General features: G+C 57.9%; 54 protein-coding genes and 4 tRNA genes (2 of these 58 running past the window's edge). 24 read left to right on the top strand and 34 right to left on the bottom strand.

The window, feature by feature from the left end:
* The 12 genes from gspE to uvrY form a co-directional block, all read right to left on the bottom strand.
* Nucleotides 1–538, bottom strand: partial view of a type II secretion system ATPase GspE gene (gene gspE, locus MWU49_RS01830; protein WP_246967357.1) — the 5' end (the start) only. 965 nt of this gene lie to the left of the window's left edge; only the first 538 of its 1,503 coding nucleotides appear in the window; its start codon is at nt 536–538; the stop codon falls past the left edge of the window.
* A 2-nt stretch (nt 539–540) separates the two neighbouring features.
* Nucleotides 541–1,677, bottom strand: a complete 1,137-nt coding sequence (locus tag MWU49_RS01825; protein WP_246967354.1) for a response regulator — start codon at nt 1,675–1,677, stop codon at nt 541–543.
* Nucleotides 1,678–1,681: 4 nt separating this feature from the next.
* Nucleotides 1,682–2,254: a chemotaxis protein CheB gene (locus tag MWU49_RS01820; RefSeq protein ID WP_246967351.1), complete on the bottom strand. Its 573-nt coding sequence runs from the start codon at nt 2,252–2,254 to the stop codon at nt 1,682–1,684.
* Between the two features lie 8 nt (nt 2,255–2,262).
* Entirely contained in the window at nt 2,263–2,748 is a 486-nt protein-coding gene (locus MWU49_RS01815; RefSeq protein ID WP_246967347.1) for a response regulator, read from the bottom strand.
* Between the two features lie 19 nt (nt 2,749–2,767).
* The gene (locus MWU49_RS01810) at nt 2,768–3,628 is read right to left on the bottom strand and encodes a protein-glutamate O-methyltransferase CheR (protein ID WP_246967344.1); all 861 of its coding nucleotides are present in this window, start codon (nt 3,626–3,628) and stop codon (nt 2,768–2,770) included.
* 21 nt (nt 3,629–3,649) lie between these two features.
* A complete protein-coding gene (locus tag MWU49_RS01805; RefSeq protein ID WP_246967341.1) occupies nt 3,650–7,327 on the bottom strand; it encodes a response regulator in 3,678 nt (1,225 codons plus the stop codon).
* Between the two features lie 411 nt (nt 7,328–7,738).
* Nucleotides 7,739–7,825: transfer RNA gene (locus MWU49_RS01800), tRNA-Leu, on the bottom strand.
* Between the two features lie 144 nt (nt 7,826–7,969).
* A tRNA-Cys gene (locus tag MWU49_RS01795) sits at nt 7,970–8,043 on the bottom strand.
* Nucleotides 8,044–8,096: 53 nt separating this feature from the next.
* Nucleotides 8,097–8,172 (bottom strand) — tRNA-Gly (locus MWU49_RS01790).
* Nucleotides 8,173–8,285: 113 nt separating this feature from the next.
* The gene (gene pgsA, locus MWU49_RS01785) at nt 8,286–8,891 is read right to left on the bottom strand and encodes a CDP-diacylglycerol--glycerol-3-phosphate 3-phosphatidyltransferase (protein ID WP_246967337.1); all 606 of its coding nucleotides are present in this window, start codon (nt 8,889–8,891) and stop codon (nt 8,286–8,288) included.
* Nucleotides 8,892–9,035: 144 nt separating this feature from the next.
* The gene (uvrC, locus tag MWU49_RS01780) at nt 9,036–10,859 is read right to left on the bottom strand and encodes an excinuclease ABC subunit UvrC (RefSeq protein WP_246967334.1); all 1,824 of its coding nucleotides are present in this window, start codon (nt 10,857–10,859) and stop codon (nt 9,036–9,038) included.
* Between the two features lie 62 nt (nt 10,860–10,921).
* A complete protein-coding gene (uvrY, locus tag MWU49_RS01775) occupies nt 10,922–11,578 on the bottom strand; it encodes a UvrY/SirA/GacA family response regulator transcription factor (RefSeq protein WP_246967331.1) in 657 nt (218 codons plus the stop codon).
* Nucleotides 11,579–11,797: 219 nt separating this feature from the next.
* Here uvrY and MWU49_RS01770 point away from each other — a divergent pair, with 219 nt between their 5' ends.
* Genes MWU49_RS01770 through MWU49_RS01760 form a run of 3 tightly spaced genes read left to right on the top strand, consistent with a single transcriptional unit; the run spans nt 11,798 to nt 14,787 of the window.
* Nucleotides 11,798–13,471, top strand: coding sequence for a carbon starvation protein A (locus MWU49_RS01770; protein ID WP_246967329.1), 1,674 nt, complete (start codon nt 11,798–11,800; stop codon nt 13,469–13,471).
* A complete protein-coding gene (locus MWU49_RS01765; protein WP_246967327.1) occupies nt 13,471–13,740 on the top strand; it encodes a cory-CC-star protein in 270 nt (89 codons plus the stop codon). The genes MWU49_RS01770 and MWU49_RS01765 overlap by 1 nt, the downstream gene beginning before the upstream one ends.
* Before the next feature lie 15 nt (nt 13,741–13,755).
* Nucleotides 13,756–14,787, top strand: a complete 1,032-nt coding sequence (locus MWU49_RS01760) for an ArsA family ATPase (protein ID WP_348646683.1) — start codon at nt 13,756–13,758, stop codon at nt 14,785–14,787.
* Nucleotides 14,788–14,968: 181 nt separating this feature from the next.
* Here MWU49_RS01760 and MWU49_RS01755 read toward each other — a convergent pair.
* Nucleotides 14,969–15,056 (bottom strand) — tRNA-Ser (locus MWU49_RS01755).
* Nucleotides 15,057–15,152: 96 nt separating this feature from the next.
* A complete protein-coding gene (locus tag MWU49_RS01750; protein ID WP_246967323.1) occupies nt 15,153–15,824 on the bottom strand; it encodes a hypothetical protein in 672 nt (223 codons plus the stop codon).
* A 208-nt stretch (nt 15,825–16,032) separates the two neighbouring features.
* Here MWU49_RS01750 and MWU49_RS01745 point away from each other — a divergent pair, with 208 nt between their 5' ends.
* From MWU49_RS01745 to MWU49_RS01725, 5 genes are read left to right on the top strand one after another with little or no spacing between them, the layout of a single operon-like run.
* A complete protein-coding gene (locus MWU49_RS01745; RefSeq protein WP_246967321.1) occupies nt 16,033–16,716 on the top strand; it encodes a Bax inhibitor-1/YccA family protein in 684 nt (227 codons plus the stop codon).
* Nucleotides 16,716–17,087, top strand: coding sequence for a sulfurtransferase complex subunit TusD (tusD, locus tag MWU49_RS01740; protein WP_246967319.1), 372 nt, complete (start codon nt 16,716–16,718; stop codon nt 17,085–17,087). Before MWU49_RS01745 ends, tusD begins: the two co-directional genes overlap by 1 nt.
* Nucleotides 17,080–17,382 (top strand): hypothetical protein, encoded by a 303-nt coding sequence (locus MWU49_RS01735; RefSeq protein WP_246967317.1) that lies wholly within the window; start codon nt 17,080–17,082, stop codon nt 17,380–17,382. The genes tusD and MWU49_RS01735 overlap by 8 nt, the downstream gene beginning before the upstream one ends.
* A gap of 1 nt (nt 17,383) precedes the next feature.
* Nucleotides 17,384–17,638, top strand: a complete 255-nt coding sequence (locus MWU49_RS01730) for a hypothetical protein (protein ID WP_246967315.1) — start codon at nt 17,384–17,386, stop codon at nt 17,636–17,638.
* A 53-nt stretch (nt 17,639–17,691) separates the two neighbouring features.
* Entirely contained in the window at nt 17,692–18,681 is a 990-nt protein-coding gene (locus MWU49_RS01725) for a glycosyl transferase family protein (protein ID WP_246967311.1), read from the top strand.
* Between the two features lie 580 nt (nt 18,682–19,261).
* On the opposite strand, the gene cysG is transcribed toward MWU49_RS01725, so the two are convergent.
* From cysG to MWU49_RS01695, 6 genes are all read right to left on the bottom strand, one after another.
* Entirely contained in the window at nt 19,262–20,644 is a 1,383-nt protein-coding gene (gene cysG / locus MWU49_RS01720) for a siroheme synthase CysG (protein ID WP_246967308.1), read from the bottom strand.
* A 123-nt stretch (nt 20,645–20,767) separates the two neighbouring features.
* The gene (gene serS, locus MWU49_RS01715; protein WP_246967304.1) at nt 20,768–22,060 is read right to left on the bottom strand and encodes a serine--tRNA ligase; all 1,293 of its coding nucleotides are present in this window, start codon (nt 22,058–22,060) and stop codon (nt 20,768–20,770) included.
* 182 nt (nt 22,061–22,242) lie between these two features.
* Nucleotides 22,243–22,635, bottom strand: coding sequence for a CrcB family protein (locus MWU49_RS01710; protein ID WP_246967301.1), 393 nt, complete (start codon nt 22,633–22,635; stop codon nt 22,243–22,245).
* On the bottom strand, nt 22,628–23,974 hold the full coding sequence (locus MWU49_RS01705) for a replication-associated recombination protein A (protein WP_246967298.1): 1,347 nt from the start codon (nt 23,972–23,974) through the stop codon (nt 22,628–22,630). The genes MWU49_RS01710 and MWU49_RS01705 overlap by 8 nt, the downstream gene beginning before the upstream one ends.
* Nucleotides 23,974–24,582, bottom strand: a complete 609-nt coding sequence (lolA, locus tag MWU49_RS01700) for an outer membrane lipoprotein chaperone LolA (protein WP_246967296.1) — start codon at nt 24,580–24,582, stop codon at nt 23,974–23,976. Before lolA ends, MWU49_RS01705 begins: the two co-directional genes overlap by 1 nt.
* Nucleotides 24,583–24,604: 22 nt before the next feature.
* Nucleotides 24,605–26,920, bottom strand: a complete 2,316-nt coding sequence (locus MWU49_RS01695; protein WP_348646682.1) for a DNA translocase FtsK 4TM domain-containing protein — start codon at nt 26,918–26,920, stop codon at nt 24,605–24,607.
* Nucleotides 26,921–27,362: 442 nt separating this feature from the next.
* Between MWU49_RS01695 and trxB the strand changes: the two genes are divergently transcribed.
* From trxB to infA, 4 genes are all read left to right on the top strand, one after another.
* Nucleotides 27,363–28,310, top strand: a complete 948-nt coding sequence (trxB, locus tag MWU49_RS01690; RefSeq protein ID WP_246967294.1) for a thioredoxin-disulfide reductase — start codon at nt 27,363–27,365, stop codon at nt 28,308–28,310.
* Nucleotides 28,311–28,335: 25 nt separating this feature from the next.
* Nucleotides 28,336–29,064 carry a leucyl/phenylalanyl-tRNA--protein transferase gene (gene aat / locus MWU49_RS01685; protein ID WP_246967292.1) on the top strand — a complete coding sequence of 243 codons (729 nt, stop codon included), beginning with the start codon at nt 28,336–28,338 and terminating at the stop codon, nt 29,062–29,064.
* A 53-nt stretch (nt 29,065–29,117) separates the two neighbouring features.
* Nucleotides 29,118–29,837, top strand: coding sequence for an arginyltransferase (locus tag MWU49_RS01680; protein ID WP_246967290.1), 720 nt, complete (start codon nt 29,118–29,120; stop codon nt 29,835–29,837).
* 99 nt (nt 29,838–29,936) lie between these two features.
* Nucleotides 29,937–30,155 carry a translation initiation factor IF-1 gene (infA, locus tag MWU49_RS01675; RefSeq protein ID WP_022984063.1) on the top strand — a complete coding sequence of 73 codons (219 nt, stop codon included), beginning with the start codon at nt 29,937–29,939 and terminating at the stop codon, nt 30,153–30,155.
* A 137-nt stretch (nt 30,156–30,292) separates the two neighbouring features.
* On the opposite strand, the gene clpA is transcribed toward infA, so the two are convergent.
* A complete protein-coding gene (gene clpA, locus MWU49_RS01670) occupies nt 30,293–32,557 on the bottom strand; it encodes an ATP-dependent Clp protease ATP-binding subunit ClpA (protein ID WP_246967288.1) in 2,265 nt (754 codons plus the stop codon).
* Nucleotides 32,558–32,583: 26 nt separating this feature from the next.
* Complete coding sequence (gene clpS, locus MWU49_RS01665; protein WP_246967286.1) at nt 32,584–32,970, bottom strand: ATP-dependent Clp protease adapter ClpS; 387 nt, start codon at nt 32,968–32,970, stop codon at nt 32,584–32,586.
* Between the two features lie 260 nt (nt 32,971–33,230).
* On the opposite strand from clpS, the gene MWU49_RS01660 reads away from it, so the two are divergent.
* Nucleotides 33,231–33,467 (top strand): cold shock domain-containing protein, encoded by a 237-nt coding sequence (locus MWU49_RS01660; protein WP_246967283.1) that lies wholly within the window; start codon nt 33,231–33,233, stop codon nt 33,465–33,467.
* A 294-nt stretch (nt 33,468–33,761) separates the two neighbouring features.
* Here MWU49_RS01660 and MWU49_RS01655 read toward each other — a convergent pair whose 3' ends face one another.
* Nucleotides 33,762–35,984, bottom strand: coding sequence for an NADP-dependent isocitrate dehydrogenase (locus MWU49_RS01655; protein ID WP_246967280.1), 2,223 nt, complete (start codon nt 35,982–35,984; stop codon nt 33,762–33,764).
* A 217-nt stretch (nt 35,985–36,201) separates the two neighbouring features.
* Between MWU49_RS01655 and MWU49_RS01650 the strand changes: the two genes are divergently transcribed.
* Nucleotides 36,202–36,825 carry a pseudouridine synthase gene (locus MWU49_RS01650; RefSeq protein WP_246967277.1) on the top strand — a complete coding sequence of 208 codons (624 nt, stop codon included), beginning with the start codon at nt 36,202–36,204 and terminating at the stop codon, nt 36,823–36,825.
* Here MWU49_RS01650 and MWU49_RS01645 read toward each other — a convergent pair.
* From MWU49_RS01645 to moaC, 3 genes are read right to left on the bottom strand one after another with little or no spacing between them, the layout of a single operon-like run.
* A complete protein-coding gene (locus tag MWU49_RS01645) occupies nt 36,728–37,201 on the bottom strand; it encodes a molybdenum cofactor biosynthesis protein MoaE (protein ID WP_246967273.1) in 474 nt (157 codons plus the stop codon). The two genes, MWU49_RS01650 and MWU49_RS01645, sit on opposite strands and share 98 nt — an antisense overlap.
* Nucleotides 37,198–37,452: a molybdopterin converting factor subunit 1 gene (gene moaD / locus MWU49_RS01640; RefSeq protein ID WP_246967270.1), complete on the bottom strand. Its 255-nt coding sequence runs from the start codon at nt 37,450–37,452 to the stop codon at nt 37,198–37,200. Before moaD ends, MWU49_RS01645 begins: the two co-directional genes overlap by 4 nt.
* 4 nt (nt 37,453–37,456) lie before the next feature.
* Nucleotides 37,457–37,951, bottom strand: coding sequence for a cyclic pyranopterin monophosphate synthase MoaC (gene moaC / locus MWU49_RS01635; RefSeq protein WP_246967267.1), 495 nt, complete (start codon nt 37,949–37,951; stop codon nt 37,457–37,459).
* A 110-nt stretch (nt 37,952–38,061) separates the two neighbouring features.
* Between moaC and MWU49_RS01630 the strand changes: the two genes are divergently transcribed.
* The 7 genes from MWU49_RS01630 to MWU49_RS01600 all read left to right on the top strand — a co-directional run bounded on the left by MWU49_RS01630 (nt 38,062) and on the right by MWU49_RS01600 (nt 44,095).
* Nucleotides 38,062–38,529, top strand: a complete 468-nt coding sequence (locus MWU49_RS01630) for an NUDIX hydrolase (RefSeq protein ID WP_246967265.1) — start codon at nt 38,062–38,064, stop codon at nt 38,527–38,529.
* 17 nt (nt 38,530–38,546) lie between these two features.
* Nucleotides 38,547–39,641, top strand: coding sequence for a tRNA 2-thiouridine(34) synthase MnmA (mnmA, locus tag MWU49_RS01625; protein WP_246968054.1), 1,095 nt, complete (start codon nt 38,547–38,549; stop codon nt 39,639–39,641).
* Between the two features lie 13 nt (nt 39,642–39,654).
* Entirely contained in the window at nt 39,655–40,287 is a 633-nt protein-coding gene (gene hflD / locus MWU49_RS01620; protein WP_246967262.1) for a high frequency lysogenization protein HflD, read from the top strand.
* A gap of 321 nt (nt 40,288–40,608) precedes the next feature.
* Complete coding sequence (gene purB, locus MWU49_RS01615; RefSeq protein WP_246967259.1) at nt 40,609–41,979, top strand: adenylosuccinate lyase; 1,371 nt, start codon at nt 40,609–40,611, stop codon at nt 41,977–41,979.
* 49 nt (nt 41,980–42,028) lie between these two features.
* Nucleotides 42,029–43,156, top strand: coding sequence for a cupin domain-containing protein (locus tag MWU49_RS01610; protein WP_246967256.1), 1,128 nt, complete (start codon nt 42,029–42,031; stop codon nt 43,154–43,156).
* A 10-nt stretch (nt 43,157–43,166) separates the two neighbouring features.
* Nucleotides 43,167–43,592: a GNAT family N-acetyltransferase gene (locus MWU49_RS01605; RefSeq protein ID WP_246968052.1), complete on the top strand. Its 426-nt coding sequence runs from the start codon at nt 43,167–43,169 to the stop codon at nt 43,590–43,592.
* Between the two features lie 5 nt (nt 43,593–43,597).
* Nucleotides 43,598–44,095, top strand: coding sequence for a hypothetical protein (locus MWU49_RS01600; RefSeq protein ID WP_246967253.1), 498 nt, complete (start codon nt 43,598–43,600; stop codon nt 44,093–44,095).
* A gap of 365 nt (nt 44,096–44,460) precedes the next feature.
* Here MWU49_RS01600 and MWU49_RS01595 read toward each other — a convergent pair whose 3' ends face one another.
* The gene (locus MWU49_RS01595) at nt 44,461–45,132 is read right to left on the bottom strand and encodes a methyltransferase domain-containing protein (protein WP_246967250.1); all 672 of its coding nucleotides are present in this window, start codon (nt 45,130–45,132) and stop codon (nt 44,461–44,463) included.
* 100 nt (nt 45,133–45,232) lie between these two features.
* On the opposite strand from MWU49_RS01595, the gene MWU49_RS01590 reads away from it, so the two are divergent.
* Complete coding sequence (locus MWU49_RS01590; protein WP_246967247.1) at nt 45,233–45,982, top strand: type II and III secretion system protein; 750 nt, start codon at nt 45,233–45,235, stop codon at nt 45,980–45,982.
* A 156-nt stretch (nt 45,983–46,138) separates the two neighbouring features.
* Here MWU49_RS01590 and MWU49_RS01585 read toward each other — a convergent pair whose 3' ends face one another.
* From MWU49_RS01585 to MWU49_RS01565, 5 genes are all read right to left on the bottom strand, one after another.
* On the bottom strand, nt 46,139–48,301 hold the full coding sequence (locus MWU49_RS01585) for a malate synthase G (protein ID WP_246967244.1): 2,163 nt from the start codon (nt 48,299–48,301) through the stop codon (nt 46,139–46,141).
* Nucleotides 48,302–48,552: 251 nt separating this feature from the next.
* Nucleotides 48,553–49,407 carry a tRNA 2-thiocytidine(32) synthetase TtcA gene (ttcA, locus tag MWU49_RS01580; RefSeq protein WP_246967241.1) on the bottom strand — a complete coding sequence of 285 codons (855 nt, stop codon included), beginning with the start codon at nt 49,405–49,407 and terminating at the stop codon, nt 48,553–48,555.
* Nucleotides 49,407–50,204, bottom strand: coding sequence for an SDR family oxidoreductase (locus MWU49_RS01575; protein ID WP_246967238.1), 798 nt, complete (start codon nt 50,202–50,204; stop codon nt 49,407–49,409). Before MWU49_RS01575 ends, ttcA begins: the two co-directional genes overlap by 1 nt.
* A gap of 297 nt (nt 50,205–50,501) precedes the next feature.
* Nucleotides 50,502–51,698 (bottom strand): acyl-CoA dehydrogenase family protein, encoded by a 1,197-nt coding sequence (locus MWU49_RS01570; RefSeq protein WP_246967235.1) that lies wholly within the window; start codon nt 51,696–51,698, stop codon nt 50,502–50,504.
* A 16-nt stretch (nt 51,699–51,714) separates the two neighbouring features.
* Nucleotides 51,715–52,809 (bottom strand): acyl-CoA dehydrogenase family protein, encoded by a 1,095-nt coding sequence (locus tag MWU49_RS01565; protein ID WP_246967232.1) that lies wholly within the window; start codon nt 52,807–52,809, stop codon nt 51,715–51,717.
* A gap of 192 nt (nt 52,810–53,001) precedes the next feature.
* On the opposite strand from MWU49_RS01565, the gene MWU49_RS01560 reads away from it, so the two are divergent.
* A complete protein-coding gene (locus MWU49_RS01560; RefSeq protein WP_246967229.1) occupies nt 53,002–54,087 on the top strand; it encodes a GGDEF domain-containing protein in 1,086 nt (361 codons plus the stop codon).
* 64 nt (nt 54,088–54,151) lie between these two features.
* Nucleotides 54,152–54,694, top strand: coding sequence for a YecA family protein (locus MWU49_RS01555; RefSeq protein ID WP_246967226.1), 543 nt, complete (start codon nt 54,152–54,154; stop codon nt 54,692–54,694).
* 226 nt (nt 54,695–54,920) lie between these two features.
* Here the strand turns inward: MWU49_RS01555 and MWU49_RS01550 are convergent, their stop codons facing one another.
* Together MWU49_RS01550 and MWU49_RS01545 are read right to left on the bottom strand one after the other, a co-directional pair.
* Nucleotides 54,921–55,517, bottom strand: coding sequence for a hypothetical protein (locus tag MWU49_RS01550; protein ID WP_246967223.1), 597 nt, complete (start codon nt 55,515–55,517; stop codon nt 54,921–54,923).
* A 46-nt stretch (nt 55,518–55,563) separates the two neighbouring features.
* Nucleotides 55,564–56,856, bottom strand: the 3' portion of a protein-coding gene (locus tag MWU49_RS01545; RefSeq protein ID WP_246967220.1) for a GMC oxidoreductase. The gene runs 279 nt beyond the window's last position; 1,293 of the gene's 1,572 nt are visible here — the last part of the coding sequence; the start codon falls outside the window, past its right edge — the gene reads right to left on this strand; its stop codon occupies nt 55,564–55,566.

The following is a 56,856-nucleotide window of genomic DNA, read 5'->3' as shown; positions in this document are numbered from 1 at the left end:
CCATTACCTTGATACGAGACACCAGTAGCGGAGCCAGTTCACGCTTGGGAGCGAGCACTTCGCGCAGCACTCCATCGACACGCAGCCGTACTACCAGTTTGCGCTCGAAGGTTTCGATATGGATATCGGAAGCATCCTCGCGGATCGCCTCCTGTAGCAGGGCATTGATCAGGCGAATGATAGGCGCATCATCCTCCTGTTCCAGCAAATCCGAGGTTTCCGGCAGGGAATCTGCAAGGCTGGCAAGATCCAGTCCTTCCAGATCATCCGCTGCTTCTGCAGCAGCACCACGCTGCTGCTCATAGGCCAGCGCCATGGCGGCAGTGAAACCAGCCTCATCCATGGCGACCAGACGGGGCAAAGCGCCAATTTTCCGTTGTACCTCACCCAGCGCGGAAACCGGCACATCGTTGCGATAGCACAGTTCCCTGCTGCCGTCGCGCTCGCGCAGCAGTACGCCGAAGCGACGCGCAAACCCGTAAGGCAGTAAATACGGGGCTAATGCCTGGGCTTCACTGTGTTCCGCATGGTCCGTCATGTTCAGTACTTATCCATCAGGTTTTCAATCACTTGCCGGGTTACCCCATTGAGGTCCACAAATTGGAACCCGACCTGAAACTCCCCGGGAGCATCAAGATTTTCACACCAGACGGACTTGGCATCAAAGCTGATTGTGTTAACACCGGCGATCTGATCCGGAAGGACCATCCCCATATGCAAACGTTCACCCGGGGGAATGTCACGGCGCGAGAATAACTTGAAGCCATCCACACTGATGTTCATCAGGCGGCCCACATTACCACCGGTGCTGCGATCAAACACCACCATTTCCCGAAACAGTTTCTTGCGCGGATGTCTTCGGTGGTCCTTGCGGCTGTCACGGACATCATTCTCGTCTTCCGCCTGACGCACCACTACCACCACACCGGTGAAATTGCCTTCATCATCAATGATGGCATTGGCACGCAGGGCAAGGGAGACCAAACCATTGCCGTCATCGGCGTACAAGGGATGCTCGTTTTTCCAGCCCTCCCCCTTTTCACAGGCCAGGCGCAGGGGATTGTCCTTCCATTGCCAGCGCTGTTTGCCGGCATCATCATTGAACAACAGGCCTGACAGGTCCTGGCCCACCAACGCATCACGGTCACGATTGATCAATGCGCAGGCGGCTTCGTTACAGAAGGTGATCTGACCACGGGCATCGGCCCCCACCAGTGCCTCGCCGAGGGCATGCAACAGGCGCTCGTTTTCATCCTTGAGGCGCTTCATCTGGATTACCGCCTTCTGCAGCTTGCGACGCTGCATGTCCAGCTCCAGAAAAACGTTAACCTTGGCCTCAAGTATTTTTTGATCGATAGGCTTGAACAGATAGTCCACCGCGCCGCATTCATAGCCACGGAATACGTATTTCTGTTCTTTGGAAATGGCGGTAACAAAAATGATCGGGATATTGCGGGTCTTCTTGTTCTGTCGCATCAGTTCGGCGACTTCAAAACCGTCCATGTCCGGCATCTGCACATCCAGCAGTGCCAGCGCGAAATCATGCTTCAACGCCAGGTTCAACGCCTCGTTGCCAGATTGGGCCATGACGAGATTGCGGCTGTCCCCCTCCAGAATTGCTTCGAGAGCAATCAGGTTTTCCTTATGGTCGTCCACAACCAGTATATTCTGCTTCATTGCATTAACTACCCTGCAACCTTTCCGCCAAATAAGGGCCAATCTGTTCAAGATCGAGCACCTTGGAAACTGCACCTGTTCTTATCGCCGCTTCGGGCATCGTGGGTGCTTCTGAACTGACCGGGGACTGTGCAATGGTGAAGCCCCCTCGTCGGTGAATATATTCTATCCCCGCCGCCCCATCGTCATTGGCCCCAGTGAGAATCACTGCGGCCAGTCGGTCCCCGTAAACTGCTCCTGCAGAATAGAACAGTTCGTCTACTGATGGCCGGGAGTAGTGCACAGGTCTGGCAACAGAAAACGCAATCGTCTCGTCCTGGTCAACCAGCATGTGATACCCCGGGGGGGCCACGTAGACATAACCGGGGAGGATCGGCTCCTTGTCTTCCGGCGCCACCACCGGCAAATTGCAGTAGCGGCCCAGCAGCCAGGGTAACCGGTTTTCAGAACTGGGATGCTGGTGTTGAACCAGCAGAATGGCGGCCGGGAAATTGGCAGGCAAGGCAGCAAGAATCTGGGTGTAGGCGTTCAAGCCTCCCCAGGATGCTCCCATCACCACTGCCTTTACCGGCCCCATGTCCTCTCTCACGAATCGCCGCTACCTTCACCTCCGTCACGACTCGCCTTCCCGGCCTCATAGGCAGCTCGATGCGCCTGTGCCTGCTTGAGTTTTTCCTGCAATTCGCGGCGTTGGCGATCCAGACCGAGAAAGAAGTCCACCTTGCTTTTGAGAATGAGCGGATCCAGCGGTTTGAACAGATAATCCACTGCACCTGCCTGGTAACCCTTGAATACGTATTTCTTTTCCTTGCTGATAGCGGTGACAAAAATGATCGGGATAGTCTGGGTATCCTTGCGCTGACGCATCAGCTCGGCCACTTCAAAGCCGTCCATGCCTGGCATCTGTACATCCAGAAGCACCAGGGAGATGTCCTCCTTGAGCAGCACCTTGAGGGCCTCCTGGCCAGAATGAGCCTTGATCAGCGTGCGCCCTTCACCTTCCAGCACCGCCTCAAGGGACACCAGGTTCGCAGGTTGATCGTCGACTAACAGCAGCTTCTGCTCAATCATCAAAATTCTCTAATAATCATCAGGAGTGTCGGATCTGTCGCTTGCGGAAGATTCTCAGCGACGGGTTGATCATGTCAAAGGCCTCTTCCTGACCGGTAAACTTGAGACTTTCCTTGGTGCCAAGACAGAGGTACCCCCCCATATCCAGGCTATCCACGAAGAGCCTGATCACCCTTTCCTGCAATGCACGATCAAAATAGATCAGCACATTACGGCACAGGATGACGTGCATTTCCCCAAAAACCTGATCCGTGGCCAGATCATGATCTGCAAAGACGATGTTGCGCTTCAGTCTCTGATCCATGATCACGCTGTCGTAGCGGGCGGTAAAGTAATCAGACAGCGAATGTCTGCCCCCTGCCCTGCGATAATTATCTCCGTACTGCTTCACCGCCTCGATGGAGTAAATCCCCTTCTTGGCAGCGGCCAGGACATTCTTGTCGATGTCTGTGGCATAAATCATGGCACGATCGTACAGACCTTCTTCCTCAAGAAGAATGGCCATGGAGTAGATTTCTTCCCCGGTGGAACAACCGGCATGCCAGATCTTGATGAAAGGATAAGTCTTCAGTACCGGCACCACTTCATCGCGGAACGCCCGATAGAACTCGGGATCCCGGTACATCTCGGTCACATTGACGGTCAGGTCATTGAGCAAGGTCACGAAAAATCGACGATCCCTGAGCACCTTGTCCGTCATTTCCATGATGCTGGAAAAATTCGACATCCCCATCCGGTGCATGATGCGCCGACGGATGGATGCCTTGCTGTAAGAGCGGAAGTCGTACCCGTACATCTGGAAGATGGCTTCCAGCAGCAAGCGGATCTCGATGTCTTCAACATCGATCTCTTCATCATCTATCGGAAATGACTCCGCCATTCACCTTCTCCGGGCTTCTTGTTATTTATGCAGCCAGACACGCATCAACGATGTCAGCTTGGCCATATCAATGGGTTTGGAGCAGTAATCATTTGCCCCGGCCTCAATACATTTCGCCCTGTCGTCCTTCATGGCCTTGGCCGTGAGTGCCAGCATCGGCAATTTCTTGAAGCGGGCTTGGTCGCGGATATGCCCCATGGCTTCATAGCCATCCATTTCCGGCATCATGATATCCATGAGAACGATGTCCATCTCGGGGTTTTCATCCAGAGCGGTCAACGCTTCCTTACCATTATTGGCGATGGTGATTTCAAAGCCCAGCTCTTCCAGCTGGGCAGACAGCGCATAAATATTGCGCATGTCATCGTCTACCAGGAGCAGCTGCTTTCCTTCGAAAATATCATCGCGATGCTCAATGGACGTTTCCTTGGGCGCCTTGGCCTTGTCTCCCGGCAAGGTGGATTCCAGCCAGTGCAGGAACAGGGACGCTTCGTTGAGCAGACGCTCATGGGAACGCTCGGTCTTGAGGATGATGCGATCAGCGTACTTGCGCAGCTTCGCTTCCTCATCACGGGTCAGATCCTTACCGGTGTAGATCACCACCGGAACACTGTCGTAATTATCGTCATTATTGATAATTTCCAGCAGCTCGAAGCCACTCATGTCCGGCAGGGTCAGATCGAGAATCATGCAGTCGAACACCGTGTTACGCAGTGCCTCGAGAGCCTCCTGACCGCTGGTGGCCGCAGTGATCTCCACCCCTTTCTGGTCAAACAGTTCACGAATACTCTCGTGCTGGATTTCACTGTCTTCCACCACCAGCAGGCGCCGCACATTGGTCTCGATGGCGCCCTCGATCTTGGCGAAGGCAGACAGGATGTCTTCCTGATTCACCGGCTTGGTGAGCAGGTCCAGCGCCCCCAGATCCAGGGCTTTCTTGCGCTCATCACGGCCGGACAGGAAGTGCACCGGAATATCCTTGGTGCGCGGATCCGCCTTGAGCTTCTCCATCACTTCCCAGCCATCGATACCGGGCAGGCCGATATCCAGAATGATGGCACTGGGCCGATAATGGCTGGCATATTCAAGCCCTGCCTCACCGTCATGACAGATATGGCCTTCCAGGCCATAGTCCGCCGCCAGTTCCATCAGAACGCCACCGAATTCTTCGTCATCCTCGACGATCAATACGGTCTTCTCGCGGACCACGAAATCATCATCTTCGACCTGCTGCGGCACCATGGCAGCGGTGTGCGCTTCGGCATTGCTGCCGATATCGTCGATACGGGCTTCACCACCCTGATCGAGGATTTCCATGGCATCCGCTGAACCTTCCGGCAGATACAGGAAAAAGGTGGAACCCTTGCCTTCGCCTTCACTGGTCAACCCGATTTCACCGCCCAGCAGTCGCGCCAGTTCGCGGGAAATGGTCAGGCCAAGGCCAGTACCCCCGTATTTACGGCTGGTGGTGCCATCAGCCTGCTGGAAAGCCTCGAAGATCAGTTTCTGTTTTTCTTCAGGAATCCCGGCACCAGTGTCAGTGACAGCCAGTTTCACGGTCTTGTCTGCGGTCAGCTGACGGGGCAACACGTCTTTCTCATCCGGACGCACAATGCTCAGCGTCACCGAGCCCTGCTCGGTAAACTTCAGCGCATTGGAAAGCAGGTTCTTGATGATCTGTTCGAGGCGCTGGCGGTCTGTATAGAAGTGTTCAGGCACGTCTTCGCCCACATTGACGTGGAAATCCAGGCCGCGGTTTTCTGCCACATGAGAGAAGTGACGACGGAAGTGGTCACCCAGCTCGTTGGGTGACAAATCGTCGATGACCACGTCCATCTTGCCTTCTTCGATCTTGGAAATATCCAGAATATCGTTGATCAGGCTGAGCAAGTCGGAACCGGCAGAATGGATAACCTGCGCGTGTTCTACCTGCTTCTCTTCGAGGTTGCCCTTCTTGTTCTGACCCAGGGCATTGGAAAGAATCAGGATCGAGTTCAACGGAGTCCGCAGCTCGTGGCTCATGGTGGAGAGGAACTCGGACTTGTACTTGGATGACAGCTCCAGTTCGCGAAGCTTTTCTTCCAGCTCGTGATGCAGCTGTTCAAGCTCGTCGTTCTTCTGCGCCATTTCCGATTTCTGCTCTGTCAGCAGACGGGCCTGGGCTTCCAGCTCCTCGTTGGTCACCCGCAGCTCTTCCTGCTGTGCCTGCAGACTTTCCTCGGAGGCGCGCAGCGCCTGAGTCTGTGACTCCAGCTCTTCGTTAATCGCCTTCAGTTCTTCCTGTTGCTGCTGCAGACGGGACTCGGACGCGGACAGCTCCATGGCCTGAGCTTCCAGATCATTATTGACCTGGGCCATTTCCTCTTTCTGCTTCTCCAGCTCAATGGCCTGCTCACGGGTCTGCTCAAGCATTTCCCCAAGACGCATACGGCTGAGCGCACTGCTGACCGAGATGGCAATCACCTCAGAAGACTGATCCAGGAATGACAGGTCATCATCGGAAAACTGGCGGAAGGCGCCAATTTCCAGCACCCCTTTCAGCTCTTCCTCATGAATGATCGGCATGACGACAACGTTTCGAGCCTCACCGGCGCCAGTTCCCGAACCGATGCTGATGTAACCCTCGGGAACCTGCTCGAGAAGAATGGTCTTGCGCTCCAGCGCGCATTGGCCGACCAGGGATTCACCCAGTGCGAAGTCGTTGGCCAGATGCTTGCGGCGCTGCATGGCATAGGAACTGCTCAGAGACAGGCGCTGGGTGTCCGGGTTGAAGCTATAAAAAGCCCCGACCTGGGCTTCCAGCACCGGCACCAGGAAGCTAAGCATGTTGTTGCCCAGCTGTTCATAGTTCAGTTCACCGCGCATGCGATTATTGAGCTCGGCAAGGTGATTCTTGACGGTTTCCTGGCGCCGATCTTCCTGGTGCCGCTTCACCAGGGCGTCTCGCATCTTGCGGATCGCCAGCAACAATTGGCCGGTTTCATCACGACCAGTGGATTCGATCTCGGTGTCCCACTTGCCATCAGCAATATTGTCTGCCGCGGTTACCGCGCCCTCCAGCGGCAAGGTAATCGCACGAGTCACCCGCAGGGCAATCAGTGCCAGAGCAGAAAACGCCACCAGTCCCAGGAAAAGACCGATCTTCTGGGTGCCCTGGTTATCGTTTCGGCTCTTGTTGAGAGTGGCGCGGAAGGCCTCATAACGCTGGTTCTCAAAAGCTTTCTGGGCCTCTTCGTATCCGGTCTGCAGCTCGCGAACATGGGTGATACGCTGATAAAGATCCTCATCCGCCCCGGATTCATCAATAAGCCCACGGGCCAGACTGTTAGCCGCATCAATATAGTCTTCGAAGCTATCTTTCAGCTCACTGATGCTGGCAGACAGCTCCGGGTCGGTACGACGAATATCTTCGAGCCGATCACCAAACTTGTCGGCACGCTCCAGAGCCTCCTCCAGCAAGTCCGGATCAGCCTGGGTAATGGCAGCAATGAACGACTCGCCAATGGCGATGAAATCCACGTTATTGGCATTGACCAGCTCAAGAACCGGAAAATCCTGATCCTCGATCCGTTCGAGATGGTGGATATTCGTTTCGGCGATGTAATAACTGTAGGCCGCATAGACCACGAAGAGCGCAATACCCAGCCCTGCCACTGACAGAATCTTCAACCTGACAGACAGGTTCTGAAACCAGTTCATTCTGTTGTCCCTCAAGCCTTGCCGGCCTTGTTGTTCTGATGCCCGCGGATACGGGACTAAGACTAAAGTGTGAGGCTAACAGAAAGGCACTAACAACGGCAATAAACCGCCTTAACAGGATTTACCATCCCGTTGATTTTGCTGATATTTGATGACAAGCGGGCGACGGATGGACAGAAATTGAAATAATGCTTGGCTGAAGCCCCGTGTTTGCCCGTGGGGGAAACAACGAAGTCGATCAGAAAGCAGGCAAATAGTGTGGCTGCGCCATTTCACCACGCCCAAGAGGAGACCTGGCAATATCGCCCCACCCCTCCAATGCAAGCAGGACCTTATTGAATCTCATTTAACAGATCACAGTCACAGGAATGTGCGCCGGAGAGGCAAATGCGGACAGGGAAAAGGAAAAGATGGTGCGGGTAGCCGGACTTGAACCGGCATGGCCTACTGGCCGACAGATTTTAAGTCTGTTGTGTCTACCAATTTCACCATACCCGCGAAACACATTGTGCGGCGCATCAAAAGAGCATAATGACTTGGCTGGGACGCCCTTGGTTATTATCCCTTCACTGCACAGGGGCAGCATGACGCTTGTTGATTCTACCGATGTAGCCACCTGTCGGCGGCATACGGATAGGTAATTGGAGGCGCGGGTCGGAATCGAACCGGCGTACACGGAGTTGCAGTCCGCTGCATAACCACTCTGCCACCGCGCCTTTAAACTGCTTACAAGAAAAAACCTCGGTTGAGCCGAGGTTTTTTTGAAATCTGGAGCGGGAAACGAGATTCGAACTCGCGACCCCGACCTTGGCAAGGTCGTGCTCTACCAACTGAGCTATTCCCGCATTGTTGCTGAAGCGACCGCATTGCTGACCGCAAACTGTGCTTCGTTGCGGGAAAGAATTCTACTCATCACCCTCCGGGTGTCAACCCGCAACACGGTATTTTTTCTGATATTTCAGGACTTTGACTGACTTTTGAGCAATTGCGGAGCTGCAGCCCGCAGATAAGACATCATTGACCACAAAGTGAGCGCCGTTGCCAGATAAAGCAGCCCATAGCTCAGCCAGAGCCAGGGGGTCATGATGATATCACCCAACAGATCAAACTCGGGTTTCTGTGCCAGCAGCAAGGTGATGGCGGTCATCTGGGTCACGGTCTTGATCTTGCCGAGCTGGCTCACCGCCACCTTGGCACGCTGCCCCAGCTCGGCCATCCACTCACGCAGGGCGGAAACAGTAATCTCCCGCGACACAATCACCATGGCGGGCACCGCCAACCAGGCGGTGGCATGCACCTGCACCAGCACCACCAAAGCGACGCCGACGATCAACTTGTCAGCCACCGGATCAAGGAAGGCACCAAATGGGCTGGTCTGATTGAGCTTGCGAGCCAGATAGCCATCCAGCCAATCAGTGATGCCGGCGGCCAGGAACAGACCGGCCGCAACCATGTCGCTCCACTTGAACGGCAGGTAGAACACCACCACCAGTACGGGGATTGCCACGACCCGGATCAGGGTCAGGATATTGGGCAAATTCAGTACCGGGTGATTCTTCTGCATAACACCTACCGCTATTCAAGTAAGCGGACAGTATAGCGAAATCCCTGCCCGGACTCATGGACGTTTTTGCCGGTTGCCCGACAATTGCCGTTAGTTGGCCCCTGCATAAAACGTTCCGGCGCGTTTGACACCCGCCTGCAGCCGCTATTGATGAAACCAGTCGTACAGGGTTTCTGCCATCTGCGCGTTGATGCCGGGCACCCGGGCCAGTTCTGCCGCGGAGGCATTTTTCAACTGTTTAAGCCCCCCGAAATGGGTCAGCAGCGCCTTTCTGCGCTTGGGACCGATGCCGGGAATTTCATCCAGCGATGATGTTTTGCGCGCCTTGCCACGCCGGGCGCGGTGGCCGGTCAAGGCAAACCGGTGCGCTTCATCACGAACCTGCTGCAACAGGTGCAGGGCCGAATGGGACGGCCCCGGGGTGATCTCACGACCATCCGGCAGGTAGAGCACCTCGAAGCCCGGCCGCCGACTGGGCCCCTTGCCGATCCCCATGACCTGCATGCGCCCCTGCAAGCCAAGCTCCCCCATGACCTCCCAGCCTCGCTGTAGCTGCCCCTTGCCGCCATCGATCAACAGCAAATCGGGCAATCGCCCCTCTTCATTCAGGACACGCTGATAACGGCGGCGGATGGCTTCTTCCAGAGCGGCGTAGTCATCACCGGCCTGTGGCGGACTCACATTGAAATGCCGGTAATCCGGCTTGCGTGCGCCCTGCTGGTCGAATACCACGCAGGAGGCAACCGCTTTCTCGCCCTGAGTATGGCTAATGTCAAAGCATTCGATCCAGCGCACCGGAGAGCCACTCTGCAGCAAGTCTTCCAGTGCCAGGAAGCGCTTCTCCATATGCTCGCGGGCGGCCAGTTCAGTAGCCAGGGACTGGGTCGCGTTGGCTTTTGCCATGTTCACCCAGGCGGCACGATCGCCACGCACTCGCCAGGCCACCCTGACCTTCTTGCCCCACTGGCTGGTCAGAGCCTGCTGCAAGGGCTCATTGCCAACAATCTCATGACTGAGCAAAATCTCGGGGGGATCCACCGGGTCTTCCCGGTCCCCCAGATAGTACTGGCTGAGAAAGGCTTCAAGAATCTCGCACAGATCTTCCTCGCCTCGGGTATCCGGCCGGAAGGTGCGATGCCCCAGGATGCGCCCACCCCGAATCATCAGCACGTCCACCACGGAGAGGCCATGGCGGCCTTCAATGGCGACGATATCCAGGTCGCCCTGGCCGGTTTCTGCGTATTGTTTTTGCTGCACAGACTGGATCGCTGCCAGCTTGTCTCTGAGGATGGCCGCTTCTTCAAATTCCAGGTTGCGGGAGGCCTCTTCCATCTGCCGGCTCAGGTGCTCAACCACATCCCGACTTCGGCCATCCAGAAAGTCCCGCGCCAATTTTACCTGTTCTGCGTATTTCTCTGCTGAGACCAACCCCACACAGGGCGCCGTACATCGCTGGATCTGGTGCTGAAGACAAGGCCGGGTACGGTTACGAAAATAGCTGTCGCTACAGTTCCTCACCTGGAACACCTTCTCTACCAGCGAGATGGCCTCTCGTACTGCCCCACCACTGGGATAAGGACCGAAATAGTGACTTCCCTTGCGGCGGGTACCCCGGTGAAACGTGATCCGTGGAAAGGTATCGGAGCTGGTGATGCGGATATACGGATAGCTTTTGTCGTCACGCAGAAGAATGTTGTAAGGCGGACGCAGTGTCTTGATCAGCGACTGCTCCAGCAACAAGGCTTCGGCCTCGCTGCTGGTCACCGTGGTCTGCACATCGGCAATGCGTGCCACCAGTGCGCGTGTCTTCACGCTGGCCACATTTTTCTGGAAATAACTGCTCAGACGGGCCTGCAGGTTACGCGCCTTGCCCACGTAGAGGACATCACCCTCGCCATTGAGCATCCGGTAGACACCAGGTTTGCGGGCGCAGTGATCAAGAAAGTGTTTGTGGTCAAACTCAGGCAAGAAGCGTCTCCCAGTCAGGCCCGTCAGTATAGCAGGCAGAAGGGAGGGATGGCTGCCGGGATTCAGCCCGGCAGGGGCTGTTCCACCGCATCCAGCATGCCGTGCCGAACGGCCAGCAGCGCCATTTCCACATCGCTGGAAACTCCCAGCTTGTCGAAAATGCGATAGCGGTAGGTATTGACGGTCTTGGGGGAAAGGCAAAGCTTGTCTGCCACATCCTGAACCTTGTGGCAGTTGACGATCATCATCATGATCTGCAGCTCACGCTCGGAGAGCATATCCAGCTGATTGGCCTCTTCGCCCACATAAGGTTTAAGGGCCATGGCCTGGGCGATTTCGGGGCTGATATAGCGCTGCCCGGAAACGACGATCTTGATGGCGCGGACCATTTCTTCCAGATCAGCGCCCTTGGTCATGTAGCCTGCCGCACCGGCCTTCATCAGCCGCGAAGGAAATGGTTCCTCTTCACACATGGTCACTGCAATGACGCGCAGGCCATCATCAACACGCAGCAGCTTGCGGGTGGCTTCCAGTCCACCGATGCCGGGCATCTTGATATCCATCAGCACCACATCAGGGGACTTGTCGCGGGTCAGCTGGATGGCTTCTTCGCCGGAACTGGCCTGACCGACCACCCGGATACCCTCGACTTCGTCCAGCATCCTGGCAATGCCGGTTCTGACCAGATCATGGTCATCCACCACCAATACTTTGATCATTCTTTTACCTCCGGGTAGATCCGTTACCCGCCATGCATAAAGAAGCGGCAACCATACTCACTACCCCTGTTGTTTCATAGTACCTTTTTGGTGAACATTGATCGCTGTCACTCCGACGAACTGTATATTAGCCTTAGGTCGCGTTGACCGGACAGTCAGTCATGAGAAACTGACTCATTAGCGTAAAGCCAAACAGGAAACGACCCAAGGGCTACTTCCATGAGCGCAATCGTTCTGCTTTTGCTGGGGCTGGGTGGTATGGCCGCTGGCTACCTCTTCTATTCCCGGTTTATTGCCAACCGTATCTTCAAGCTTGATCCCGACTTCCGCACCCCTGCCCATGAATTTGAGGACGGCGTCGATTTTGTCCCTACCAATCGCTATGTGCTGTGGGGCCATCATTTCACCTCTGTCGCCGGTGCCGCCCCCATTGTCGGCCCAGCTATTGCGGTGATCTGGGGCTGGTTACCGGCGTTTGTCTGGGTCGTGCTTGGCACCATCTTCTTTGCCGGCGTGCATGACAGCGGGGCGCTCTGGGCCAGTGTCCGCAACCGCGCGAAATCTGTCGGCGCTCTCACCGGCGAAGTGGTCGGGCACCGGGCCCGTACCATCTTCATGATCGTCATCTTCCTTGTGCTGCTGATGGTCAACGCCGTGTTTGGGGTGGTGATCGCCAAGCTGCTGATCAACAACCCCGGTGCCGTGGTACCGGTATGGGGTGCCATCGCCGTGGCCCTGGTGATCGGCCAGCTGATCTACCGTCGTATCATTGGTCTCGGCATCGTCTCCGTCGTCGGTGTGGCCGCGCTGTATTCCCTGATCTACATTGGCCCGCAGGTGCCCATTGCCCTGCCCGATCAAGTCATGGGGCTGTCTGCCAGTGCCAGCTGGATTCTGCTGCTGTTCGCCTATGCCGCCATCGCCTCCCTGCTTCCTGTGTGGATGCTGCTGCAGCCCCGTGACTACATCAATGGCCTGCAACTCTTTGTCGGACTAATCCTGCTCTACGGAGCGGTACTGATTGGCAACCCCACCGTGGTAGCGCCGATGATCAATGTGGATGTGCCGCCGGGCACGCCATCCCTGCTGCCACTGCTGTTCGTTACCATCGCCTGCGGAGCAATCTCCGGTTTCCATGGTCTGGTGGCATCCGGCACCAGCTCCAAGCAGCTTCACCAGGAAACCGATGCCCGCTTTGTCGGCTATTTTGGTGCTGTAGGTGAAGGCTCTCTGGCGCTGGCCGCCATCATTGCTGCGACAGCTGGTTTTGCTTCCCTGGCCGACTGGCAGGCCGTCTATACCGCCTTCGGTAAAGGCAGTCTGACCGCCTTTGTGGATGGCGGCGCCGCCATCCTCGCTGGCGGACTCGGTCTGGATGCCAGCGTGGCCGCCACCCTGCTCACGGTGATGGCCGCCCTCTTTGCCGGCACCACCATGGACACCGGGCTGCGCCTGCAGCGCTATATCTTTCAGGAATGGGGTGAAATCTATCAGCAGAAATGGCTGACCCGTCCGTTACCCGCCACCCTGCTCTCCGTGGCCAGCTGCCTGCTGCTGGCCTTTGGTGCCGGTGGCGCCGATGGCAGTGGCGGCCTGCTGATCTGGCCCCTGTTTGGCACCACCAATCAGCTTCTTGCCGGGCTTACCCTGTTAGTCATTACCATCATGCTGGTGCGTCGTGGCCGCCCTGCCATCTACACACTGGGCCCGCTGGTGTTCCTGCTGGTGATGACTTTGCTGGCCCTGTTGATGCAACTGAAGAGTTTCTATGACAAGCAGGACTGGTTCCTGCTTGGACTGGATCTGGTGGTGCTGGTAGCCGCGCTATTGGTGACACTGGAATGTGCAGCCGCACTCAAGAAGGCGTTCAGCGAACCGGTGGAGTCAACCTGATGGCAAACCGCATCCTGGGCGCATTGCGCCGACTCAATGAGCTCGGCACCCAGTATTATAATGCGCCCTACCGTGCCGCTATCGCCCGGGCCAAACGGGATGAGGAAGACCTGTTCATGCTACTGGTGTTTTCCGAGATGATGGGCATCCCCAACCCCGCGGCCTGGAGCACACTGGAGCTGCAACCCTTGCTCATGGACCGCTTCCATGAATGGCATACCCGCATGGGTATGGAGCGCTCGCCACTGGATCACTTTCGATGCTGTTGATGGGCACCTATGCTGATGGCTGACAAGACGCTGGATATTGATGCGCTCATCCACCATCGAAAATTCTTGATGGTGGGTGGCAAGGGCGGTGTAGGCAAAACCACTACCGCCGCCGCCATTGCCTGTCGCGCCGCCGAGGCCGGTCGCAGGGCGCTGCTGGTTTCCACAGACCCGGCCCACAGTCTCGGCGATGCCTTCGCCAAAACTATCGGCAACGCTGTCACCTGCATGGCAGGCAACCTGTATGCACTGGAGCTGGACCCGGACGAGGAAGTGGAGCGCTATCTGGACAAGGTCAGCGCCCAGATGCGTCGCTTTGCCGGACCGGATCAATTCAAGGAACTGGAAAAACAACTGCGCCTGAGCCGCCAGTCCCCCGGTGCCCAGGAAGCCGCTCTGCTGGAGCGGTTGTCGCAGATTATCGATGAGACCAGCCAGGACTATGATCTGGTGATCTTCGATACTGCCCCCACCGGCCACACCCTGCGCCTGCTAAGCCTGCCTGAGGTCATGGCCGCCTGGACCAGCGGGCTGCTCAAGCACAACCACAAGGCGCAACAGCTGGGCAAGGTGCTCGATCATCTCAGCCCCGGCAAGGATCTGGACAGCCCGCTGCAAGACCCCACCCGGCATGCCAACCAGGATCTTGACCCAAGAAGCCAGCAAATAGCCGATACCCTGCTGGCCCGACAGCGCCTGTTTCACCGCGCCCGCCGGCAGTTATCCGATCCTGACACCACCGGCTTCATCTTCGTCATGACCCCGGAAAAACTGCCCATCCTGGAAACCCGCCGCGCCGTGGACAGCCTCAAGGCATCCGGCATCCCCGTCTCCGGCATCATCATCAACCGGGTACTCCCCGACAATGTGGACGGCGCCTTCTTCGCCGCCCGCGTAATCACCCAACAACGCCATCTTGATGAGATCAGCACCCTGTTCAGCACCCTCCCCACCCTGAGAATCCCATTGCAGGAAGATGATGTTCAGGGGATACAGGCGATCAGGGTGTTTTCAGAAATGCTGGCGAAAACGGAAACCAGAAAATAAAAGACGTTTCACCACAGAGCTCACAGAGTTCACTGAGAAATCCCGTTTTCCTCTGTGCTCTCTGTGCTCTCTGTGGTAAATCCGCTTTTGATCCTTGCGTGTTGCATGATGCGTGAAGCGTGCTGCGGCCGCAGAGCGGCACAAAAAAAAACCCGCGCTCTATGAGCGCGGGCTTTTTGTATGGCGGAGGGGGTGGGATTTGAACCCACGGACGGTCTCCCGTCGCCGGTTTTCAAGACCGGTGCATTCGGCCACTCTGCCACCCCTCCTGACAGGCCAGCAATAATACATGAGCGCGTTTGCCAGTCAACGACCGGCGCCGCTATGTGTCGATAATTGCTGGAAACTTGATCGACTGACCCCTTTCAACCTTTGTATCGACCAAAAATTCGACTCTTGGCGCGCTCGTAACGCTCCTTGCTGATGGCGCCACTAGCCAGCAAACGCCGATGCTCGGCCACTTCTACAGCCAATCGCTCCTTGCCTGCCGGCAGATTGGCCCAGGCTTGCTGGCTACGTTTGGCCAGGATGCCGATCAACTTCTGCAGGCGATCGCTGTCGGCTCGGGTCTGACGAATTTCGAACAAGGCAATACGCCCATGACGACTGAAAAAAATCCAGCGGTTGCGCTGCTTGCGGCGTGCCCACAGACCAAACACCGCTGTCCACACCGCTCCCGCAGCAGCCAGCGGCAATAATTGCAGCCAGGCTCCGGTCACGATAGCAATTAGCCCGACGGCTGCCGCAGCCCAATAAGGCAACGCCAGATGCACATCATGGGAAGGCTTCGGGTCTACAAAGGCGAGATTGAATACCGCAGCCCGCCCCTTTCGCCGTCCAGCCCGGCGATATTCCACGAATCGTCCGTTGAACAACGAAACACTACTGGCTCTTGCGCCGCCTTTGGGTGCGAACACCAGCTCTACCTTTCGATCACCTTCCTCCGGTACCGCGACCAGTTGTGCCTGATCCAGCGCTCCCGGCACCCCCTGAAGCTCGATCTGCTCTTCTCTTGGAGCAATGGATAAAGTTGTCATAGTGAAATAAACCTCCCCAAACTACGAATATAGTATGAAAAGTCGTGATTGAATCCCGAGATTCCGGTCACAAAGCGCTCAATTGCCCCTCTATTTCACAAAATGCAATAACCCTATAAAAACAGTGGGTTAGCCTTACCACTTTCCCTTGATTTTGACGCCGCCGCCCTTATCATCACAGGTACCTACTTAAAGGATGCTCAAGATCATGAATACCCCGACCAATCCCTACTCCACTCCGCAGCAACAAGGCTACGCCGTATCCGGAGAGCGAGCGGCCCAGGTTCTGAAGAACACCTACATGCTGTTGGGGCTGTCCCTGATTGTGGCTACTGGCGCCTCATGGTTTGCCATGGCCAGCAACATCGGCTTTATCAACGTATTCCTCACCATTGGCGTCTACTTCGGCCTGCTGATCGCCACCAACATGCTGCGTAACAGCGCCTGGGGCATTCTTGCCGTATTTGGCCTCACCGGTTGGCTGGGCTTCACCACTGGTCCGATCATCAACATGTACGCCCAGATCCCCGGTGGCATGGAAATCGTGACCACTGCACTGGGCGGCACTGCCTTTATCTTTGTGGCCATGTCTGCCATCGCACTGGTGACCCGCAAGGATTTCAGCTTCCTGACCAACTTCATCATGATCGGCATTCTGGTGGCCTTCGTGGCCAGCCTGGCCAACATCTTCCTCGGCATTCCGGCCCTGAACCTGGCTGTCTCCGGTGCTTTCGTGATGCTGTCTTCCCTGCTGATCATGTGGCAGACCAGCGCCATCATTCATGGCGGTGAAACCAACTACATCATGGCCACCGTGACGCTGTTCGTGTCCCTGTACAACCTGTTCATGTCTCTGCTCAACATCCTCACCGCCCTCAGCGGCGACGACTGATGCAGTTTGCCCTTCTGGTCAATGCGGCGGCGGATTCCCCCGCCGCACTGACCGCCCTGAATACCGCCAAAGCGCTCCACGCCCACCCGCAACACCAGCTCTACCGCCTTTTTTTCTATGCTGATGGCATCCACCTGTGCCACCGCCATGCCTGGCGAGGTGATGGCGACAATGCCAATGCCGCACAGCAATGGCAGCAATGGATTCAGGCAACGGGAGTAAGTGCAGAAGTTTGTGTCGGCGCCGCCCAGCGCCGCGGCATTGTTTCCGGGGACCAGGGGAAAACCCTGGCCGAAGGTTTCAGTCTGGCAGGGCTTGGCCAGTGGGCCGATGCCATGATCAACGCAGAACGGGTAATCCAGTTTGGCTAGTCAGCTCTATATCGCTACGGCAACCGCCCCGCTCAGCGACCGTTTTCAAGAAATGCTGGACATGCTCATGACCGGCGCGGCCTTTGGTCTGCCGACCACCCTGTGGCTCACCGATGGCTGCCTGAATGCCCTCGCAGCCCTGCCAGCCAACGACAGTCTGCTTCAACTGCCGGGTTTTGGTGTCCGCTGTGTGATTTCGGACACTGCGAGTCCCGGAACACTCCCGGCAGAAGCCCTCAGCGCGGATACGCTGCGAAACCTGCGAAAAGATTGCCAACAGGTTCTGGTGTTCTGAAATGCTACATCTGATCGGACTCAAACCCGGTGACCAGGCCGGTATCGACACCTTCCGCATGCTTTACCAACCTGACGATATCTGTATCTTCACCGATTCAGGCCTGCTGCTTGCTTCCACACTGCCAATTGAAGGCAAGGCCTACCTGCTGGAACACCCACAGATGCATGCGCCGGACAGTAATCTCGAGATCATTGACCATTCAAGACTGCTGATTTTGATCGCCAGCCATGGGCCCTGCACCAGCTGGTACTAGCACAACATGCATCACGCTCCACGCAACATGGAAAACCCGTAGAGAAACCAACCATGACCGAACATGCCTTTGCTGAATATGTGCGCACCCTGGGACGCGGCAAGCGCGCCCGCCGCAGCCTGACACGGGAAGAAGCCAGAAGCGCCATGCAGCTGATTCTGGAGGGCAAGGTAGAAGATGTTCAGCTGGGCGCCTTCCTGATGTTGTTGCGTGTCAAGGAAGAAACCCCGGAAGAACTGGCCGGCTTTCTGGATGCCTGTCGTGGCCTGTGTGATCAGCGCCTGGCTGATTTTCCTGCCGTGCAGCTGGACTGGCCCAGCTACGCCGGCAAGAAAAAGCATCACCCCTGGTATCTGCTGGCCACCGTGCTACTGGCAGATCAGGGTATCCGCACCCTGCTCCACGGCGGCCCGGCTCATACTCCCAATCGGGTTTATACCGATGAACTGCTGCCAGCCCTTGGCCTGAAGGTGGCCAGCACCGTTTCTGAAGCCGCCGAGCATCTTGATCAGCAAGGACTGGCCTATCTGCCCATCGAGCAGTTCTGCGCCCCACTCTCCCATCTACTTACACTGCGCTTCTATCTGGGATTGCGCTCTCCCATCAACACCCTGGCACGCAGCCTCAACCCGGCCCGCGCCCCGCTTTCCATGCAGAGCGTCTTTCACCCGGCCTATATTGCCCTGCACCAGGGTGCCGCCGAACTGTGTGGAGACAGGGATTTACTGCTGTTCAAGGGCGAAGGTGGCGAGCTGGAAATCCGCCCGGACGCCCGCACCACCATCACCGGCATCCGCCACGACGAGCCCCTGGAAGGCGCAGTACTGGACAACGTGCTCCCTCGCGCCACCCCACCGGGAACACCCGATGCAAACACCCTCAAGCGCGTCTGGCGTGGTGAACAACAGGATGAATACGGCGAGAACGCCATCATCCAGACCGTAGCCGTAGCACTCTGGGGCCTGGACAAGGCAGGTTCACTGGAAGAAGCACAGGAGCAAGCGAAAGCGTTGTGGCGGGACCGGGATACGGCGCGGCTGTAGAGCGTAATTAATAGTTAATAATGAATAATTAATAACTGCGCGTGACGCTTCATCACGACCCGCAAGGCAAGAGGCTGCGACCAGACTATGATCGCGGGATTGCAGGAAATGATACGGGCCAGGATTGACCGAAGGTAATTGTCGGCCTTGATGTCGGAGTTCGCTTTCTGCGTGCCGCATGTTGCGTGATGCAGCCGAAGAGCGGCCCCAAATTGGCGGAGATGCCCTGAGGCATTTCCGCCCTACGATAGCGCCAAAGCAATACCACCACCCTCGCCGTAGGAGCGTCGCTGGCGGCGCGATTCCAGGCCAGGATCAACAGCATTTTCACCACAGAGATAACAGAACCGCCGTTATCGGTAAGCTCTGTGCCCTCAGTGATAAATTGTCCTTTACGACACTGGGCTATCGCGCCGCCAGCGACGCTCCTACGGAACCCTTCAAGCCTTTCCACCCGCCACAAAAACCTGCACAACCAAAAACAAAAAAGGCGGAGCTGCCCTCAAGCAGCTCCGCCTACGCCTTTGATTATGGCTTTTGACTTTAGCTATTCACTATTCACTGTTAACTATTAACTGCCTTATTTGAACCACCCAAACTTCGGATGCAAACTGACAACGCTGCCGACAATAATCAGCGTCGGAGCATGGATCTCACGCCCTTCGATATCGTCTGGCAGGGTGGCCAGGGTGCCGGTGATGACTTCCTGCAGATCAGTAGTGCCACGGGACACCAGCGCGATGGGAGTATCGCCCTTGCGACCGTGGGCCATGAGCTGATCGCAGATCTGGCGCAGACCCACCAACCCCATGTAGAACACCACGGTTTCGGTTTCACTGACCAGATGCTCCCAATCCAGCGTCACAGTGCCATCCTGGCGATGGCCGGTGACAAAGCGTACTGACTGGGCATGGTCACGGTGGGTCAGCGGGATACCGCCATAGGCGGCACAGCCACTGGCGGCAGTAATGCCGGGCACCACCTGGAAGTTGATCCCTTCCTGGACGATCAGATCAATCTCTTCACCGCCACGACCGAAGATGAACGGATCACCGCCTTTCAGGCGACAAACCTTCTTGCCCTGCCTGGCGTAGTGCACCAGCAGCTCGTTGATGTTGTCCTGGGGTAACGCATGCTTGTCACGGGCCTTGCCCACATAGACCATTTCCGCATCCCGACGGGCCAGATCGACAATACCTTTCCCCACCAGCCGGTCATACAGCACCACATCCGCCTTCTGCAGCAACCGCAGGGCGCGGAATGTGAGCAGGTCCGGATCGCCAGGCCCCGCGCCCACCAGATAGACCTCACCCTGACTGAGCTTGTCGCTGTCGGCACTGTCGATTGCCTCGGCAAGAAGCACTTCGGCTTCACTGTCCTTGCCGGCCAGCACTTTCTCGACAATCGGGCTGTCCAGTGCCTGTTCCCAGAACAGACGGCGGGCACCCACATTATCCAGTTTGTCCTTGAGGGGCTGGCGGAATTTCGCCATCAGATCCGCGAGCCGCCCCCAGCGGGCCGGCAAGGTGGACTCCAACTGACTGCGCAGCTTTCGGGCCAATACCGGCGACGCGCCAGACGAGCTGATGCTGATCAGTACCGGAGAACGGTCCACGATGGCAGGGAAGATGAAATCACCGAGCGAAGGGTTGTCTACCACGTTGACCGGGATATTCTCTGCAGCCGCCAGATCGGCAATCTGCGCGTTCACGGCGGAGTCATCCGTGGCGCAAATCACCAACGAGCTGCCAGCTAGATCAGCCGCGTCAAAGGGTCTCTCACGGAGATGCCCCTGCCCCTCTGCCACAAGATGGCGCAACTCGTCGCACACATCGGGAGCAACAACACTCAAAACAGCACCAGATCGGTGCAAAAGTCGACCTTTACGCAAGGCCACATCACCGCCGCCGACCACAAGGGCTTGTTTGCCCTGTAGTCGCCAGCTGATAGGCAGGAATTCCATGACTGCTCCCTGGGTAACCGCTGGGCGGCCCATGTATGACGTCGAGACGCAATCCGAAGCCGCGCCTGGCGGCCTTGTTTCCAGCCGGCGGGGCTGACAGCTCGGGATTGCGTCGTAACAGTCTTACTTCAGGCTTTCCAGGCCTCTCATATAGGGGCGCAATGCTTCCGGTACCGTCACCGAACCGTCTGCATTCTGGTAATTCTCAAGAATGGCTACCAGTGTACGCCCTACTGCGAGACCAGACCCATTCAAGGTATGTACCAATTCCGGTTTACCCGTTTCCGGGTTACGCCAGCGAGCCTGCATACGGCGCGCCTGATAGTCCCGGAAGTTGGAACAGGAAGAAATTTCACGGTATTTCTGCTGGCTGGGCAGCCACACTTCCAGGTCATAGGTCTTGGTGGAAGAAAAGCCCAGATCGCCACCACAGAGGATGACCTTGCGGTACGGCAGGTTCAGTTTCTGCAGGATAGCTTCGGCGTGTCCGGTCAGCTGTTCCAGCGCCTCATCAGAATCTTCCGGGCGCACCATCTGTACCAGCTCTACCTTCTCGAACTGGTGCTGGCGGATCAGGCCACGGGTATCCTTGCCATGGCTACCTGCTTCAGAACGGAAACAGGGGGTATGGCAAGTGAAGCGGCGTGGCAGGGTTTCCGCTTCCAGAATCTCGTTGGCAACCAGGTTGGTGACCGGCACTTCCGCAGTGGGAATCAGGTACAGCTCGCGCTCGCCTTCCATCTTGAACAGGTCTTCGGCGAACTTCGGCAACTGACCGGTGCCGCGCAGGGCTTCCGGCCCCACCAGATACGGCACATAAACTTCTTCATAGCCATGTTCGCTGCTGTGGATGTCGAGCATGAAATCCACCAGCGCACGATGCAGCCGAGCCACCCCGCCGGTCATCACCGCAAAGCGGGCGCCGGACAGCTTGGCGGCATTTTCAAAATCCAGTGCGCCGGCGCTGAGGCCTTCGCCCACATCCACGTGATCCTTCGGCTCAAATTCGAAGCTTTTCGGCTCGCCCCAGGTACTGACTTCCACATTATCGTCTTCATCAGCGCCTTCCGGCACGGCATCCTGGGGCACATTGGGAACGCCCATGAGAAATTCGGTGATCTCGTCATGGATGGCCTTGGCATTGGCCACTTCCTGATCCAGCTCCGCATCCAGCGTCTTCAGGGTTTCCGCCACCTGAGCCTTGGCTTCATCCACGTTCATGCCGGACTGGATAAGCTGCCCGATCTGCTTGGACGCCTTCTTGCGCTCGGCCTGCAGGTCCTGGGAACGCACATCTGCCTGCTTGCGCTTGGCATCCAGCGCCGCAAAGGCCTCCAGATCCAGGCTATAACCGCGTTTGGCCAGGGCCGCCTTGATCGCCTCGCCATCCTGACGCAGGGCACGAATATCCAGCATGTCTTACTTACTCCAGATCAAAAACGAGCTGCAAGCTTCAAGCTACAAGCTGCAACGCGGACAAGAGTCTCAATAAACGATTAGCACTTACGCCGCGAACTGTGCGCGGAGAAAACCCTTTAGTTTAAACATGAGTCCTTTTTCGCGTTGTAGCTTGTAGCTTGTAGCTTGCCCCTCTCAATTTATTCAAAAATCAGCCGTCCCAGCATCAGCCCGACTCCCGCAAGAGTCAGACAGGCCAGCACTGACGTTGTCGCATATCCCGCGGCCAGCCCCAGGGCTTTCACCTCTACCATTCTCACCAGCTCGAAGGAGAAGGTGGAGAACGTGGTCAGGGCGCCGAGCATGCCGGTCATGATCGCCAGCCGCAAGGGCTCGCTGTTGGTCATGCTGGCCAGCGCCACGGTGAGCAGGCCGAACAGAAAGCTGCCAAGCAGGTTCACCGAAAAGGTAGCCCATGGCCAGGCGGGCATGGCAGGCACCCCCAGCCACAGGGTGGTGCCAAAACGCAGGCAGGCCCCAGTGGCACCACCACCGGCCACCGCCAGCCAGGGTACCAGCCCCACATCAGTCATCCGCCTCTCCCCTTCCCGATGGATAGCGCTGCCAGTCACTGGCGGCATTTCGTTGCCGCAAGCGAGCCAGCTTCTCTCCTACCTTGATCTCCAGACCACGATTGACCGGCTCGTAAAGCCGGGTATTCCTCAGGCTGGCCGGGAAATAATTCTCGCCATCCACGAAAGCATCCGGGAAATCGTGGGCGTAATGATACTCGGCTCCGTAGCCTTCGTCTTTCATTAGCTGGGTGGGTGCGTTGCGCAGATGCAACGGCACCTCGTTGGTTGGCTTTTCACGTACCAGCGCGCGTGCCTGATTATAAGCCATGTAAACGGCGTTACTTTTGGGCGCCACCGCCAGGTAGGCAATGGCCTGGGCAATGGCCAGCTCACCTTCAGGACTGCCCAGCCTCTCCTGCACATCCCAGGCCTGCAGACACAGTGTCAGCGCACGCGGATCAGCATTGCCGATATCTTCACTGGCCATGCGCACTACCCGGCGAGCCAGGTAAAGCGGGTCACAGCCGCCATCCAGCATGCGGGCAAACCAGTACAGCGCAGCATCAGGATCTGATCCCCTGACCGACTTGTGCAAAGCTGAAATCTGGTCATAGAACAGGTCGCCGCCCTTGTCGAAACGGCGCACCGCATCGCGGAGCACTTCGCTCATCAGTTCAGCGTTGATGACCGGAGCTTCCCCTTCGGCCAGATCAGCCGCCACTTCCAGCATGTTCAGCAGCCGCCTGGCATCGCCATCGGCATAATTCAGCAGCAGTTCGGCCGCATCGTCCTCTACGGTCATGCCGTTTAGGCGGGGCTCCTTCAGGGCGCGTTCCAGCAGCCCGGCCAGATCCTCCGGTGCCAGAGAGCGCAAACGGTAGACCCGCGCCCGGGAAAGCAGCGCGTTGTTCAATTCAAAGGACGGGTTTTCGGTGGTGGCACCGATAAAGGTGATGGTGCCGTCTTCCACATGGGGAAGAAAGGCGTCCTGCTGGGACTTGTTGAAGCGATGGACTTCGTCCACGAACAAGACAGTCCGGCGCCCCTGGGCCAGGCGAATCTGCGCCTGTTCCACTTCCGAGCGAATGTCCTTTACCCCGGAAAGCACGGCAGACAGCGTCACAAATGCCGCATCCACCGCCTGGGCCAGAATCAGTGCCAACGTGGTTTTGCCGGTGCCCGGCGGGCCCCACAGGATCATGGAATGCAGCTGGCCACGTTCCAGTGCCTGGCGAAGGGGTTTGCCTGGCCCGACAAGGTGCTGCTGGCCCACATAATCATCCAGGCTGGCAGGACGCAAACGCGCAGCCAGGGGCTGCGCTTGCTGGGCATTGTCGGCGGCAAACAGGTCGTTCATTACTGCTGGATAATGTCCGTACCTTCCGGAGGAGCAAACCGGAAAAGTGCAGCATCTATTCCCTTGTTGAGAGTCAAATCGCGAAAATCGATGATGGTCTTCTGACCAAGCGCATCCTGCAGTCGCATGGATTGGGGCTGGTCTCCCTGAAAACTCACATCCAGCTGGTCAAACAGCGGATCCTGCCCTTTCGGGGTGAGGCGGTAGGTCACCTCTGCGCCGTTTCGATCCTGTTCGGCAATACTGAAGGCTGCCGCCACGTCGGCAGGCTTGCCGCTGAACAACAGTGCCGGGGTCTCGCCCAGATCCTGGCTGAGCGGACGGATCACCACCTGCTCGAGATCTTCATCATACACCCATACGGTTTCGCCATCGGACACCGCCAGTTGCGAGAACGGGCTGGTGGTCGACCAGTAAAAACGGTTGCCCCTGGCTACCTGAAAGGTCCCCTCTGCCTGCTGCATGTGGGTGCCGCCCTTGTCGAGCACCATCTGCTCGAAGCCCCCTTTCAGGGAATCCAGCTGCTGCAGACGGGATAACAGGTCTTCTGTGGCATCGGCCCAGACGAGGGACGGCGCGAGCAAGGCCGCCATGACGTAATGTCGCATTAACTCTCCTTGTGCAGGCGGCCTACTCTACCGGCGGAGGCGCAATCACCTCCCGTTGGCCGTTGTGCCCTGCTTCTGTGACTACCCCGGCCATCTCCATGGCTTCCACCAGACGGGCGGCACGGTTGTAGCCAATTTTCAGTTTTCGCTGTACCGAAGAAATGGAGGCACGGCGTGACTGGGTCACATAGGCCACCGCTTCGTCGTAGAGCGGATCATTTTCGTCATCCCCGCCGCCGGCGCTTTCCATACCGGGCATCGGGGCGCTGAGATCAGAGCCACCATCGAGAATTTCTTCCAGATAGTTGGGCTCCCCGCGCTTGCGCCAGTCGTCACAGACACGGTGGACCTCTTCATCTGAGACAAAGGCGCCGTGAACTCGTTCCGGAACACTGGTGCCGCCCGGCAAATAAAGCATGTCACCGTGGCCCAGCAGTTGCTCGGCGCCGCCCTGATCCAGCACGGTACGGGAATCGATCTTGGACGATACCTGGAAACCGATCCGGGACGGCACGTTGGCCTTGATCAAACCGGTGATCACATCCACGGACGGACGCTGGGTGGCCAGAATCAGGTGAATACCGGCGGCACGGGCCTTTTGGGCAATCCGCGCGATCAGCTCTTCCACCTTCTTGCCGACAATCATCATCATGTCGGCGAATTCATCAATCACGATGACAATGTAGGGAAGATGCTCGGCCAACGGCGCCTCTTCCTCCAGGTTCATGGGATCTTCCGGCTTCCACAGCGGATCTTTCAGTGGCTCGCCCTTTTTCTTCGCGTCATCCACCTTGCGGTTGTAGCCGGAGATGTTTCGCACCCCCATGGCCGCCATCAGCCGGTAACGACGCTCCATCTCCCCGACCCCCCAGCGCAACGCGCCAGCGGCTTCCTTCATGTCGGTCACCACCGGGGTCAGCAGATGGGGGATGCCGTCGTAGACCGCCAATTCCAGCATCTTCGGATCAATCAGGATCAGACGAACATCATCGGGATTGGACTTGAACAACATGGACAACAGCATGGCGTTCACGCCCACCGACTTACCGGAACCCGTGGTACCGGCCACCAGCAGGTGGGGCATCTTGGCCAGATCCGCCATGACGGGATTACCGGAAATGTCCTTGCCCAGCGCCATGGTCAGTGGTGACGGGGACTGGTCAAACATCTGCGTGCCGACCACTTCGGTAAAGCGAATCATTTCCCGCTGTTCGTTGGGAATCTCGATGCCCACGGTGGTCTTGCCGGGAATCACTTCCACCACACGGACACTGATCACCGCCAGAGAGCGAGCCAGATCCTTGGCCAGGTTGGTGATCTTGGATACCTTGATACCGGGTGCCGGCTGAATCTCGAAGCGGGTAATCACCGGGCCGGGCTGTACCGCCACCACTTCGGCCTCGATATTGAAGTCCTTGAGCTTGATCTCCAGCAGACGGGACATGCCTTCCAGGGCTTCTTCAGAGTAGCCGCCTTTGGATTCCTCTACCTGATCCAGCAGACCAATGGGGGGCAGCTCACCGGTGACTTCAGTGGTAAACAGCTTTTGCTGCTTTTCCTTCTGTACCCGCACGCTCTTTTCCACCGGCTTGGCCGGTTCGGCGATTTTGACCGGTTTACGGGTTTCGGCTTTCTTCTTGGCCTCACTGATTACCTTGGCGCGTTTCTCGTGGGCTTCCTTCTTGAGCTTCTGGGCCTCGCGCTGTTGCTTGCGTGCCTGCCACCAGGCCGGAATCTTCTCGAAGGCGGCCAGCACCAGGGCGCCAAGGCCTTCTGCAAGGGCAATCCAGGACAGGTCGGTAAAGATGGTTACCCCGATCAGGAACAGGGCCACCATGATCAGGGTGCCCCCCAGAGGGTTGAAGCCATTCAGGGCCGCCTGCCCCATGCCATGCCCGAGAATGCCTCCGGCGCCCTCTGGCAGATGGGCTCCAACAGTAAAATGCATGTAGGAAAGCGCGGTACCTGCCAGCATGGTGAGAATGAAGCCCACCAGACGCAGGCTGAACAGCGGCCAGCTGTTGGGCAGGCCGGCATGGCGCTCTTTCAGCACCTTGCCAGCCCAGAAACCCACCAGCACCGGAAAAAGATAGGCCATGAAACCGAACAGGCTAAGCAGCAAATCAGCACTGAAGGCCCCGGCACGCCCGGCAGCATTCTGCACGGCAGTCACATTACCGACAAAGGTCCAGCCCGGATCACCACTGTCGAAGGTGACCAGAGCGAGCAGCAGGTAGGCAGAGAAGGCGATCAGGGCGATCACCATGCCTTCTACCAGTCCGCGCTTGAGATGACGGGAAAACCCGGACTCTCCTTGCCCGGCTACGGTTTTACTCACGCCTTGCCCCTATAAAATGATGTTCAAGACACTTTCTGAAAAAGTGACGATAACAAATTGAAATTATTGCGATTGTAGACAAACAGCGCGATGCCGGCCAGCAGCGAAACCACCGAGTGAAGCAGAGCAGGAAGAATATCACATAAATTTGCCTCATCGCGGGCTGGGAGGAAGAGGCGTTGAGGACAATACCGCCGCCTTGATCCTGCGCAGAGATGGCTAGATGCCTGATGCCTGACGATAAAACGACAACATCGGGAAACAGCGTACGATTGTGCATGCTCCCGTTCCAGAGATAACCACAGACTATGACACTGACAGGCTTCACGGAGGCGACCTTTTACTGTAGTTTCTCACGCCTTGATAAAGGCGTTATCAGCCCCGATTTAAGCCTCGGTTAAGCTATTCACTGCCTACTACCCTTTTTTGAATGGAGTCCCTGATGAGCGACGTGCAGCACCACCGACTGATTATCCTTGGTTCCGGCCCGGCGGGTTACACTGCCGCTGTTTATGCTGCGCGAGCCAACCTCAACCCGGTGGTCATCACGGGCATCCAGCCTGGCGGTCAGCTCACAACTACCACCGAAGTGGATAACTGGCCCGGCGATGTGGAAGGCCTGCAGGGTCCGGATCTGATGGTGCGCATGCAGCAGCATGCCGAGCGTTTCGACACCCAGATGGTGTACGACCACATCAACGAAGTGGAGCTGAACAACCGCCCCTTCACCCTCAAGGGCGATTCCGGCACCTACACCTGTGATGCGCTGATTATTGCCACCGGCGCTTCCGCCATGTACCTGGGGCTGGAATCCGAAGAAGCCTTCATGGGCAAGGGCGTCTCCGCCTGCGCTACCTGTGACGGTTTCTTCTACAAGGGCCAGCGTGTGGCTGTGGTTGGCGGCGGTAACACCGCCGTGGAAGAAGCGCTGTACCTGTCCCACATTGCTGAGCATGTGACCCTGATCCACCGCCGCGACACCCTGCGTTCCGAGAAGATCCTGCAGGACAAGCTGCTGGCCAAGGACAACATCAGCGTGGAATGGAACCACACCCTGGAAGAAGTGCTCGGCGATGACAGTGGCGTTACAGGTATTCGCATCCAGTCCACCCAGGGCGAAGGCAGTAAAGACCTGGAGCTCCAGGGCGTGTTTATCGCCATCGGTCACAAGCCCAACACCGATATATTCGCTGGCCAGCTGACCATGAAGGACGGCTATCTGAAGGTGAACAGCGGCACCGAAGGCAACGCCACCCAGACCAGCATCGAGGGCGTGTTTGCCGCCGGGGATGTGGCTGACCATATCTACCGTCAGGCGGTCACCTCCGCCGGTTCCGGCTGCATGGCAGCACTGGATGCCGAGCGCTACCTAGACAACCTGAAGGGCTGATCACGCCCATGACGGTGTAACCCAGATGGTGCCATGGCTGGAACCGGGAGCGCCGTTTCCCGATACCCGTGACGCCCTCACCGACCCGGACGGCCTGTTGGCCGCCGGGGCGGATCTGAGCCCGAGCACCCTGGTAAGGGCCTATTCTTCCGGTATTTTCCCCTGGTACGACGCGGACTATCAGCCCATTCTGTGGTGGTCCCCTGCCCCGCGCTGTGTGTTTTATCCGGAACAGATCCATATCAGCCGCAGCCTGCGTCGTCATCTTGGCAAGACCGATTTCACCATCACCCTGGATCAGGCTTTTTCCTCGATCATGGCGCTCTGTGCCGCCCCCCGCCGCGACGGTGGAGGAACCTGGATCAGTTCGGAAATGATCAGCGCTTATATCCGCCTGCACCAAATGGGCTACGCCCACAGTCTGGAGGTCTGGCAGGATGGCGAGATCGCCGGGGGCATCTATGGCATTAAGCTGGGCAGAATCTTCTTTGGTGAATCCATGGTCTCGCCCCGCCTGAACGGCTCTAAAATCGCGCTGGCAGCCCTCAAGCAACTTGCCGGAACACTGGATATCGCACTGATTGATGCCCAGGTGGAAAACCCCCATCTAAGCAGCATGGGCGCCGCCATGATCGACCGGGAAACCTTTCGTCAGCACCTGGCGGACTGGATACCTGCCACCCCTGAACCCGTAAACTGGCCTGCAGGCCAATGGGACTGGGCAACACTGCCCGGTAACAAAAAACCAACCTGACCGGCTATCCGGGAAGGATTTTCACTGCCGCGCGGGTTGGCTAAACTGAAACCATGACGGATCTTTCGACACTGCGCTTCTTCCGGACGCCGGCCCACGCCTGCAGTTACCTGGAAGATCGCCAGGCCTCAACCCTGTTTGTGGACCCCCAGGCCACCCTGTCACCGGCGCTCTATAGCGAACTGAGCCTGCTGGGGTTTCGACGCAGCGGCGATTACCTGTATCGCCCCCACTGCGAGGAGTGCTCGGCCTGTATTCCAGCCCGGGTCCGCGCCGCCGATTTCAAACCACGGCGCCGTCATCGCCGTATCCGCAAGCTCAACCAGGACTTGGTCGTCAGCCGGGAACCCGCACGCTTTACCCGCGAGCTCTACAGTCTCTACGCCGACTACATCAACCAGCGCCATGGCGATGGCGATATGTATCCGCCTTCCGAAGAACAATTCACCAATTTCCTCACCTGCGACTGGGCTGACACCCATTTCTATTGTTTCAGGGAACAAGGCAAGCTGCGAGCCGTCGCCGTCACTGACCAGTTGGAGGATGGACTGTCTGCGGTGTATACCTTCTTTGACCCCAATCGCCATGAACGCAGCCTAGGTGTCATGGCACTGATCTGGCAGATTGAGCAATGCCAGCGCCTCAACCTGCCCTACCTGTATCTGGGTTACTGGATCGATCAGTGCCAGAAAATGCGCTACAAGAACGAGTATCAGCCCTTGGAAATACTGCGCAGCGGCGCCTGGAAGGACCTGTCTGAGCAAGGCAAATAACGTCTTGTCCCACCAAAGCACAACAGGTTTTGCAGCCGGCCCGCTTTCTAGGCATAATTGCGCCCTCGCTCATAGCCGGTAACCCAAGGTATTTGTTGGATGGCGAAAGAAGAACAGATTGAACTCGAAGGTGTGATCGTTGAAACCCTGCCCAACACGATGTTTCGTGTGAAGCTGGATAACGGTCATGTGATCACGGCCCATATCTCCGGAAAGATGCGCAAATTCTATATCCGCATCCTCACCGGCGACCGTGTAAAGGTGGAAATGTCCCCCTACGACCTGACCAAGGGTCGTATCACTTTCCGCATGAAATAAGAAAGGCCGCTGCACGCAACACGCCTCACGCTGCATGCAGAAAGCCCAAAAAATACCCCCGCCTCTCTCGAGCCGGGGGTATTTTTGTTTGCGCCTTTAGCTGTCAACTATCAACTGTTAACTGTCAACTGAGCTACCTACGCCGGCTCCGCCTCCGCAGATTTCACCGTCAGGTTTAGCTGGCCATCTTTCTCTGCCACATCCACCTGGCCACCCTGCTCCGACAGTTCGCCAAACAGCAGCTTCTCTGCCAGCGGTTTCTTCAGCTGCTCCTGGATCAGGCGAGCCATTGGCCGGGCGCCCATGTCCTTGTCGTAGCCCTTCTCTGCCAGCCAGCGGCGAGCCGAGTCGTCCACGTGCAGGACAACGCCTTTTTCGTCCAGCTGCGCCTGCAACTCCACCAGGAACTTGTCGACCACGCCGAGAATAACCTCGGTGGTAAGCGGCCCGAACTGCACGATGCCATCCAGACGGTTGCGGAATTCCGGAGTGAACACCTTCTTGAGCATCTCCATGCCATCGGTGCTGTTGTCCTGCTCGGTGAAACCAATGGAGCGCTTGTTTAGGACTTCGGCACCGGCGTTGGTGGTCATGATCAGGATCACGTTACGGAAGTCCGCCTTGCGACCGTTGTTATCGGTCAGCGTGGCGTTGTCCATCACCTGCAGCAGGATATTGAACACTTCCGGGTGAGCCTTCTCGATCTCGTCCAGCAGCAATACGCAATGCGGCGTCTTGGTAATGGCCTCGGTAAGCAGACCGCCCTGGTCATATCCCACATACCCCGGAGGTGCACCGATAAGCCGACTCACGGTGTGCCGCTCCATATACTCGGACATGTCGAAGCGAATCAGCTCCACGCCAAGGGCTCGAGCCAGCTGACGACTGACTTCGGTCTTGCCCACCCCGGTAGGGCCGGCAAACATGAAGCTGCCAATGGGCTTGTTCTCACCCTTGAGACCCGCACGGGACAACTTGATCGCCGCAGAGATGGTATCAATGGCATCATCCTGACCGAATACGGTCATCTTCAGATCGCGCTCCAGGTTACGCAGCAGCTCCTTGTCGGAAGAAGACACCTGCTTGGGCGGAATCCGGGCGATCTTGGCCACCATGTCTTCCACATCCGATTCTTCAATGGTGTGCTTGCGCTCTTCTTCCGGGCGCAGACGCTGCCAGGCCCCCACTTCATCAATCACGTCGATGGCCTTGTCCGGCAGGTAACGATCATTGATGTAGCGGGCACTGAGTTCGGCAGCCGCTTTCAGGGCCGCATCACTGTATTCCACGTCATGATGCTTCTCGAAACGGGATTTAAGCCCTTTGAGAATGCCCACTGTGTCTTCCACAGAAGGCTCCACCACATCAATCTTCTGGAAACGACGGGACAGAGCACGGTCTTTCTCGAATACCCCGCGGTATTCCTGGAAGGTGGTAGAGCCCATGCATTTCAGCTCGCCATTGGCCAGCAATGGCTTGAGCAGGTTGGAGGCATCCATAACCCCGCCGGAGGCCGCTCCGGCACCGATGATGGTGTGAATCTCGTCGATGAAGAGGATCGCGTTGGGCTCTTTCTTGAGATCGGCGAGCAGGGTTTTCAGGCGCTTCTCGAAATCCCCCCGATACTTGGTTCCTGCCAGCAAGGCGCCCAGGTCCAGAGAGTAGACAGTGGCGTCCAACAGCGGCTCAGGCACCTTGCCTTCCACGATCATCCGCGCCAGCCCTTCGGCAATGGCGGTCTTACCCACCCCAGGCTCACCCACAAGCAGCGGATTATTCTTGCGGCGACGGCAGAGAATCTGAGCTGCACGCTCGATCTCGAAAGCACGCCCCACAAGCGGGTCGATGCGATCCTCGCGAGCCAGCTCGTTGAGATTGGCCGCATAATTCTCCAGCGCCGAAGCCTGGCCACCGGTTTCGGCACCCTCGGCCTCCTGCTCCATTTCCGGGGGCTGGCTGGAATCCTGCAGCTGGGAGATACCGTGGGCAATGAAATTGACCACATCCAGACGATGAATGTCCTGACAATTCAGGAAGTAGACCGCCTGGCTTTCCTGTTCGTTGAAAATGGCCACCAGCACATTGGCGCCGGTGACTTCCTTCTTGCCGGAAGACTGGACACTGAACACGGCGCGTTGCAGTACACGCTGAAAACCCAGGGTTGGCTGAGTGTCACGCTCCGGGTCACTCTCCGGCAACAGGGGAGTTGAATCTTCGATAAACTGGCTCAGTGATTCGCGCAGATCATCCAGGTCCGCGCCACAGGCACGCAGCACTTCCACGGCGGCCTCGTTTTCCAGTAATGCCAGCAACAGATGCTCCACAGTCATGAACTCATGACGGTGACTACGTGCATGACGGAACGCTTCGTTCAGCGTAATTTCCAGTTCTTTACTGAGCATAGGGCTACCTCACTGCCAGTACCCGGTCAGGCTTGGTCCACCTGACACATCAGCGGATGCTGATTTTCCCGGGCATATTCGACCACCTGGGTGGCCTTGGTTTCGGCGATGTCCTGGGGATAAATCCCGCACACTGCCTTTCCTTCCGTATGCACCGCCAGCATGACCCGGGTGGCCTGCTCGCGCCCCATATTGAAGAAGTCCTCAAGCACTTCCACCACGAAATCCATCGGGGTGTAGTCATCATTCAACATCCATACCTTGTACATGGACGGTGGCTTGAGTTTGGGTTTGGCCTCCTCGACGGCCAGGTCTCCATGACGGTCCGGTTCTGAGGGTGAATCCGAGGGGCCGGCTGTGATTCGGCCGTTCAGTTCAGTCATGTCCGGGTGCCACTGATATTGCCAATTCATAAGTCGTTTAAACCGTTGTAACCCTGCTGGCGTCAACAGGCAATGATGAAATGATGGGCGGTCGTCCTTTTTTCAAGCCCCCCACTCCAAGGGATTTGTCACGGGGTTGACACCCTGCGACGCATGTTTAAAAGTTGCACAATACTGCCCGGTCTTTTTGTCTCCGGGACTTACAGTGTAACGCAGCGGATACCGTTGAATAAAAAGAAACGAAAAGCCAAAAGGCTTTTCACGCCATTGGATAGGCAGAGGGAAGGACCATGGCAACGGGAAGAGTAAAGTGGTTTAACAACGCCAAAGGGTACGGTTTTGTCAGACCAGATGAAGGGGGGGAGGATCTGTTTGTCCATTACTCCTATATTCAGATGGACGGTTACAAGAGCCTCAAGGCCGGTCAGCCAGTCGAATACGAAGTGCAACCTGCCAACAAGGGCTTCCATGCCGTGAACCTGCGCTCCAACGAGGAAGCCAGCAACGAAGAAGGCGGTCTGGAGTGATCTGGCGGCAGATCCATCTGACCTCCTGAACAGCGTCTGCCGCCCCGCCACGTCACTCACAAACGGTGCGGCAGCCTCCTGACACCACTCTCTGGCGGAACGCAGCCCTGCCCCGCCCATCTTGTCTTTTGCCATCCACTCCACACACAACGGTCAGCCCCACCCGGTTTGCCCTTACGCGTGCAGCATGATGCGTGAAGCGTGCAGCAGCCACAGAGCGGCCAAAAAAAACGGGCCTCGAGAGGCCCGTTTTTTAATCATTGCCACCTAAAGGCGACAACGTGGCGCCGGCAATTACACCTTGTCGAGAATCTCGTTAAAGGTGGCACTGGGGCGCATTGCGGCGGTTGCCTTGCTGAAGTCGGGATTGTAATAACCGCCGATATCAGTGGGAGAACCCTGCACCGCAACCATTTCCTGAACGATTTTCTGTTCGTTCTCGGTGAGCGCAGCAGCGATGGGGGTGAACTTCTCTTTCAGCTCCGCGTCATCACTCTGGGCTGCCAGGGCCTGAGCCCAGTACATGGCCACATAGAAATGGCTGACCCGGTTATCCGGCTCACCCACCTTGCGGGACGGTGCCTTGTTCTGCTCAAGGTACTGCTCATTGGCGTAATCCAGCGCCGCAGAAATCACCTTGGCCTTGGCGTTGCCGTACTTCTCACCCAGTTCCTCAATGGAAACTGACAGCGCCAGGAACTCACCCAGTGAATCCCAACGCAGATGGTTCTCTTCCAGGAACTGCTGGACATGCTTGGGCGCAGAACCGCCCGCACCGGTCTCGTAGAGACCGCCACCGGCCATCAGCGGCACGATGGACAGCATCTTGGCACTGGTGCCAAGCTCCAGGATCGGGAACAGGTCGGTGAGGTAGTCACGCAGTACGTTACCGGTCACGGAGATAGTGTCCTTGCCACGGATCATGCGCTCCATGGAATAACGGATCGCCTGCACCGGTGACATGATGCGGATATCCAGACCCTCAGTGTCGTGATCCTTCAGGTACTCTTTCACCTTGATGATCAGCTGGGCATCGTGGGCACGCTCCTTGTCCAGCCAGAAAATGGCCGGGGTGCCACTCTGGCGGGCACGGGCCACGGCCAGTTTCACCCAATCACGGATCGGCAGATCCTTCGCCTGACACATACGCCAGATGTCGCCCGGCTCCACCTCGTGGGTGAGCAGGACTTCACCATCCTCACGTACCACACGCATGGTGCCGGCTTCCTTCATTTCGAAGGTCTTGTCGTGAGAACCATATTCTTCCGCTTTCTGGGCCATCAGACCCACATTGGGAACAGAGCCACAGGTCACCGGATCGAAGGCACCATGAGTCTTGCAGAAGTTGATCACTTCCTGGTAGATGGTGGCGTAGGTGCTTTCCGGGATCACCGCCTTGGTGTCCTTGAGCTTGCCGTCGGCACCATACATCTTGCCGCCCTGACGAATCATGGCAGGCATGGAGGCATCCACGATCACGTCCGAGGGTACATGCAGGTTGGAAATGCCGCGGTCAGAATCGACCATGGCCAGTTCCGGACGGTGCAGGTAGCAGGCACGAATAGTGGATTCGATCTCCAGACGCTGGGAAATCGGCAGTTCCTCAATCTTCTGGTAGATGTTGCTCAGACCGTTGTTCGGGTTGGCACCGATTTCCTCCAGTACCTCACCGTGCTTGTCGAACAGCTCACGGTAGAAGCAGCGCACCGCATGACCGAACACGATGGGGTGAGACACCTTCATCATGGTGGCCTTCACATGCAGGGAGAACAGAATGCCGGTGTTCTTGGCATCTTCAATCTGCTCGTCGAAGAACTGACACAGCGCCTTCTTGCTCATGTACATGGCGTCGATGACTTCACCATCGAGCAGGGGCAGATCAGGCTTCTTGACGGTGACCTTGCCATCCTTGTCGACAAACTCGATGCGCACATTGCACGCCTTGTCGATAGTGGTGGAGGTCTCATGGGAGAAAAAGTCACCACCGCGCATGTGCGCCACATGGGTTCGTGACGCCGGGCTCCAGTAACCCATGCTGTGCGGGTTCTTGCGAGCGTAGTTTTTCACCGCGATGGGCGCACGACGGTCAGAGTTACCTTCACGGATCACCGGGTTTACCGCAGAACCAAGCACCTTGGCATAGCGGCTCTGGATGTCCTCTTCCTCGTCATTACGAGGCTCGTCGGGGTATTCAGGGACCTTGTAACCATGCTCGTTCAGCTCCGCAATGGCGGCGCGAAGCTGGGGAATGGAGGCGCTGATATTGGGAAGCTTGATGATGTTCGCTTCCGGGTCCTGGGTCAGGGCGCCGAGCTCGGCAAGGGTATCGTTGACGCGTTGCTCTTCGGAAAGGTATTCAGGAAAGTTGGCGAGAATACGGGCAGCCAGTGAAATATCGCTGCTTTCTACTTCAATCCCGGCGATCGAAGTGAATTTTTTAATAATGGGCAAAAAGGAATAGGTCGCCAGCGCTGGCGCCTCATCGGTCATGGTGTAAATAATTTTTGGCGTGGTCATCGAATTACTAGGTCCCAATTGTATTGGCAGTATTTCCCACCCGATATGAGTCGGCTTTTGGCCGTCAGATCAGCGGGTCTTGAAAAGGCTACTCCCTCAAAAAACCGTAGTCGGCTTGCACTGGCCAGTATAGCACCGACCGTTTAGCCTTGTTAGCGCAGGTCGACAGTGACACGACGCATTTTATCAATCGAGACCATAAGGATTGTCAGGCCCCATGGCGCAATTGATCTTGCTCAACAAGCCATTTCAGGTTTTATCCCAGTTTCAGGACGACAAGGGAAGGCGCACTCTCAGTGAGTTTGTGCCTGTTCCCGGGGTCTACCCGGCCGGACGTCTGGACTGGGATTCTGAAGGCCTGTTGTTGCTGACCGATGACGGCAGCCTTCAGGCTCGAATCAGCAGTCCACGCTTCCATCTACCCAAGACCTACCTGGTGCAAGTGGAGGGTCAGCCCGGGGCCCAGGATCTGCAAAAATTACGCCAGGGCATCACTCTCAAGGACGGCCCCACCCGGCCTGCCCAGGTGGAACGGATCGATGCTCCGTCACTGTGGCCGCGGAATCCGCCGGTGCGCTCACGCAAAACGGTAGCCGATAGCTGGATCAAACTCACCATAGACGAAGGTCGAAACCGCCAGGTCAGGCGCATGACCGCAGCCATCGGTTTCCCGACCCTGCGACTGGTTCGCTGGCAGATTGGTGACTGGTGCCTGGAGGGGCTGCAGCCCGGAGAATGGCGGGCTAGCGAGGTTCATGCTCCGGCTCGTCGCCCAGCCAGGCGGAAGCCGCAAGGGCGTCGCGCTCGCGGGCCTCGACCCAGTGCCAGCGGCCGTCGATAAGCTCTTTCTTCCAGAAAGGCGCCCGGGTTTTCAGCACATCCATGATGTAGCTACAGGCGTCAAACGCCGCCTGTCGATGCTCAGCACTCACTGCCACCTGAACAATCTCGTCGCCCCGGGTCATGGTGCCGACCCGGTGCACCACCCAGGCACCGTTAAGGGGCCATCGGTGTTCGGCATGCTCGACAATGGTGCCCAACAGTCGTTCAGTCATTCCTGGATAATGCTCCAGATGCAGCGCCTCTACCCTCCCGTTCTCGTCACGGACATGGCCGGAGAACTGCACAATCGCACCGCTCAGCCCCTGATCATGCAGCCACTGCAATGGCGCGCCACTCTCCAGTGGTGCCGACTGAATACCGATATGGGTCTTCATCCGCCGGTCACCGGCGGAAACAATGCCACCACATCGCCATCCTCGATGTCTGACGCTTCGCTAGCCAGTACCTCGTTCACTGCCACCATCCGGCAAGGGGTGGCCGCCAGAGCCCGGCCCAGGGTCTCATCACTTTCTTCCAGCCAGGAGACCAGCTCGCCCACGGTAGAGACCCCGTCCGGCAGCGTCATCTCCAACACTTCCCGCCCAGCCCTTTCACGCAGCGCAGCAAAGAAACGCACCTGAATCATCCTGTTACCCTTTTCCTGATTCTTCACGGCGGTAATGGCCACTACGGCCCCCCGCCTTTTCCAGCAGGCAGACACTTTCAATTACCATGCCGCGGTCCACCGCCTTGCACATGTCATAGAGTGTGAGCGCCGCCACCGATGCCGCTGTCAGCGCCTCCATCTCCACTCCGGTGGTGCCACTGAGACGGCACAGGGTCTCGATCCTGAGCGCATCCTCTCCTTCCGCCTCGATATTCACCGTGACCTTGGTCAACAACAAGGGGTGGCATAACGGAATCAGATCCCAGGTTTTCTTGGCCGCCTGAATACCGGCAATCCGCGCGGTGGCCAGTACATCGCCCTTGGGATGGCGGTGATCCAGGATCATGGCCAGTGTCGCGGGCTGCATTCGCACCCTCGCCTCGGCCACCGCTGTTCGCTGGGTCACCGCCTTCTCTGTGACATCCACCATCTGAGCCTGCCCCTGGTCATCCAGATGGGTAAAGCGATCCTCTGACATCCTCACTCCCGGCCTGTTGTCGAAGCGCTGGCTGCGCTACCATTCCCGCCTTTCCATACAGCATCGTGCCTGATCCTGCGCGGTTGGGCACCCGTATTGGCAGAATTGCTATGAACAGCTTCGAGCCGCACATTACTGTGGCCTGCGTGGTGGAACAAGACGGCCGCTTTCTCTTTGTACGCGAAATGAGCAAGGGCAAGGAAGTCATCAACCAGCCCGCAGGCCATGCCGAATTCGGCGAAACCCTGATCCAGGCCGCCTACCGGGAAACCCTTGAGGAAACCGCCTGGCAGGTAGAAATCACTGATCTGTTGGGCTGGTATATCTTTCAGCCAGTCAAGGGTGGCGGAGTCTATTACCGTACCTGCTTCGTGGCCCGACCGATTAGCCATGATCCTCGCCAGAAGCTGGATACCGGCATTCTGGAAGCGGTGTGGATGACACCGGAAGAATTGCGCGCCCAGCGCGAGCAGCACCGAAGTGCCCTGGTGGAGCGCTGCCTGGATGATTATCTTTCCGGCCGCCGCCTGCCCCTCGACAGCATCTACCAGCACCCCTGGCCGCTGCAGCGCGGCTAATGGCCATAGGCAACATGATGAAGAAAGCCCCTCAAGAGACCCGCGTCATTGTCGGCATGTCCGGTGGTGTGGACTCCTCCGTCGCCGCCGCCCGCCTGATCGATGCCGGGTACCAGGTGGAAGGCCTGTTCATGAAGAACTGGAACGAGGACGACGGCACCGAGTATTGCACCGCCCGGGAGGACCTGCTGGATGCCATGCAGGTAGCGGGGGTGCTGGGGATTGAACTGCATACCGCCAATTTTGCAGCGGAATACTGGGACCGTGTATTCGAGCACTTCCTGGAGGAGTACCGGGCTGGCCGCACCCCCAATCCCGACATCCTGTGCAACAAGGAAATCAAGTTTCAGGCGTTTCTCGATCATGCCGTCACCCTGGGGGCAGACTATATTGCCACCGGTCACTATGCCCAGGTGGATCACAACGGTCCGGCCAAATTGCTGCGCGCGGTGGACAACAACAAGGACCAGACCTACTTCCTGCATGCGGTAGATTATCGAAAGTTCGACCAGACCCTGTTTCCGCTCGGCGATCTGGAAAAGCCCGAGGTCCGCCGCATTGCCGAGGAAAAAGGCTTCGCCAATCACAAGAAGAAGGATTCCACCGGTATCTGCTTCATTGGCGAGCGCCGCTTCAAGGACTTCCTGGAACAGTATCTGCCGGCCCAGCCCGGCAAGATCGAGGACGATCACGGCAATGTGATTGGCGACCACGACGGCCTGATGTATTACACCCTGGGTCAGCGCCAGGGGCTGGGCATCGGCGGACGAGCCGACGCCAGCGACGCCCCCTGGTACGTGGCAGGCAAGGATCTGGAGCGCAATGTGCTGATTGCGGTACAGGGCACCGAGCACCCCCTGCTCTACAGCCGTGAGCTGACCAGTGCCCCGATGCAGTGGGTTGCCCTGCAGCCACCGGAGTTACCCGCCAGACTCACCGCCAAGACCCGCTACCGCCAGCCTGACCAGGCCTGCACCGTGAGCGATGCCGGTGATGGCCGCGTCCATGTGGTGTTTGATGAGCCACAACGAGCCGTCACCCCGGGGCAATCCGTGGTCTTCTACGATGACCAGGTCTGTCTCGGCGGCGCCCCCATCGAATCCACCCGCTAAGCGAGGATCTGCCATGAGTGAGCGTTTCACCCCGGAACAACAGCAGGTGCTGGCACTGGCCGCCGTCTTTCAGGCCGCCCAACTGGGCGATGATATCGCCCTGCGCGGGGACTGCGATCCCCGCCCCCTGCGTGCCTTGATTCAGGGTGTGATGGCGCTGGATGCAGACAGCTTCGAGAGCATTTACCCGCAACCGGAACTGCTGCGCGAAGGCATCGCACTGCTTGAGCTGAGCCTCAATCGCAACAGCGGCGGAGCCTCTCTGCGCCCACTCAACTACGGCCTTGCCCTGCTGCACCTTGCTGCCAAGCTCGGCAAGAATGCCGATACCACCAATATCCTGCGACACCGTCTGATGGCGCTCAATGGCCAGCAGGCACACTTCAGCGATCTGGCTGATGATGCGTTCTGCCATCGCCTGGCCAGCATCTATGTGGACACCCTGGGCACCTTCCGTTTCCGCATCCAGGTCAAGGGAGAGCCCTCCCACCTGCAGGACGAAGACAAGGCCGCCCGCATCCGCACCCTGTTTCTGTGCGGCGTCCGCGCCGCCTTCCTGTGGCAACAACTGGGCGGCAAGCGCTGGCACCTGCTGTTCAAGCGAAAGCAGATTCTTGCCACCCTGGAATCAATTAATATCAATTAGTTATAAATCAAACCTAAAGTAAATTGTTCGACGCTGCATGAACCGGAGTGCAGCGGAGGCAATCGCCGAAGGGGAGACCCTGGGGAAAGTAGCGAGTTTCGAGAAGCGAGTTTCGAAGATCAAAACCCTCCCCCGATTTTCGCTTTTGCCTTTCGCTACTCGTAACTCGAAACTCGTAACTTGCCCTGCCCTCAGCAACCCGATTTCGCCAGCCACGCTGCCGGGCGCGGCAAGGTTCAATCAAACACGCAACCCCGCCCTTTTTGCTGTATCATTGCGCCGCTTTAAAACCCTATTTGGATGATTTCCGGAGCCTGAGTCATGTCCAGCCTGAACACGCTTACCGCCATTTCACCGGTCGACGGCCGCTATGCCGGCAAGGTCGATGCCCTGCGTAATACCACCAGTGAATACGGTCTGATCCGCTTCCGCGTGCACGTGGAAGTCAGCTGGCTGGAGCAACTGGCTCACGACAAGAACATCCCGGAAGTCCCGCTGATGAGCGGCCAGGCAGCCTGGCACCTGCGCGGCATCACCCGTGACTTCGAAGAGAAGCACGCCGAGCGCATCAAGGAAATCGAAGCCACCACCAACCACGACGTCAAGGCGGTGGAGTACTTCATCAAGGAACAGATGGCCGAGCACAAGGAACTGGCCGGCATGAGCGAATTCGTTCACTTTGCCTGTACCAGTGAGGACATCAACAACCTGTCCTACTCCCTGATGCTCAAGGAAGCCCGCGAGATCCTGCTGCCCAAGATGGACCAGGTGATCAGCGCCATCCGTCGTCAGGCCCACAGCCTGGCCGACCAGCCCATGCTGTCCCGTACCCATGGTCAGTCCGCCTCTCCCACCACCGTGGGCAAGGAAATGGCCAACGTGGTAGCCCGCCTGCAACGCCAGCGTGACCAGTTCGCTGCCGTCGAGCTGCTCGGCAAGATCAACGGTGCCGTGGGTAACTACAACGCCCACCTGTCTGCCTACCCGGAAGTGGATTGGGAAACCTTTGCCCGTCGCTTCGTGGAAAGTCTGGGTCTGACCTTCAACCCCTTCACCACCCAGATCGAGCCCCATGACTGTGTGGCCGAGTACTTCCACGCCCTGATGCGTTTCAACACCATTCTGCTCGACTTCGATCGCGACGTCTGGGGCTATATCTCTCTGGGATACTTCAAGCAGAAGACCGTGGAAGGTGAGGTAGGCTCCTCCACCATGCCGCACAAGGTTAACCCGATCGATTTTGAAAACTCCGAAGGCAACCTGGGCCTCGCCAACGCCATCATGGATCACCTGGCCGCCAAACTGCCGATCTCCCGCTGGCAGCGTGACCTCACCGATTCCACCGTGCTGCGTAACGTAGGTGTGGGTCTGGCCCACAGCCTGATCGCCTTCGAAGCGAGCTTGAAAGGCATTGGCAAACTGGAAGTGAACCCGGCGCGCCTGGATGCCGATCTGGATGCAGCCTGGGAAGTACTGGCCGAACCGATCCAGACCGTAATGCGTCGCTACGGCATCGAAAAGCCCTATGAGAAGCTCAAGGCCCTGACCCGTGGCAAGGATGGCATCAATCAGGAAACCCTGACCACCTTCATCAACGACCTGGCGATCCCCGAGGAAGCCAAGGAACTGCTGCTGGCCATGACCCCGGCCAGCTACGTCGGTACCGCAGCCAGCCAGGCCCGCAACATCTAACGTCTGGACGGGGGCAGCCCGCTGCCCCCGATCCGGCGGGGATCAATTCATGCCCTCTTCCCTCCCTGAATTTGTGCTGCCGATGCCGGCGGAGGACTTCCTGCGCGAGTACTGGCAGAAGCAGCCCCTGTTCATGCCGGCAGCCGCCAGTGGTCTGGACAGCCCGGATGCCGACACCCTGGCAGGTCTGGCACTGGAAGATGGCGTGGAGGCACGCATTATCGAGGGTGCCGGCAATGGCCCTTGGAGCCTCACCCAGGGGCCCCTTGAAGAAACCGTGTTCGATGGCCTTGGTGAGGAAAACTGGACCCTGCTGGTGCAGTCCGTGGATCACTTCCTCACGGAAACCTCCCTGCTGCTGGACTGCTTCAACTTCCTGCCCAACTGGCGTCTCGAAGACATCATGATGAGCTACGCCACCAGGGGCGGCAGTGTGGGCCCGCATTTCGACCGTTATGACGTCTTCCTGATCCAGGCCAGTGGCACCCGCCGCTGGCAGATTGGCCAGGTCAGTGATGACAACAGCCCCCGACAGCCGCACCCGGATCTAAAACTACTGTCAGAAATGGCGGTTGAAGAAGAGTTTGTCGCCCGACCCGGCGACGTGCTCTATCTGCCCCCCGGGGTGGCCCACCACGGCGTCGCCGAGGATAGCGATTGCATCACCTGGTCGGTGGGTTTCAGGGCCCCGGATTACCAGATGCTGATGGCGGAAATTGCCGGTGAGTGTCTGGCAGAGGCGGACAGCGAGCTTTTCAGTGACCCGCAGCGAACCATCACCGACAATCCGGCCGTGCTTGCCGATGCCGATCGCCAGCAACTGGTCCGTGGCGCGCTGGATCTGCTCAACCCGGAGGCCATTGAGAGAGCGGTTTATCGCTGGCTCTCCACCCCTCGGCAGGATGGGCTTGAATTTGCCGTTGATGACCACCATATTCGCATGCGCGACGGGCAAATTGCGCTGGTTCGCCATGGCAGTACCCGCCTGCTGATGCAGGGAAATCGGGTGTGGCTTAACGGTGAAGCGCACTCGCTCACAGAAAAACAACGTCCGCTGGTGCATCTTCTGGCCAGCCAAAGACGCTACACACAACACGAGCTGGAAGCGGTCATGACAGACACCGCCCAGGAATTGCTTCATGAATGGATTGAACAGGGCTATTTCGCCCCACTATAACGAGAAGCCCATGGCTATCAGCATCATCGAAACCCGTTGGGACGAACATGAAGAGGCCCTGCGCGCCCTTCGCCAGAGAGTCTTTATTGACGAACAACACGTCCCCGAAGAGCTGGAATGGGATGGGGAGGACCAGGAGGCGGTTCATTTCCTTGCCATGGATGCAGGCCGGAAGCCGGTGGGCTGCATTCGGTTGCTGCCGACCGGACAGATCAGCCGTCTGTGCGTACTCTCAGAGCAACGCAACTATGGCGTCGGCAGCTCACTGCTGGTTGCCGCAGAAGAAGCCGCCCGTGCCAGAGGCATGGAAGAGATCTTCCTGCACGCCCAGACCCATGCCACCAGCTTCTATGAGGCTGCCGGCTTTTCAGTGACCGGCGGCATCTTCATGGATGCCAATATCCCACACCGCCAGATGTTCAAACCCCTGCTCTGACGGATATGCCACTCCAGATCGGCCAGGACGAGACCCTGCACTCCCTGTCCCGCAGTGAGGCCAGCCCCGGGCTGGCCCAGCTCATTCAGGCCTGCAACCGCACGCTGTGGCTGCGTTTGCCACTGCTCGATGAGCTGACTGCGGACCGTGACGTCTGCGATGCCATCAAGGCCCTGGCCATCAGCAGTGAACGCGTCGACATCCGCATTCTGGTTGATGATCCGGATAACGCCCTTCGGGATGGCCACCGCCTGATTCATCTGGCTCGTCGCCTGCCCTCCCGGCTACATCTGCGCCAGACCCAGAAAGATGACCGTGACGATCAGTCCTGTCACGTGATCGCTGATGGCACCGGACTGTTTGAAGCCAAAGGCTGGCCCCGCCCTGCCCGCATTCACCTCAGCGCCCACCGCCTCCCCCACGCGCCCAGACTCGCCCGCGACTTCCAGACCGTCTGGGAGCGTGCCGGCAGCAATCCTGGGCTGAGGGAATTACGGCTATAAAGACAGCTGCGAGCTGTCAGCTATAAGCGGTAAGAAGGACATCCGGTACGGGAAGGATGGCTGAGTCTTGAGGCACGGGAAGCGGGTTTCCAGGTACGAGTTTCGAAAGACAAAATCTCAAGCCTTGGTTAGGTTGTCGATTTTTGATTTTCTAAACTCTCCTCTGGGATCCTAACCTCGCCTGGGCTCGGATCGCGAGCAGGCTCGCTCCTACAGCGAGGATCCGGGATTGAGAAAAGCTCAAACGCAGCTGAATGGTTAACGCCCGAAACCCCCTCTCAACGTTTGCACGCGGCCACCAGCCTTGCTGTCGCACCCCCACCATCCCGCGAAGCTGTTAACTATTCACTGTTAACTGTTAACTGCTAGCAAATCTCCGCCACGAGACGCCAATTCACCTGCCCACTAGCCTGATACTTCTCCTCAAAATCAGTCACCGGCTCATAACCTTCCGGCAGAGGCTCAATAGCAGCCTGATGCCCACTCAACGCCAGCGCCGCTTTCACCTCTTCCAGGTAAACGGGCCAGTTACTGCGCAATTCCAGTTCGCCGCCCAGGGCCAGTACCGCCGGCCACACGGGATGGCCATGCCAGCGGCGTTTGAGATGGGCGCTCTTGGGCCAGGGGTTGGGATAGAGAATCTGGTGCCGGGTCAATTTCCAGCCAGCCTCGACCATCAGCCGCCACAGGCCGGCACAGTCGCTGCGTAACAACAGCAGGTTTTCCGGCAAGGGCGCAAAACGCCGCTCGGCCTTAGTCAATCGATCAGCAGACTGATCCACCCCGATGACCAGTGCCTGAGGATTCGCCAGGGCCAGGTGGACGGATGAGCGCCCGGTTCCACAACCGCTATCCAGCATCAGCGGACGCTCCATACCCCGGGCCTGTCGCCAGGCCAGTGCTGCGGCGAACGCCTCCCGGTCAAAGTCTGCCAGCGGTGCCTGCCAGGGGCTGGCGAGATGTCGCCGTACCACCTTTTCAAGGTCTGTATGCACCCCTTGCTGGTTGGACTGCACCTCTCGGCTGTTGGCAAACATAGGCAGACATCTCACAGATTGAACCGGGCGGCCATTATGCCTGTCAGAGCATCAGGATGCAGTTTAGAGTGAAAGAATGAGGACCATCAGGAACGACGGGATGAGACACCTATTGTGTTTGCTACTGATGAGCTGGAGCCTGATTGGCTGGTCAGCCCAGATGACCATGCATGTCATCTCCAGGCCCGATGCTGAAGCGCTGGTACCAGTTATAGGGTCCCTCCTCGTGGAGGGCGGCACGGTGAATGCCTATCAAGGCAAGTTGATCATACGCACCACCCCGCAGAACTTTAACGAACTACAGTCCGTGCTGGGTGAGCTGAACAGCAAGCCGCGGGCCGTGACAGTCTACTTACGTCGCGCTGGCAACAGCAGCGGGGAGCGTTTTGGCGCCGATGTCGAACTGTCCCACAGGACTTTCTCCGGCACCAACGCCACAATCCAGATCCAGCAACAGCGCATACAGGGAGGCCAGCACAGCGACTATCAGGTAAGAACCCTGAGCGGCTACCCAGCGGGCATCAATCAGGGCACCTTGCTGGCTTTGAGCGGCGGCGATAACGGCACCTACCTGCATTCCCTGGAACGAGGCATCCAGGTCACCCCGCAGGTGAACACGGATGGAAGTGTTACCCTGCAGATCCAGCAACGCCATGACCAACCCGGCGGGCCGGGCATAGCGGATACCCAACACAGCAGCTCCACCCTGCGCCTGCAACCCGGCCAATGGCAACAGATGGGCGCCATCAATACCGTTAGCCAAACCCGGCAACGCAGGATCGGCAGTTACCAGACTTCCCGGCAGACGGTGGTGTTGCCGATAGAGGTGATGGTTCAGATCAGTGAATAGTTAACAGTGAACAGTGAATAGCTGCGCGAGCAGCGCTTTTCAGGCTCTACAACGCAAGAGGCCGCGCCCAATGATTGGGCGCGGCCTCTTGGCTTTCAGGCAACCAACGACGCGCGAGCGCGCCGCTGTTAACTGTTAACTATTCACTGTTAACTGCTATTTGCCTGCTTTCAGCTCACGACGGCGACGGTGCAGAACCGGCTCGGTGTAACCGCTCGGCTGGGAGCAGCCTTCGAATACCAGTTCTACTGCTGCCTGGAAGGCAACAGAACCATCGAAGTCCTTTGCCATGGGGGTGTACAGGGGATCGTTGGCGTTCTGACGATCCACCACATCCGCCATGCGCTTCAGGGTTTCCATCACCTGTTCCTTGTTGGTGATGCCGTGGTGCAGCCAGTTGGTCACGTGCTGGCTGGAAATACGCAGGGTGGCACGGTCTTCCATCAGGCCTACATCGTTGATGTCCGGCACCTTGGAACAGCCCACGCCCTGGTCGATCCAGCGCACCATGTAACCCAGGATGCCCTGAGCATTGTTGTCCAGCTCCTGCTGGATTTCCTCGGCAGACAGCTCACGATCCAGCAGCGGCAGGGTCAGGATGTCATCCAGGGAAGCGCGTGCACGGCTGGCCAGTTTGGCCTGCACTTCTGCCACATTCACTTCGTGGTAGTGGGTCACGTGCAGGGTGGCAGCAGTCGGGGACGGAACCCAGGCACAGTTGGCGCCCGCGTTGGGGTGACCGGCCTTGTTGGCCATCATCTGGGCCATCTCGTCCGGCATGGCCCACATGCCCTTACCGATCTGGGCGTGACCCGGCAGGCCGCATTCCAGACCGATATCCACGTTCCAGTCCTCGTAGGCCTTGATCCAGGCCATACCCTTCATGTCGCCCTTGCGCGCGAACGGGCCGGCTTCCATGGAGGTATGCATTTCATCACCGGTACGGTCGAGGAAGCCGGTGTTGATGAAGATGACGCGATCCTTGGCCTGACGGATACACTCCTTCAGGTTCACGGTGGTGCGACGCTCTTCATCCATGATGCCGATCTTGAGGGTCTTGTCAGCGAGGCCCAGGGCCTTCTCGACACGACCGAACAGCTCAACGGCAAAGGCCACTTCTTCCGGGCCGTGCATCTTCGGCTTCACGATATACACGGAACCGGTGCGGCTGTTGCTCAGCTTGTTGATCTTCTTCAGGTCGTGCATGGCGGCCAGTACGGTCACCATGCCGTCCATGATGCCTTCCGGGGTTTCCTCACCGTTCATGAGGATGGCCGGGTTGGTCATCAGGTGGCCCACGTTACGCACCAGCAGCAGGGAGCGACCGTGCAGGGTCAGGGTGGAGCCGTCCAGCGCGGTGTACTCACGGTCACCGTTCATGGCGCGGGTCATCTGCTTGCCGCCCTTCTCGAAGGTCTCGGCCAGATCGCCTTTCATCAGGCCCGCCCAGTTGCGGTACACCTCAACCTTGTCTTCAGCATCGACGGCGGCTACAGAATCTTCGCAGTCCTGAATAGTGGTGATGGCGGATTCCAGCAGCACGTCTTTCATGTTGGCCGCGTCGTCAGCACCGATCGGGTGGCTGGCGTCGAATTGCAGCTCGGCGTGCAGGTTGTTGTGCTTGACCAGCACACCGGTGGGCGCAGCAGCGTCACCCAGATAGCCTTTCAGCTGGGATTCGTCTTTCAGGCCGGTCTTTTCATCACCCAGGGAAACGACCAGCTTGCCGTCAACGATGGCATAGCCAGTGCTGTCCTTGTGGGAACCAGAGGCCAGCGGGAAGTAGCTGTCCAGGAAGTTGCGTGCCCAGGCGATAACCTTGGCGCCACGCTTGGGATTGTAGGCACCACCTTTCTCGGCACCGCCTTCATCGGAGATCACGTCGGTGCCGTAAAGGGCATCGTACAGGCTGCCCCAGCGGGCGTTAGCGGCGTTCAGGGCAAAACGGGCATTCTTCACCGGCACTACCAGCTGCGGGCCGGCAATGCTGGCGATTTCTTCATCCACGTTCTCGGTGGTGACCTTGAAGTCTTCGCCTTCCGGCAGCAGATAGCCGATCTCACTCAGGAACTGCTTGTATTCAGCCATATCGATGGTCTGGCCCTTGCGTGCCTTGTACCACTCGTCCAGCTGTGCCTGGATCGCTTCACGCTTTTCCAGCAGCGCCTTGTTCTTGGGCGCCAGGTCCTTGAGGATGCTTTCCAGCTCGCCCCAGAAGTGATCCGGGTCGACGCCGGTGCCGGGGGCAATCTCGTTGACTACCAGATCATGGAGTTCCGCAGCAATTTCAAGGCTACCCTTCTGAATACGATCGGTCATGGTGCTCCTACCCTTAACTGGTCCAGAGAATCTTGAATTAAGCCGGTAATGATACTGCAAGCCGGATAATACCGGCTTTTGCCGACCCGCCCCTGAGACAGGCCGAGCAGCCACAATAACGCCCGGGAATTCGTTAAACGGCGAGACAGCAGGTGACCGCTGCTCGCGAAAAAGCGGAGGGTATTCTAGCGGAAACGGGCCCGCGAATCATGTTTAGTGACAAAAATTAATGTGACCGGCGAGTCTTTCGATCACCCGAACAGGTTGACCACATCGAGGCGATGTGCCTGCTCTCCACCACGCTGCTGGCCCTGCTCCAGATTCTCAAAATCGAACAGGCGGGTATCGGCCAGCTGGGAAGGGGCGATGTTCTGTACCGCCGCGAAGATATTCTCGATTCGACCGGGTTGTTCCCGGTCCCACTTCTGCAGCATTTCCTTGATCACCTGACGCTGCAGGTTCTCCTGGGAGCCACAGAGGTTGCAGGGAATGATGGGAAAATCCTTGTAACCGGAAAACTCGATGATGTCCTTCTCGCGGCAGTAAGCCAGCGGGCGAATGACGATATTGCGGTTATCGTCGCTGCGCAGCTTGGGCGGCATGGCTTTCATCTTGCCGCCGTAGAACATGTTCAGGAACAGGGTCTCGACGATGTCGTCACGGTGGTGCCCAAGAGCAATCTTGGTAGCCCCGATTTCTTCGGCGAAACCGTACAGACTGCCGCGGCGCAGACGGGAGCACAGGCCGCAGGTAGTCTTGCCCTCCGGCACCTTCTCCTTGACGATGGAGTAAGTGTCTTTTTCCAGAATGTGATACGCAACCCCTTCCCTTTCCAGGTACTCGGGAAGGACATGCTCAGGGAAACCGGGCTGCTTCTGATCCAGATTCACCGCCACCAGCTCGAAATTCACCGGTGCCGAATGCTGCAGATTGCGCAGAATTTCCAGCATGGTGTAGGAATCCTTGCCACCAGACAGGCACACCATGATCTTGTCGCCTTCACTGATCATGTTGAAGTCGGCAATGGCTCGCCCAGCTTCCCGCCGCAATTTTTTCTGCAGCTTGTTGAAGCGGGTACTTTTCCTGGATTCTGTGCTGTCGGACATCAGGTGACCTTCATTTTACGGATCAGTCGGCGATACAGTGCGGGAGACCAGCGTTTCAGGTAAACACCAGCCTTTTCGCGGCCGGCGATGATAACCTGATCACTGCCCTGCTGCACGGCCTTGAGCAACCGTTCAGCACATTCCCCGGCATCCATGCCTGCGTCCTGGGCGTCATCCATGCTGCCCTGGGCGGAACCATCAGCCGTCAGCGCATTCACTGACACCTGAGTGCGAATAAAGCCTGGCATCACCAGGGTCACCCGGATACCGTTATCGTATTCTTCGGCACGCAGTGATTCGAAGAAACCATGCAAGGCATGCTTGCTGGCGCTGTAGGCACTACGCAACGGCGTTGGCAACTCCCCCACCAGTGAGGTGATCACCACAAAGCGTCCCTGCCCTTGTTCGCGAAACAGCGGCAACAGGGCCTTGGTCAGGGCCACGGCACCAAAGAAATTGACTTCCATGATACGCCTGTCCACCGCCAGTTCGGTGTCAGCCACCAACGAACGCTGGGAGATGCCGCCATTGTGGATCATCACATCGAGCTTGCCGAAGCGATTCTGCACCGCCTGTACGGCGGCCGGCATCGCCTCACTGTCGGCCAGATCCAGTGGCAGGATGAAGTGCTCTGAGGCATTCACCAGGCCATCGCGAACCCGCTCCAGCTCCGCCTCCCTGCGTGCAGACAACACCAGCAGCGCCCCGCGCCGGGCAAAGGATTTCGCCACCGCCTCACCAATGCCGGAAGAAGCCCCGGTAATCCAGACCACGTTGCCTGCCAGGCTCTTGGACATACTGATAACTCCCTGATTGCGCGAATACCGCAGAGAGTAAAGGGGAAGGCGGGAAAATCAAAGAGTTAGCAGCTGATCGCGCGAATTCAAGTGCAAAGCGGTTTTACCACAGAGGGCACAGAGTTCACTGAGCAAAACCGGTATGCAGGTGTGCTGAGAGGCTCTGGGTGGTAAAGAGCCACAGGAGCTAGCGCGCAAGGGATCATCGCCAGCAGCCTGGCTCCTGCGGGAGCCAAGGCTGCATTTCCTCAGTGAACTCTGTGCCCTCTGTGGTGAAAAAACAGCCTTGGGGTTTCGTTACTTCAGTTCCTTAGACGACAGCCCCAGCAGATGCCGGGCCACGATCAGTTGCTGGATCTGCTGGGTGCCCTCGAAGATATCGATGATCTTGGAATCCCGGGCCAGTTTCTCCAGCAGGGTGCGCTCGGAATAACCCAGCTCACCGCACAGGGCCACACACTTGAGCGTGACGTCGTTACCCATGCGTCCGGCCTTGGCCTTGCACATGGAGGCGTCCTTGGAGTTCGGCTGACCATTATCTGCCATCCAGGCTGCCTTCAGAGTCATCAGTCGCGCCGCTTCCAGATCCGCCTCAAGCCGGTAGAGCTCCAGTTCGCGGGCAGAGGCGTTATAAGGCAGTTTCGAGAAATCAGCCTTAACCCCTTCTTTTTCATATATTTCTCTAGTAATTTCCAGCGCAGCACGAGCCACACCCAGGGCCATGGCCGCCACCTGTGGGCGGGTATTGTCAAAGGTCTGCATGACGCCGCCGAAGGCCTTTTTGCGTGCCTCTTCGCTGTCTGCGATCTCTGGCGAACCAAGAATGTGGTCCCTGGGGATCCGACACTGGTTGAGTGACAGGGCGGCCGTATCGGAAACCCGCAACCCCATCTTGTCCTCCACCCGGACCAGAGACATGCCCGGGTTGTCGCGAGGGACGATGAACGACTTGATGGCAGCCTTGCCGAGGGACTTGTCCAGCGTCGCCCACACCACCACGGCATCACAGCGCTGGCCGCCAGTGCAGTAGATCTTCTCGCCATTGAGTACCCATTCATCGCCATCCAGCTCGGCAGTGGTGCTGATGGCAGCAGAGTCCGAGCCAGCGCCGGGCTCGGTGATGGCCATGGCGCAGTACAGCTTGCCGTACTTCTCCTTTTGCTCGGCGGTGCCTACGGCAGTTACCGCAGCATTGCCAAGACCACTACCGGGGATCGACAGCATCAGCCCCACATCGCCCCAGCACATGGCTTCAACGCCCATGATCCCCATCATGTTGGCACCATTACGGATCTCATCAGAGTGGCCCGCTTTTCCCTTCGGCCCGCGTCCCATTGAGGCCATCATCTGAGCCACCGGTTTCAGTTCTTCCGGGGTCTCACAGTGCTCGATGGCATCGTATTTACGGGAGATGGGACGGAAGACCCCACTGGCCAGCTGCTGGGCCATTTGCTGAACCTGGGTAAGTTTTTGCGGAAGTTCCAGATTGATCATGTTGAGTCTCCTGTCCTTAAACCATCAGGCTGCCGTGAAGAACGGCAATACTGCGCAGATTGCGGTACCACATTTCCAGCGGGTAGTCGCGCACAAAACCGGCGCCACCGAACAGCTGAATGCCATTGGTGCCGATAGTCATGGCTTTCTCCATGCACTGCAGCTGCGCCAGATAGGCCTCCCGGTAGAACGGCAACCCCTGCTCTGCCCTGCTGGCGGCCCGCCACATCATCAGCCGCATGCCCTCCAGCTCGATGGCGATGTCCGCCACCATGAAGGCCACGGACTGGCGCCAGGCAATCGGCTCACCAAAGGCCTTGCGGTCTTTTGTATAGGGAATGGCGTAGTCAAGAATGGCCTGACAACAACCTACCGCCAGAGCACACTGACCAATCCAGGCCAGGCCCAGCAAACGCTGAAGATCAAAATTAGGCAGTTGATGACTGCGCGGAACCGTGACCGCGTCCAGTTTCAGGGTGCAAAGCCCGGCACTGCGCAGCCCCATATTCTGCTCCTGGCTCACTGTCACCCCGGCAGTGTCCGCCGGCACGATGAAGGCCCCTGCCCCCTGATCCGTTGCGGCAATCACAATAAACCACTGACATTCCTTTCCGGCGGCGATCAGGCTCTTGCGTCCCTCAAGCGTAACCTGGTCACCGCTGAAGATCGCACGGGTGTGCAATTCAGTTGGCTCAAAGGTGGCGCGCGGCTCCAGCAACGCTATGGCCGCTGCGCACCACTGTTCGGCAGCCAACTGCGGCAACCACTGCTCTTGCTGCATTTCGTTCCCGAAATCCACCAGCGCATTCACTGCTGCCATGGGCTGCAATGCAGCAAGTGTCAGGGACATGTCGCCTGCGCCCAGATCCTCACAGGCCAGGGCATTCGACAATGGCGAACGGGCAAGTCCCACTCCACCCAGCGCTTCCGGTACCGGCATCAGTGCCAGGCCAAAGTCGTGGATGGCACTGACCAGCGAAGTGTCGAGGCTGGCCTCATCGTCAGCCTGCCGGGCAGCAGGAGCCAGGGAATCACGGACAAAACGCTGCATGTTCTCACGGGTAATTCGCTGCTCTTCATTGAGCGTCAGATCAAAAAGCTCTTCGGACATGGCGGTCTCTTCCTGAAGGTCATGGTTTGAAGGTGGTGGCGAGACCACCAATCAAACACTTGTTTGAATGCTCACTATCGTGCCGAAATGTCTACACTCTGTCACCCCCCAGTCAGGCACTGATTTGATCGGGCGGTTAAGGTAGAATCAAAATGCCTCTCCGATAAAAATGAACAAGGCAGAAAGGATTACGTGTTTACCCTGATCCCAGAGAATCCACCCGAACGGGCTGTGCGCATTCGCCGACAATTCATGGCGCTCTATTCCTATTGCCTGCTCTGGTTTGGCACTTTCATGGGGGTCGAACTCACGGCCTTTGATCCTGCCACTCCCCATATCACCATTTTCACCCTGCTGTTCAGCGTGAACGTGCTGTTTTATGGCCTGATACGTTCCGGTTATAGCGAACGTTTCAGTGATCCCAGCCTGACCGTAATGCAGATGGTCACCGGGATTCTGGCGGTAACTGCGGTGCTGTATTTTTCGCGGGAGCTGCGCGGAGCCATGCTCAGTATCTATCTGATGGTGATGACGTTCGGAGTGATTTCTCTGGATCGGCGACGCCTGTTGTGGATGGCAGTGTTCATTCAGGCCTGCTTCACCACACTACTGATTGGCGAAGGGATTTTGGCACCGCAACAGGTGATCTTTTCCTACCAGTTGGGGCACTGGTTCATTCTCGCCCTGGTACTGGCCTCTTTCGTTTACGTTGGCGGGTACATTCACAACCTGCAAAGTCGCGTTCGCGAGCAACGTGAGCACCTGCGGGAGGCCCATGACCGCCTTGCCGCCATCGCCACCCGTGATGAGCTGACTGGCCTTTATAACCGACGCTATTTCCTTGGCCGGCTGGAAGAGGAAATGGCCCTCGCTTCACGCAGTGGTTCCAGTCTTCATCTGGCGATTATCGACCTGGACCATTTCAAGCAGGTCAACGACACCTATGGGCACCCGGCGGGTGATGAAGTGATTCGCCGCTTCAGTGCCGTCGCCAGTGTCGGCCTGCGTCGCTCTGATATTCTCGCCCGCTACGGTGGCGAGGAATTCGTGGTGCTGTTCCCCCATGTATCCACCGAAGCCTGCGTGGCCGCACTTAACCGGCTGCGTGATGAATTTTCCGCACAGAAATATCCGTTTGCCGATGAACTTCGCAACACATTCTCCGCCGGCGTCGTTCAATATCAGCAGAACGAAACTGCCCAGGACGTGACCCGCCGGGCCGATGAAGCGCTATACCGTGCCAAATCCAATGGCAGAAATTGCGTGATCAAGGGCTGACGAGGCCACGCAGAAGCAGTACCCTGCCGTCCATCCAGCCGACTTGCCTGCCCGTGGAGGGCCCATGTCTGACATTACCAATCCGAGCCTGAAAAACACGGTCCGTAATCACTTCAACGCCCTGGGCGAGGACGCCCCCACCTGGACAGAGCTTCATGGTCTGCTCTGTGCTCTGGCTGTAGGGCCCACCGAGGAAGTGGACTATGCCGCCATGCTGGAAATGGAGGTGCCCGAAGAGGTTGCCGTGGCCATGGAGAAACTGCGTCAGCGTCTGACCACCCAGCTACTGGCCGGCGAAGCTATCAACCTGCCCTGCCTGCTGGACCCCTATCAGGAAGATGATGGCCAGGATCTGGCCAGTTGGTGCGCCGGATTCATGTCCGGGGTCTTCGAGGATGAAGCGGCCTGGTATCAGGACAACGAAGAAAACACCGTGGAGCTGATGCTGCCGTTTGTACTGATCTCCGGACTGGATGAGGATGAGGAACTGGACGCGATCTGGGAAAACACCCAGGTGGTCCGCCAGATGGCTCTTAGCATTCCGGATCTGCTGGAGGAGTTCTTCCTGCAATTCCACGGCCCGGATCAAGGCGACGAAGCAGAGTAATACACTGCATCTGAGAATTGCGGGGAAACAACGCCCTTTCGGTTTTCCCGCTTGGTGAGGTTCCCTGTCTCCCGCCAGACGCTCGACGCCATATGCCTGATGCTGGAACAAAGCGAACTACTGCAGACGGTTATCCCGATAACGGACCGGGAAAGCAAGAGCGTACGAGCCCCCCATTGTTGTGGTTTTAATCGTCAGGCATCCGGCGTCAGGCATCCAGAGGCCTTTAACTATCCGAACTCAGGGAAAGGTGGCTGATATCCGGCACCTTGATCTCTTCTTCCTTTTTCTTCTGACCCAGATCTTCTCCCACGCCAGCCATGGAAAGGTGGCTCACGTCAGGCGCCGGCGGCGGCGCAGCATGCTCACTGTTGTCCATGTCCTCGCCCACATCCGCCACACTGTAGGGTCCGGAGAACCCGGTACCACCGGTGCGAATGGTGCCCACGGTCTCCAGATCTCCGCTATCCTGCTGAGCATGCCCGGCCTCTGCCGCGGCCGCGGCCGGCGGTGTGGCAGCCTGCTCAGGGGCAGCGGGAGCTGGCGATGCTGCCGGAGCGCCATCCTGGCGCGTCTCTTCAGGCGCCGCATCCAGTGGTTTGAGCACACATTCTGCACCCGCCTGTTTTAGCGCTGCGCGGAATTTCATCGCCGTCGCCTGGTCCGCATCTTTCTTGAGTACCACGGGCTGGCCGGAAAACAGTTTTTCCACCCGGTCCGCATCCATCTTGAATAGCCGCCCCAGATTCCCCTTCACGGTATCCGGATCGGCGCCTTTCACCAGCTGGCCGGCAAATACAACATGAAATCGGGCTTCGCTCATGACGGGTTCCTTTTAACAACACCGGTCAGCCCGGTGCAGGTTGCTGTCAATTGATCTGGCTGGCCGAGAATTCAGCCAGAGCCAGAATGGTTCGTGAAGGATTGAGGCCCAGGGATTTCGGCACCATGGCGCCATCAATCACGAACAGATTCGGATAGTTGAACACTTCACCGCGGTAATCCACAACACCCTGCTCTATGCTGTCTGCCATGTTGCAGCCACCCAGCGGATGCGGGGTCACAAGATCCTTGAACCAGGACCAGGTGGCCGGTGTGGTCGGGTCACCACCGGTGGCCTGGGTCAATTTCAGGTGCCGGTCTGCCAGCCCCTGTACTGCCTTCTCGGCCTTGCGATAGTCCCAGTCCAGTTTCAGTGTGGTTTTCTTCCACGGCCAATACCAGCGCCGGCCCAGATAAAAGCGACCACCGGGCTCATCCATGGCCTGACCAAACCACGGCATGATATTGGCAAATGGATTGCTCTTGTCACCGTAACGCAGCATGGCATCGCCAAGCCGGGTGCGGGCAATGACTGAACTCTTTCCCATACCCTCAAGCCAGTTACCCAACACATCCGGAATACCACCATCCTCGACAAAATAGCGAGCGCCACCGTCACTGCCATCCAGATAGTCGATGGCACTACTGATAGTCGGCCCGCGGGTCGGGGAAATGATCCGGTCCTCATAGCTGGCCGGGGTGGCAAAGTCACCATTACAGGTCCAGTTGTCACCAAGGCGTCGGCTGATTTTCGGCAGGGTCCGGTACTGGTCGCGGCAGCGCAGAAGCAATTCAGTGGAGCCTACGGATCCGGCCGCCACGATGACTTTTTCCGCGCGGAATACACGCCAGCACTGGCCATCAAGATCTCGTGTGCGCACTTCATAGCCGCCGCCACTCAGTGGCTGGATGGTTCGGACATGATGCAGGGGACGAATTTCTGCGCCGGCGGTTTCCGCCGCGGCAAGATAGTTCAGGTCGAGGGTGTTTTTGGCCTGGACAGGACAGCCCAGATCACAGTTGCCACAATGGGTGCAGGTGCCCTGCTGCTTGCCTTGGGCATTGATCCAGCTCTTGCTGTGTTTGTAGTCATAGGGATCCGGGTCCATATCACTGGACCAGTCCGGATTGAAGGTAACGGCCTGATCCACCATCCGGAAACGATGACCATCCCCCACCGCTTCTGCCGCTTCTTTCATCAGCTTGGTGCGCGGTGTCCACTGATTATCCGGCAGGGTCTGTACGTTCATCATCACGCCGGCAGTATCATAATGTGGCTTGAGGGCCTGATAGCTGATCGCTTCCGGCCAGCCGTTATCAAAAGTCTCCGGGGTCGCCTC

The organism is Alcanivorax sp. S6407, assembly GCF_023016115.1.
GTDB lineage: Bacteria > Pseudomonadota > Gammaproteobacteria > Pseudomonadales > Alcanivoracaceae > Alcanivorax.
This window is presented reverse-complemented; position numbering and strand designations above follow the sequence as displayed.

Bases quoted from the DNA above. Each gene is read 5' to 3' on its own strand.
- mnmA (WP_246968054.1), top strand. From the start codon at position 38,547: ATGAAGAAAGCCCCTCAAGAGACCCGCGTCATTGTCGGCATGTCCGGT.
- tusD (WP_246967319.1), top strand. From the start codon at position 16,716: ATGCAGTTTGCCCTTCTGGTCAATGCGGCGGCGGATTCCCCCGCCGCA.
- MWU49_RS01555 (WP_246967226.1), top strand. From the start codon at position 54,152: ATGTCTGACATTACCAATCCGAGCCTGAAAAACACGGTCCGTAATCAC.
- trxB (WP_246967294.1), top strand. From the start codon at position 27,363: ATGAGCGACGTGCAGCACCACCGACTGATTATCCTTGGTTCCGGCCCG.
- MWU49_RS01745 (WP_246967321.1), top strand. From the start codon at position 16,033: ATGAATACCCCGACCAATCCCTACTCCACTCCGCAGCAACAAGGCTAC.
- aat (WP_246967292.1), top strand. From the start codon at position 28,336: ATGGTGCCATGGCTGGAACCGGGAGCGCCGTTTCCCGATACCCGTGAC.
- MWU49_RS01810 (WP_246967344.1), bottom strand. From the start codon at position 3,628: ATGGCGGAGTCATTTCCGATAGATGATGAAGAGATCGATGTTGAAGAC.
- ttcA (WP_246967241.1), bottom strand. From the start codon at position 49,407: ATGTCCGACAGCACAGAATCCAGGAAAAGTACCCGCTTCAACAAGCTG.
- pgsA (WP_246967337.1), bottom strand. From the start codon at position 8,891: ATGCAGAAGAATCACCCGGTACTGAATTTGCCCAATATCCTGACCCTG.
- MWU49_RS01680 (WP_246967290.1), top strand. From the start codon at position 29,118: ATGACGGATCTTTCGACACTGCGCTTCTTCCGGACGCCGGCCCACGCC.
- MWU49_RS01820 (WP_246967351.1), bottom strand. From the start codon at position 2,254: ATGGGGCCGGTAAAGGCAGTGGTGATGGGAGCATCCTGGGGAGGCTTG.
- MWU49_RS01595 (WP_246967250.1), bottom strand. From the start codon at position 45,132: ATGTTTGCCAACAGCCGAGAGGTGCAGTCCAACCAGCAAGGGGTGCAT.
- MWU49_RS01765 (WP_246967327.1), top strand. From the start codon at position 13,471: ATGGCAAACCGCATCCTGGGCGCATTGCGCCGACTCAATGAGCTCGGC.
- MWU49_RS01750 (WP_246967323.1), bottom strand. From the start codon at position 15,824: ATGACAACTTTATCCATTGCTCCAAGAGAAGAGCAGATCGAGCTTCAG.
- hflD (WP_246967262.1), top strand. From the start codon at position 39,655: ATGAGTGAGCGTTTCACCCCGGAACAACAGCAGGTGCTGGCACTGGCC.
- MWU49_RS01705 (WP_246967298.1), bottom strand. From the start codon at position 23,974: ATGAACGACCTGTTTGCCGCCGACAATGCCCAGCAAGCGCAGCCCCTG.
- MWU49_RS01605 (WP_246968052.1), top strand. From the start codon at position 43,167: ATGGCTATCAGCATCATCGAAACCCGTTGGGACGAACATGAAGAGGCC.
- MWU49_RS01760 (WP_348646683.1), top strand. From the start codon at position 13,756: ATGGCTGACAAGACGCTGGATATTGATGCGCTCATCCACCATCGAAAA.
- clpS (WP_246967286.1), bottom strand. From the start codon at position 32,970: ATGAATTGGCAATATCAGTGGCACCCGGACATGACTGAACTGAACGGC.
- MWU49_RS01660 (WP_246967283.1), top strand. From the start codon at position 33,231: ATGGCAACGGGAAGAGTAAAGTGGTTTAACAACGCCAAAGGGTACGGT.
- cysG (WP_246967308.1), bottom strand. From the start codon at position 20,644: ATGGAATTCCTGCCTATCAGCTGGCGACTACAGGGCAAACAAGCCCTT.
- MWU49_RS01590 (WP_246967247.1), top strand. From the start codon at position 45,233: ATGAGACACCTATTGTGTTTGCTACTGATGAGCTGGAGCCTGATTGGC.
- MWU49_RS01575 (WP_246967238.1), bottom strand. From the start codon at position 50,204: ATGTCCAAGAGCCTGGCAGGCAACGTGGTCTGGATTACCGGGGCTTCT.
- MWU49_RS01585 (WP_246967244.1), bottom strand. From the start codon at position 48,301: ATGACCGATCGTATTCAGAAGGGTAGCCTTGAAATTGCTGCGGAACTC.
- MWU49_RS01655 (WP_246967280.1), bottom strand. From the start codon at position 35,984: ATGACCACGCCAAAAATTATTTACACCATGACCGATGAGGCGCCAGCG.
- MWU49_RS01805 (WP_246967341.1), bottom strand. From the start codon at position 7,327: ATGAACTGGTTTCAGAACCTGTCTGTCAGGTTGAAGATTCTGTCAGTG.
- MWU49_RS01570 (WP_246967235.1), bottom strand. From the start codon at position 51,698: ATGATCAATCTGGAACTTCCGCAAAAACTTACCCAGGTTCAGCAAATG.
- MWU49_RS01710 (WP_246967301.1), bottom strand. From the start codon at position 22,635: ATGACTGATGTGGGGCTGGTACCCTGGCTGGCGGTGGCCGGTGGTGGT.
- MWU49_RS01770 (WP_246967329.1), top strand. From the start codon at position 11,798: ATGAGCGCAATCGTTCTGCTTTTGCTGGGGCTGGGTGGTATGGCCGCT.
- purB (WP_246967259.1), top strand. From the start codon at position 40,609: ATGTCCAGCCTGAACACGCTTACCGCCATTTCACCGGTCGACGGCCGC.
- infA (WP_022984063.1), top strand. From the start codon at position 29,937: ATGGCGAAAGAAGAACAGATTGAACTCGAAGGTGTGATCGTTGAAACC.
- uvrY (WP_246967331.1), bottom strand. From the start codon at position 11,578: ATGATCAAAGTATTGGTGGTGGATGACCATGATCTGGTCAGAACCGGC.
- MWU49_RS01825 (WP_246967354.1), bottom strand. From the start codon at position 1,677: ATGAAGCAGAATATACTGGTTGTGGACGACCATAAGGAAAACCTGATT.
- MWU49_RS01815 (WP_246967347.1), bottom strand. From the start codon at position 2,748: ATGATTGAGCAGAAGCTGCTGTTAGTCGACGATCAACCTGCGAACCTG.
- MWU49_RS01725 (WP_246967311.1), top strand. From the start codon at position 17,692: ATGACCGAACATGCCTTTGCTGAATATGTGCGCACCCTGGGACGCGGC.
- moaD (WP_246967270.1), bottom strand. From the start codon at position 37,452: ATGATTCAGGTGCGTTTCTTTGCTGCGCTGCGTGAAAGGGCTGGGCGG.
- clpA (WP_246967288.1), bottom strand. From the start codon at position 32,557: ATGCTCAGTAAAGAACTGGAAATTACGCTGAACGAAGCGTTCCGTCAT.
- MWU49_RS01565 (WP_246967232.1), bottom strand. From the start codon at position 52,809: ATGTCCGAAGAGCTTTTTGATCTGACGCTCAATGAAGAGCAGCGAATT.
- serS (WP_246967304.1), bottom strand. From the start codon at position 22,060: ATGCTGGATATTCGTGCCCTGCGTCAGGATGGCGAGGCGATCAAGGCG.
- MWU49_RS01550 (WP_246967223.1), bottom strand. From the start codon at position 55,517: ATGAGCGAAGCCCGATTTCATGTTGTATTTGCCGGCCAGCTGGTGAAA.
- lolA (WP_246967296.1), bottom strand. From the start codon at position 24,582: ATGCGACATTACGTCATGGCGGCCTTGCTCGCGCCGTCCCTCGTCTGG.
- moaC (WP_246967267.1), bottom strand. From the start codon at position 37,951: ATGTCAGAGGATCGCTTTACCCATCTGGATGACCAGGGGCAGGCTCAG.
- MWU49_RS01645 (WP_246967273.1), bottom strand. From the start codon at position 37,201: ATGAAGACCCATATCGGTATTCAGTCGGCACCACTGGAGAGTGGCGCG.
- MWU49_RS01730 (WP_246967315.1), top strand. From the start codon at position 17,384: ATGCTACATCTGATCGGACTCAAACCCGGTGACCAGGCCGGTATCGAC.
- MWU49_RS01610 (WP_246967256.1), top strand. From the start codon at position 42,029: ATGCCCTCTTCCCTCCCTGAATTTGTGCTGCCGATGCCGGCGGAGGAC.
- MWU49_RS01650 (WP_246967277.1), top strand. From the start codon at position 36,202: ATGGCGCAATTGATCTTGCTCAACAAGCCATTTCAGGTTTTATCCCAG.
- MWU49_RS01630 (WP_246967265.1), top strand. From the start codon at position 38,062: ATGAACAGCTTCGAGCCGCACATTACTGTGGCCTGCGTGGTGGAACAA.
- MWU49_RS01600 (WP_246967253.1), top strand. From the start codon at position 43,598: ATGCCACTCCAGATCGGCCAGGACGAGACCCTGCACTCCCTGTCCCGC.